This window comes from Actinopolyspora lacussalsi subsp. righensis (assembly GCF_900116555.1).
Classification (GTDB): domain Bacteria; phylum Actinomycetota; class Actinomycetes; order Mycobacteriales; family Pseudonocardiaceae; genus Actinopolyspora; species Actinopolyspora lacussalsi.
The window spans coordinates 228699-285579 of sequence record NZ_FPAT01000007.1; the positions used below are offsets into that span (position 1 = coordinate 228699).

Annotated in this window: 59 protein-coding genes, 1 tRNA gene and 1 riboswitch (2 of these 61 only partly in view); of the genes, 28 read left to right on the forward strand and 32 right to left on the reverse strand. The window is 68.9% G+C overall.

What is annotated here, in order from left to right:
* On the reverse strand, window positions 1-89 hold the 5' end (the start) of the coding sequence (locus BM394_RS14500) for an SDR family oxidoreductase (RefSeq protein WP_207227670.1). Its footprint begins 784 nt before the window's first position; the window shows 89 of its 873 coding nt (coding positions 1-89); it begins with the start codon at window positions 87-89; its stop codon lies off the left edge, out of view.
* A gap of 207 nt (window positions 90-296) precedes the next feature.
* Between BM394_RS14500 and BM394_RS14505 the strand changes: the two genes are divergently transcribed.
* Entirely contained in the window at window positions 297-503 is a 207-nt protein-coding gene (locus BM394_RS14505; RefSeq protein ID WP_092978775.1) for a hypothetical protein, read from the forward strand.
* Window positions 504-522: 19 nt separating this feature from the next.
* Here the strand turns inward: BM394_RS14505 and BM394_RS14510 are convergent, their stop codons facing one another.
* Both BM394_RS14510 and BM394_RS14515 read right to left on the reverse strand, forming a co-directional pair.
* A complete protein-coding gene (locus BM394_RS14510; protein WP_092978957.1) occupies window positions 523-1206 on the reverse strand; it encodes an HAD family hydrolase in 684 nt (227 codons plus the stop codon).
* Window positions 1207-1518: 312 nt separating this feature from the next.
* Window positions 1519-2217 (reverse strand): DUF305 domain-containing protein, encoded by a 699-nt coding sequence (locus tag BM394_RS14515; protein WP_245780199.1) that lies wholly within the window; start codon window positions 2215-2217, stop codon window positions 1519-1521.
* Between the two features lie 441 nt (window positions 2218-2658).
* On the opposite strand from BM394_RS14515, the gene ctaD reads away from it, so the two are divergent.
* The 4 genes from ctaD (at window position 2659) to BM394_RS14535 (ending at window position 7317) form a co-directional block, all read left to right on the forward strand.
* Window positions 2659-4425 (forward strand): aa3-type cytochrome oxidase subunit I, encoded by a 1767-nt coding sequence (gene ctaD / locus BM394_RS14520; protein ID WP_092978779.1) that lies wholly within the window; start codon window positions 2659-2661, stop codon window positions 4423-4425.
* A gap of 168 nt (window positions 4426-4593) precedes the next feature.
* On the forward strand, window positions 4594-5829 hold the full coding sequence (gene serB, locus BM394_RS14525) for a phosphoserine phosphatase SerB (protein ID WP_092978781.1): 1236 nt from the start codon (window positions 4594-4596) through the stop codon (window positions 5827-5829).
* Between the two features lie 13 nt (window positions 5830-5842).
* Window positions 5843-6490: a Pr6Pr family membrane protein gene (locus tag BM394_RS14530; protein WP_092978961.1), complete on the forward strand. Its 648-nt coding sequence runs from the start codon at window positions 5843-5845 to the stop codon at window positions 6488-6490.
* Between the two features lie 56 nt (window positions 6491-6546).
* Entirely contained in the window at window positions 6547-7317 is a 771-nt protein-coding gene (locus tag BM394_RS14535) for an aminoacyl-tRNA hydrolase (RefSeq protein WP_092978963.1), read from the forward strand.
* A 41-nt stretch (window positions 7318-7358) separates the two neighbouring features.
* Here BM394_RS14535 and BM394_RS14540 read toward each other — a convergent pair whose 3' ends face one another.
* The 6 genes from BM394_RS14540 to BM394_RS14565 form a co-directional block, all read right to left on the reverse strand.
* Entirely contained in the window at window positions 7359-8159 is an 801-nt protein-coding gene (locus BM394_RS14540; RefSeq protein WP_092978783.1) for a glucose 1-dehydrogenase, read from the reverse strand.
* Window positions 8160-8306: 147 nt separating this feature from the next.
* On the reverse strand, window positions 8307-8957 hold the full coding sequence (locus BM394_RS14545; protein ID WP_175530111.1) for an energy-coupling factor transporter transmembrane component T family protein: 651 nt from the start codon (window positions 8955-8957) through the stop codon (window positions 8307-8309).
* Window positions 8954-9628: an energy-coupling factor ABC transporter ATP-binding protein gene (locus tag BM394_RS14550; RefSeq protein WP_092978785.1), complete on the reverse strand. Its 675-nt coding sequence runs from the start codon at window positions 9626-9628 to the stop codon at window positions 8954-8956. Before BM394_RS14550 ends, BM394_RS14545 begins: the two co-directional genes overlap by 4 nt.
* A gap of 40 nt (window positions 9629-9668) precedes the next feature.
* The gene (locus BM394_RS14555) at window positions 9669-10811 is read right to left on the reverse strand and encodes a thiolase family protein (RefSeq protein WP_092978787.1); all 1143 of its coding nucleotides are present in this window, start codon (window positions 10809-10811) and stop codon (window positions 9669-9671) included.
* Entirely contained in the window at window positions 10808-12274 is a 1467-nt protein-coding gene (locus tag BM394_RS14560) for a class I adenylate-forming enzyme family protein (protein ID WP_092978789.1), read from the reverse strand. Before BM394_RS14560 ends, BM394_RS14555 begins: the two co-directional genes overlap by 4 nt.
* A complete protein-coding gene (locus BM394_RS14565) occupies window positions 12271-12810 on the reverse strand; it encodes a biotin transporter BioY (RefSeq protein WP_425427664.1) in 540 nt (179 codons plus the stop codon). The genes BM394_RS14560 and BM394_RS14565 overlap by 4 nt, the downstream gene beginning before the upstream one ends.
* Window positions 12811-13259: 449 nt before the next feature.
* Here BM394_RS14565 and BM394_RS14570 point away from each other — a divergent pair, with 449 nt between their 5' ends.
* Window positions 13260-13535, forward strand: coding sequence for a hypothetical protein (locus BM394_RS14570; RefSeq protein ID WP_245780207.1), 276 nt, complete (start codon window positions 13260-13262; stop codon window positions 13533-13535).
* Window positions 13536-13617: 82 nt separating this feature from the next.
* On the opposite strand, the gene BM394_RS14575 is transcribed toward BM394_RS14570, so the two are convergent.
* The 3 genes from BM394_RS14575 to BM394_RS14585 all read right to left on the reverse strand — a co-directional run bounded on the left by BM394_RS14575 (window position 13618) and on the right by BM394_RS14585 (window position 18013).
* Window positions 13618-15924 carry an ATP-dependent DNA helicase gene (locus tag BM394_RS14575; protein WP_281246440.1) on the reverse strand — a complete coding sequence of 769 codons (2307 nt, stop codon included), beginning with the start codon at window positions 15922-15924 and terminating at the stop codon, window positions 13618-13620.
* Window positions 15925-16074: 150 nt separating this feature from the next.
* Window positions 16075-16635, reverse strand: coding sequence for a nicotinamidase (locus tag BM394_RS14580; protein ID WP_092978970.1), 561 nt, complete (start codon window positions 16633-16635; stop codon window positions 16075-16077).
* Window positions 16636-16711: 76 nt separating this feature from the next.
* Window positions 16712-18013 (reverse strand): nicotinate phosphoribosyltransferase, encoded by a 1302-nt coding sequence (locus BM394_RS14585; protein WP_092978795.1) that lies wholly within the window; start codon window positions 18011-18013, stop codon window positions 16712-16714.
* Window positions 18014-18086: 73 nt separating this feature from the next.
* On the opposite strand from BM394_RS14585, the gene clpS reads away from it, so the two are divergent.
* The 13 genes from clpS to BM394_RS14650 all read left to right on the forward strand — a co-directional run bounded on the left by clpS (window position 18087) and on the right by BM394_RS14650 (window position 27447).
* Window positions 18087-18380 carry an ATP-dependent Clp protease adapter ClpS gene (clpS, locus tag BM394_RS14590; RefSeq protein WP_092929481.1) on the forward strand — a complete coding sequence of 98 codons (294 nt, stop codon included), beginning with the start codon at window positions 18087-18089 and terminating at the stop codon, window positions 18378-18380.
* 16 nt (window positions 18381-18396) lie between these two features.
* Window positions 18397-18960 (forward strand): DUF2017 domain-containing protein, encoded by a 564-nt coding sequence (locus BM394_RS14595; protein WP_092929482.1) that lies wholly within the window; start codon window positions 18397-18399, stop codon window positions 18958-18960.
* Window positions 18961-19121: 161 nt separating this feature from the next.
* Window positions 19122-20177, forward strand: coding sequence for a P1 family peptidase (locus tag BM394_RS14600; RefSeq protein ID WP_092978797.1), 1056 nt, complete (start codon window positions 19122-19124; stop codon window positions 20175-20177).
* A 91-nt stretch (window positions 20178-20268) separates the two neighbouring features.
* On the forward strand, window positions 20269-20724 hold the full coding sequence (locus BM394_RS14605) for a M67 family metallopeptidase (protein WP_092978802.1): 456 nt from the start codon (window positions 20269-20271) through the stop codon (window positions 20722-20724).
* A 77-nt stretch (window positions 20725-20801) separates the two neighbouring features.
* Window positions 20802-21080 carry a MoaD/ThiS family protein gene (locus tag BM394_RS14610; RefSeq protein WP_092929485.1) on the forward strand — a complete coding sequence of 93 codons (279 nt, stop codon included), beginning with the start codon at window positions 20802-20804 and terminating at the stop codon, window positions 21078-21080.
* A 29-nt stretch (window positions 21081-21109) separates the two neighbouring features.
* The gene (locus BM394_RS14615) at window positions 21110-22060 is read left to right on the forward strand and encodes a PLP-dependent cysteine synthase family protein (RefSeq protein WP_092978806.1); all 951 of its coding nucleotides are present in this window, start codon (window positions 21110-21112) and stop codon (window positions 22058-22060) included.
* Window positions 22061-22261: 201 nt separating this feature from the next.
* A complete protein-coding gene (locus BM394_RS14620; protein WP_092978809.1) occupies window positions 22262-22903 on the forward strand; it encodes a rhomboid family intramembrane serine protease in 642 nt (213 codons plus the stop codon).
* Complete coding sequence (gene murI, locus BM394_RS14625; protein WP_092978811.1) at window positions 22900-23724, forward strand: glutamate racemase; 825 nt, start codon at window positions 22900-22902, stop codon at window positions 23722-23724. Before BM394_RS14620 ends, murI begins: the two co-directional genes overlap by 4 nt.
* Complete coding sequence (locus tag BM394_RS14630; protein WP_092978813.1) at window positions 23721-24491, forward strand: MBL fold metallo-hydrolase; 771 nt, start codon at window positions 23721-23723, stop codon at window positions 24489-24491. Before murI ends, BM394_RS14630 begins: the two co-directional genes overlap by 4 nt.
* Before the next feature lie 185 nt (window positions 24492-24676).
* The gene (locus BM394_RS14635; RefSeq protein ID WP_092978815.1) at window positions 24677-25096 is read left to right on the forward strand and encodes an Imm1 family immunity protein; all 420 of its coding nucleotides are present in this window, start codon (window positions 24677-24679) and stop codon (window positions 25094-25096) included.
* A gap of 115 nt (window positions 25097-25211) precedes the next feature.
* Entirely contained in the window at window positions 25212-25967 is a 756-nt protein-coding gene (rph, locus tag BM394_RS14640) for a ribonuclease PH (protein WP_092978817.1), read from the forward strand.
* Entirely contained in the window at window positions 25964-26569 is a 606-nt protein-coding gene (gene rdgB / locus BM394_RS14645) for an RdgB/HAM1 family non-canonical purine NTP pyrophosphatase (RefSeq protein WP_092978819.1), read from the forward strand. Before rph ends, rdgB begins: the two co-directional genes overlap by 4 nt.
* A 113-nt stretch (window positions 26570-26682) precedes the next feature.
* On the forward strand, window positions 26683-27447 hold the full coding sequence (locus BM394_RS14650) for a sulfite exporter TauE/SafE family protein (protein ID WP_092978821.1): 765 nt from the start codon (window positions 26683-26685) through the stop codon (window positions 27445-27447).
* A 276-nt stretch (window positions 27448-27723) separates the two neighbouring features.
* Here BM394_RS14650 and bcp read toward each other — a convergent pair whose 3' ends face one another.
* Together bcp and BM394_RS22865 are read right to left on the reverse strand one after the other, a co-directional pair.
* The gene (bcp, locus tag BM394_RS14655; RefSeq protein WP_092929506.1) at window positions 27724-28191 is read right to left on the reverse strand and encodes a thioredoxin-dependent thiol peroxidase; all 468 of its coding nucleotides are present in this window, start codon (window positions 28189-28191) and stop codon (window positions 27724-27726) included.
* Window positions 28192-28218: 27 nt separating this feature from the next.
* Entirely contained in the window at window positions 28219-28386 is a 168-nt protein-coding gene (locus BM394_RS22865) for a hypothetical protein (protein WP_165400668.1), read from the reverse strand.
* A 242-nt stretch (window positions 28387-28628) separates the two neighbouring features.
* Here BM394_RS22865 and BM394_RS14660 point away from each other — a divergent pair, with 242 nt between their 5' ends.
* The 3 genes from BM394_RS14660 to BM394_RS14670 all read left to right on the forward strand — a co-directional run bounded on the left by BM394_RS14660 (window position 28629) and on the right by BM394_RS14670 (window position 31539).
* Window positions 28629-30362, forward strand: a complete 1734-nt coding sequence (locus BM394_RS14660; RefSeq protein WP_092978822.1) for a pyruvate dehydrogenase — start codon at window positions 28629-28631, stop codon at window positions 30360-30362.
* 136 nt (window positions 30363-30498) lie between these two features.
* On the forward strand, window positions 30499-31347 hold the full coding sequence (locus BM394_RS14665) for a helix-turn-helix domain-containing protein (protein ID WP_092978825.1): 849 nt from the start codon (window positions 30499-30501) through the stop codon (window positions 31345-31347).
* On the forward strand, window positions 31348-31539 hold the full coding sequence (locus tag BM394_RS14670) for a DUF397 domain-containing protein (protein WP_092978829.1): 192 nt from the start codon (window positions 31348-31350) through the stop codon (window positions 31537-31539).
* A 206-nt stretch (window positions 31540-31745) separates the two neighbouring features.
* Here the strand turns inward: BM394_RS14670 and BM394_RS14675 are convergent, their stop codons facing one another.
* The 6 genes from BM394_RS14675 to BM394_RS14700 all read right to left on the reverse strand — a co-directional run bounded on the left by BM394_RS14675 (window position 31746) and on the right by BM394_RS14700 (window position 37706).
* On the reverse strand, window positions 31746-33479 hold the full coding sequence (locus BM394_RS14675; protein ID WP_245780201.1) for a PH domain-containing protein: 1734 nt from the start codon (window positions 33477-33479) through the stop codon (window positions 31746-31748).
* Window positions 33476-33988 carry a PH domain-containing protein gene (locus tag BM394_RS14680; protein ID WP_092978831.1) on the reverse strand — a complete coding sequence of 171 codons (513 nt, stop codon included), beginning with the start codon at window positions 33986-33988 and terminating at the stop codon, window positions 33476-33478. Before BM394_RS14680 ends, BM394_RS14675 begins: the two co-directional genes overlap by 4 nt.
* Window positions 33989-34122: 134 nt before the next feature.
* Window positions 34123-35148: an ABC transporter substrate-binding protein gene (locus BM394_RS14685; RefSeq protein WP_092978835.1), complete on the reverse strand. Its 1026-nt coding sequence runs from the start codon at window positions 35146-35148 to the stop codon at window positions 34123-34125.
* 86 nt (window positions 35149-35234) lie between these two features.
* Complete coding sequence (locus tag BM394_RS14690; protein WP_092978838.1) at window positions 35235-36005, reverse strand: ABC transporter ATP-binding protein; 771 nt, start codon at window positions 36003-36005, stop codon at window positions 35235-35237.
* Window positions 36005-37159 carry a FecCD family ABC transporter permease gene (locus tag BM394_RS14695; RefSeq protein ID WP_092978842.1) on the reverse strand — a complete coding sequence of 385 codons (1155 nt, stop codon included), beginning with the start codon at window positions 37157-37159 and terminating at the stop codon, window positions 36005-36007. The genes BM394_RS14690 and BM394_RS14695 overlap by 1 nt, the downstream gene beginning before the upstream one ends.
* 231 nt (window positions 37160-37390) lie before the next feature.
* A riboswitch (cobalamin riboswitch) is annotated at window positions 37391-37501 on the reverse strand.
* Between the two features lie 131 nt (window positions 37502-37632).
* Window positions 37633-37706: transfer RNA gene (locus BM394_RS14700), tRNA-Leu, on the reverse strand.
* A 205-nt stretch (window positions 37707-37911) separates the two neighbouring features.
* Here BM394_RS14700 and BM394_RS14705 point away from each other — a divergent pair.
* Window positions 37912-38133: a DUF3618 domain-containing protein gene (locus BM394_RS14705; protein WP_043578384.1), complete on the forward strand. Its 222-nt coding sequence runs from the start codon at window positions 37912-37914 to the stop codon at window positions 38131-38133.
* A 129-nt stretch (window positions 38134-38262) separates the two neighbouring features.
* Here the strand turns inward: BM394_RS14705 and BM394_RS14710 are convergent, their stop codons facing one another.
* The 10 genes from BM394_RS14710 to BM394_RS14755 all read right to left on the reverse strand — a co-directional run bounded on the left by BM394_RS14710 (window position 38263) and on the right by BM394_RS14755 (window position 49020).
* The gene (locus BM394_RS14710; protein ID WP_092978977.1) at window positions 38263-38877 is read right to left on the reverse strand and encodes a TetR/AcrR family transcriptional regulator C-terminal ligand-binding domain-containing protein; all 615 of its coding nucleotides are present in this window, start codon (window positions 38875-38877) and stop codon (window positions 38263-38265) included.
* 152 nt (window positions 38878-39029) lie between these two features.
* Window positions 39030-39350, reverse strand: a complete 321-nt coding sequence (locus BM394_RS14715; protein WP_092978844.1) for a hypothetical protein — start codon at window positions 39348-39350, stop codon at window positions 39030-39032.
* A gap of 119 nt (window positions 39351-39469) precedes the next feature.
* The gene (locus BM394_RS14720) at window positions 39470-40057 is read right to left on the reverse strand and encodes a nucleotidyltransferase family protein (protein WP_092978848.1); all 588 of its coding nucleotides are present in this window, start codon (window positions 40055-40057) and stop codon (window positions 39470-39472) included.
* Window positions 40050-41162, reverse strand: a complete 1113-nt coding sequence (locus BM394_RS14725; protein ID WP_092978851.1) for an XdhC family protein — start codon at window positions 41160-41162, stop codon at window positions 40050-40052. Before BM394_RS14725 ends, BM394_RS14720 begins: the two co-directional genes overlap by 8 nt.
* Before the next feature lie 189 nt (window positions 41163-41351).
* Entirely contained in the window at window positions 41352-42815 is a 1464-nt protein-coding gene (locus BM394_RS14730) for an NCS2 family permease (RefSeq protein WP_092978981.1), read from the reverse strand.
* A gap of 277 nt (window positions 42816-43092) precedes the next feature.
* Window positions 43093-43593, reverse strand: coding sequence for a nucleoside deaminase (locus tag BM394_RS14735; protein ID WP_245780202.1), 501 nt, complete (start codon window positions 43591-43593; stop codon window positions 43093-43095).
* Window positions 43594-43759: 166 nt separating this feature from the next.
* The gene (gene pucD / locus BM394_RS14740; protein ID WP_092978856.1) at window positions 43760-46075 is read right to left on the reverse strand and encodes a xanthine dehydrogenase subunit D; all 2316 of its coding nucleotides are present in this window, start codon (window positions 46073-46075) and stop codon (window positions 43760-43762) included.
* 100 nt (window positions 46076-46175) lie between these two features.
* On the reverse strand, window positions 46176-47621 hold the full coding sequence (locus BM394_RS14745) for an 8-oxoguanine deaminase (protein WP_092978862.1): 1446 nt from the start codon (window positions 47619-47621) through the stop codon (window positions 46176-46178).
* Window positions 47618-48121: a (2Fe-2S)-binding protein gene (locus tag BM394_RS14750; protein WP_092978865.1), complete on the reverse strand. Its 504-nt coding sequence runs from the start codon at window positions 48119-48121 to the stop codon at window positions 47618-47620. Before BM394_RS14750 ends, BM394_RS14745 begins: the two co-directional genes overlap by 4 nt.
* Window positions 48112-49020: an FAD binding domain-containing protein gene (locus tag BM394_RS14755; protein ID WP_092978869.1), complete on the reverse strand. Its 909-nt coding sequence runs from the start codon at window positions 49018-49020 to the stop codon at window positions 48112-48114. The genes BM394_RS14750 and BM394_RS14755 overlap by 10 nt, the downstream gene beginning before the upstream one ends.
* A gap of 385 nt (window positions 49021-49405) precedes the next feature.
* Here BM394_RS14755 and BM394_RS14760 point away from each other — a divergent pair, with 385 nt between their 5' ends.
* From BM394_RS14760 to BM394_RS14775, 4 genes are all read left to right on the forward strand, one after another.
* Window positions 49406-50932: a PucR family transcriptional regulator gene (locus BM394_RS14760; RefSeq protein ID WP_092978871.1), complete on the forward strand. Its 1527-nt coding sequence runs from the start codon at window positions 49406-49408 to the stop codon at window positions 50930-50932.
* Window positions 50933-51396: 464 nt separating this feature from the next.
* Window positions 51397-52650, forward strand: a complete 1254-nt coding sequence (locus BM394_RS14765) for a type III PLP-dependent enzyme (protein ID WP_092978875.1) — start codon at window positions 51397-51399, stop codon at window positions 52648-52650.
* Between the two features lie 75 nt (window positions 52651-52725).
* Complete coding sequence (speD, locus tag BM394_RS14770) at window positions 52726-53124, forward strand: adenosylmethionine decarboxylase (protein ID WP_092929535.1); 399 nt, start codon at window positions 52726-52728, stop codon at window positions 53122-53124.
* Window positions 53125-53164: 40 nt separating this feature from the next.
* A complete protein-coding gene (locus BM394_RS14775; RefSeq protein WP_092978986.1) occupies window positions 53165-54043 on the forward strand; it encodes a spermidine synthase in 879 nt (292 codons plus the stop codon).
* A 169-nt stretch (window positions 54044-54212) separates the two neighbouring features.
* Here BM394_RS14775 and BM394_RS14780 read toward each other — a convergent pair whose 3' ends face one another.
* A complete protein-coding gene (locus BM394_RS14780) occupies window positions 54213-55382 on the reverse strand; it encodes a hypothetical protein (RefSeq protein WP_092978877.1) in 1170 nt (389 codons plus the stop codon).
* Window positions 55383-55512: 130 nt separating this feature from the next.
* On the opposite strand from BM394_RS14780, the gene rbsK reads away from it, so the two are divergent.
* Complete coding sequence (rbsK, locus tag BM394_RS14785) at window positions 55513-56409, forward strand: ribokinase (RefSeq protein ID WP_092978989.1); 897 nt, start codon at window positions 55513-55515, stop codon at window positions 56407-56409.
* A 115-nt stretch (window positions 56410-56524) separates the two neighbouring features.
* Here rbsK and BM394_RS14790 read toward each other — a convergent pair whose 3' ends face one another.
* On the reverse strand, window positions 56525-56881 hold the 3' portion of the coding sequence (locus BM394_RS14790; RefSeq protein WP_092929539.1) for a histone-like nucleoid-structuring protein Lsr2. It continues 12 nt past the right edge of the window; 357 of the gene's 369 nt are visible here — the last part of the coding sequence; the start codon falls outside the window, past its right edge; it ends in the stop codon at window positions 56525-56527.

A 56881-nucleotide genomic window follows, 5' to 3' on the forward strand; every position in this document is an offset into this window, starting at 1 on the left:
GCCCCCTTGCGAACCAGATCCCGTGCGGTCTGAGCACCGATGCCACGTGCGGCACCCGTGATGGCGACTGCTTTGCCCGACATCGACATGGGCATGGGGCCTCCCTGCTCTCGAACCGGCCTGCCGGCGGTGGGACGACAAGCCCACGGCCGGGTTACCCATAGTAGGTTACTCGTTCGTAAAGTAAAGGGGAACGAGTTCACTGGATCGCATTCACCGCGACCGATCGCGGACTCGTCCGGCCCCGAATCACCCGAGACACCAACCGTCGATCCATCGGATTCCGGAGGCCCTCGTTGCGCGCTTCGCTTTCGTCGCTCGTGGGAGCGCTGCTGCTCGTGCTCGGTGTGATCTGGACGCTGCAGGGCGTGGGGGTTCTCGGTGGAAGCCCGATGACCGGGGTGACCCGTTGGGCCGTGCTCGGGCCGATAGCCGCGCTCATCGGGCTGGCCTCGATCGTGCTCGGTGGCGTCCGGATGCGGCGAGGACGGCGAAACGGATGAGCGCGGGTAATCGGCTCCGCTAGAAGTGCTCGTTGAGGCGGGAGAACGGATCCACCGTGTGGAAGCCTGGGCGCCGCTCCGGCAGCTCACGCATTTCCAGTCCCCAGGTCATGGGGTGCGGCACCAGCACCGCGTTCAACCCCGCGTGCAGTGCGGGCCAGATATCCGAACGTGGTGAGTTGCCGATCATCCAGGTCCGCGAGACATCCAGTCCGCGCTCGGTGACGAACCGTTCGTAGGCGGCGGTGTCCTTCTCCGGCACCACCGTGGTGTCGGAGAACAGCTCGCCCAGTCCGGACATCTTGATCTTGCCGGTCTGCTCGTCGGCCTCGCCCTTGGTGAGCAGGTAGAGGTCGTGCCGTAGTGACAGTTCCCGCAGCGTTTCCTCGACACCGTCGATCAGCTCGACCCGTTGTTCCCGGATCGGCGCGCAGGCCCTGCGCAGTTCGGCGTGATCCGCCTCGGAAGCCTCTCCCCCACGCAGGTGCCGCAGGCAGTCCAGCAGGCTGCGCTCGAAGCTGTCCACCCCGTAGCCGTGAATCCGGCAGTTGATCCGCTCGATCTCGTCCAGCTGTTCCCGCACCTGTCGCCGGGACAGCTCGGGATGCGCCAAGTGGTCGATGAACACTTCCACCGCGCGTTCGAACAGCACGTTGTTCTCCCACAACGTGTCGTCAGCGTCGAAGATCAGGTTCTCGGCCAACGTTTCCCTCCGTGTGACGACGGCGAACCGGCTCGTACTCATCGGACCGGTTTCGGGTCGTACCGAAGGCTAACGTCTGGTACGGCCGTACCAGTACCGCCACGTGCAGCAGCGCGAGCGGTGGGAGGTCGGCGACATTCCCCGAGGGCACCGTCGCACCCGGTGGCAGCCAACCCCGTGACAGCCAACCCCGTGACAGGCAACCCCGTGGCAGGCAACCCGGTGACCGGGAGGATCGGTGACCGGGAAGGCCTCCGGGTGTGGAGCTGTCCGGTCACCGGGCCTCGGTCGGGTGGGCGAGTCGGGTAGGGATCAGAGGTTTTCCCGCAGCTGCCGCAGCTCGTCGAGCTCGGTGGTGCGGGAGTCCAGGATCGCCGTGGCGATCGACTTCATCTCCTCGTTCGAGCCCTTGTCGATCTCGGTGCGGGCCATCTCGACCACGGCCTCGTGGTGGTCGATCATCGACTTGAGCCACAGCGAGTCGAAACTGCCCTGCTGGACCTCCTCGAGCTCGGTGAGCTCGCTGGAGACGTCGGTTCCAGGCATCTGCGAGTCCTCGCCCGTGCCGACTTCCCCGGGCGTGACCTCGCCCTCGCCGCGTTCCCGCAACCAGCTCCTGATCTCCTCGAGCCGCGGGCCGTGCTGCTGTTCGAGCTGCTCGGCGAACTCCACGACCTGGTCGTCCGGCGAGTTCTTGATCGCCACTTCCAGCAGCTGCGTCTCCGACTCGTGATGGGCGACCATCTGCTCGGCGAACTCCAGGTCGGTGTTGACCCGCGTCGTCTCGTCGCCGCTGCCGGAGTCCTCGGCGGGCATGATCGCGCTCGGTGGCGGCGGAGTGCCCGCGCCCGGCTGCATGTCGCTCGGTTCTTCGTAGTTCGGCGAGCAGCCGGTCAGTGCCAGGACCGCGGCCCCAAGGACGCCGATGATCGTGCTCTTGCGCACCGTTTCCTCGCCTCCGGAAATACCGATCCTTCCCCGGGCGGGTCGGGTGCTGTGTACAACCGACACGCCTGCGGAGCCTTCAACCCGCTGGGTCCAGCGGCCCGCCTGACCGAACAGGCGACCACGTGCCAGCTTAAGGGGTGCCTTCAGGGTGATCCGTACAGGTGGTCCCCCGAGGGGCGCTGCGCTTGTTCCCCGAGGGGTGCTGCGCTCCGCCACGGGCTTCCCGCGGGCGCGTTCGTCGTCCCGGCGGCCACTCGTCACTGTCGCGTGGATCTCACCTTCGGTGTCCTCGGCGAGGGTGATGAATAGAGTGACTACAGCCCGGACGTAGCGGAGTTGAGCGCCGGGACTAATATCCGCAGATGGCAGTCATCGAATCGATCATCGGGGAGCGAGTCGAACCGATATCGGTTGCGACGCTGCCATCAGGGTTAACCGGCCCGAACGGGCCGGCGGTCCCGTGGTCGGGGCCGACAACGTCTTCGAGGCAGTGCAGGAGGCACCGTGACGGCCGTCGCGCCAGAGCCGATCACTTCGCGCCCCTATCCGGTGCGCAACACGTCCAAGGGATCCACACTGCTGGGACTGCTGCGTACCACCGATCCCAAGCAGATCGGCATCCTCTATCTGGTCACCTCGATGGGATTCTTCCTGGTCGGTGGCCTGATGGCCATGCTGATCCGTGGTGAGCTCGCGGTCCCGGGGATGCAGTTCCTGTCGCAGGAGCAGTACAACCAGCTGTTCACCATGCACGGCACGATCATGCTGCTGTTGTACGCCACGCCGATCCTGTTCGGGTTCGCCAACTACATCCTGCCGCTGCAGATCGGCGCGCCGGATGTGGCCTTTCCCAGGCTGAACTCGTTCTCCTACTGGCTCTACCTGTTCGGTGGGCTGACCGTGATCAGCGGTTTCCTCGCGCCGGGCGGTGCCGCCGACTTCGGCTGGTTCGCCTACACCCCGCTGTCCGACCCCGTGCACTCCCCCGGTATCGGTGCCGACCTGTGGATCACCGGTCTGCTCGTCTCCGGCCTGGGCACGATCCTCGGTGGCGTCAACATGGTCACTTCGGTGGTCTGCATGCGCGCGCCCGGCATGACGATGTGGCGGATGCCGATCTTCACGTGGAACATCCTGGTCACCAGCGTGCTGATCCTGATGGCGTTCCCGATCCTGACCGCCGCGCTGTTCGGGCTGCTGGCCGACCGGCACCTCGGTGCCCACGTGTTCGACCCGGCCAACGGCGGGGTGATCCTCTGGCAGCACCTGTTCTGGTTCTTCGGTCACCCCGAGGTCTACATCGTCGCGCTGCCGTTCTTCGGGATCGTCACCGAGATCTTCCCGGTGTTCTCCCGCAAGCCGCTGTTCGGCTACACCGGCCTGATCTACGCGACGCTGGGTATCGCCGCGCTGTCGGTGGTCGTCTGGGCCCACCACATGTACGCGACCGGCGCGGTGCTGCTGCCGTTCTTCGCCTTCACCACGTTCCTGATCGCGGTACCCACCGGTATGAAGTTCTTCAACTGGATCGGCACCATGTGGCGCGGGCAGATCACCTTCGAGACACCGATGATCTTCTCGATCGGCTTCCTGGTGACCTTCCTGTTCGGCGGGCTGACCGGTGTGCTGCTGGCCGCGCCGCCGATCGACTTCCACGTCTCGGACACCTACTTCGTGGTGGCGCACTTCCACTACGTGCTCTACGGCACGATCGTGTTCGCCACCTTCGCGGGCATCTACTTCTGGTTCCCCAAGATGACCGGCCGGATGATGGACGAACGGCTGGGCAAGGTGCACTTCTGGCTGACCTTCATCGGCTTCCACGCCACGTTCCTGGTGCAGCACTGGCTGGGCAACGAGGGGATGCCCCGGCGCTACGCCGACTACCTGCCGACCGACGGGTTCACCACGCTCAACGTGATCTCCAGCGCCGGGGCGTTCCTGCTGGGAGCCTCGATGCTGCCGTTCCTGTACAACGTGTTCAAGAGCTACCGGTACGGCGAACGCGCCAACGTCGACGACCCCTGGGGCCACGGCAACTCGCTGGAGTGGGCGACCTCCTGCCCGCCGCCGCGGCACAACTTCACCGAGCTGCCCCGGATCCGTTCCGAGCGTCCCGCCTTCGAGCTGCACTACCCGCACATGACAGATCGGATGCGGGTGGAGAGCCACGTCGGTCTCTCCGGCAAGCCGCTGGCCCACGCGGGTGCCTCCGGTGAGTCGGGCCACGGCGGCGACCCGGGCGAGGCCCGCAAGCTCGACGAGAAGTGATATTCGACCTAACGACACCCCGTGCGGGTGTGTCACGGTAATCCCGCTCGACGGGGAGCCCCGGCCGGTCGGCCCACCGATCGGTCCGGGGCTCTTATTGTTCGGAACCGGTTTCCGAACCCCGTAGGGTGGATCCCGGAGTCGAATATCGAGGGAGTGCCGTCAGTCGTGACCACGTCAAATCCCACCACCGTGCTGATGACCGTGACAGGCCGCGACAAGCCCGGGGTGACCTCGGTGTTGTTCGCCGCGCTGACCAGGCACGGAGTGGATGTGCTCGATGTCGAGCAGGTCGTGATCCGCGGGCGACTGGTTCTCGGTGTGCTCGTGGCGACCGAACACGATCCCGAGCAGTTGCAGGAATCCGTCGAACAGGCCATGGCCACCGTCGGCATGGTCGTCGAGGTCGAGATCGACGCCGAGGACGGCGAGGCCGACAAGCTCGGCTCCACTCACGTCGTCACCGTGCTCGGCCAGCCGGTCTCGGCGCGCAGCTTCTCCGAGGTGGCCCGCAAGCTCGCCGAGGTCGATGTCAACATCGATTCCATCCAGCGGGTGGCGGACTATCCGGTGACCGGGCTGCAGCTGCACGTCACCGCGGCCGAGACCGGCGAGCGAACCGACGAGATGCTCACCTCCGAGATGACCGACCTCTCCGTGGGGATCGGTGTCGACGTCGCTGTGGAGCGCACCGGGCTGGCCCGGCGCGCCAAGCGACTCGTGGTCTTCGACGTCGACTCCACGCTGGTGCAGGGTGAGGTCATCGAGATGCTCGCCGCGAAGGCGGGCCGCGAGGAGGAGGTCCGCAAGGTCACCGAGCAGGCCATGCGCGGCGAAGTGGACTTCTCCGAGTCGCTGCGTCGCAGGGTGGCTGTGCTGGAGGGGCTGCCCGCGTCGGTACTCGACGAGGTCGGCCGGGAACTGCAGCTGACCCCCGGCGCCCGCACCACCGTGCGTACCCTGCGGCGGCTCGGCTACCACACCGGTGTGGTCTCCGGCGGTTTCACCAGGATCATCGACCACCTGGTCGACGATCTGGGGCTGGACTTCAGTGCTGCCAACGACCTGGAAGTGGTGGACGGTAAACTCACCGGACGTGTCGTCGGCGAGATCGTCGACCGGGGCGGCAAGGCCAGCGCGCTGAAGCGGTTCGCGGAGTCCTACGACGTTCCGCTGTCGCAGTGCGTGGCGGTCGGTGACGGCGCCAACGACATGGACATGCTCGCCACGGCGGGGCTGGGTGTCGCGTTCAACGCCAAGCCCGCGCTGCGTGAGGTCGCCGACACCGCGCTGTCGCACCCGTTCCTCGATGCCGTGCTGTTCGTGCTCGGTGTCACCAGGGCCGAGGTCGAGGCCGCCGATGCCGAGGACGGATTCGTCGCGCGGGTTCCGTTGGAAACGTGAGGTGTACGACTCGATGCTGTCCAGCCGGGCGTGGCCCGTACGTCTGCCGCGGATTCTGCTCGGCGCGCTGGCGGTGATCGCCGTCGGCAGACAGTTCGCCGCGGACCTGGCGTTGCCGGACTTCTCGCCGGTGAACTTCTTCAGCTACTTCACCATCCTGAGCAACATCGCGGCGGGAGCACTGCTGATTCGTCTCGGGGCGGCTCCCGGCCGTGACGGCCGCGCCGTTCTCGAGTGGTTGCGCGGGGGCATGACCGTCTACATGGCCACGACGGGAACCGTCTTCGCGTTGCTGCTCGACGGCGGCGACTCGCTGCCCTGGGTGAACACTGTTATGCACCACGTCATGCCGGTGGTGATGTTCGTGGACTGGCTGTTGGTCCGGCCTCGCGCCCGGATCCGCTACACGAGCGCGTTCGCCTGGCTGACCTTTCCGCTGGTCTACGTCGTCTACTCGTTGGTGCGCGGTGCGGTGACGGGGTGGTTTCCCTATCCCTTCCTGCGTCCCGGCACGACGGGAGGCGTCGATGGGGTCGCGCTGTACCTGGTGGTCATGACGATCTGCATCGCCCTCGCCGCGATGCTGGTCGCCTGGCTGGGCAACATCCGGGTGCGGGAGCCGGAACCGGTCGAACTGCCGGAGGGACAATCGGTTCCGTGAGTGAGTACGCCGCGGTGCTTCGGCCGCTGACCGACCGCTACGCCTCCTGGCTGTCGATGCCCGCTCGTGCCACGGCCGACACCTCCGAGGAGGATCCCGACAACGTCGTGCTGCTGCCGGTGGTGCTGCGCATCGAGCGCGACACGCCGCCGGGCCGCACCGCGCTGCTCGAGGCCTCGGCCGCGGCCGCCGTGGCGGTGTGCCTCGATCAGCGCAGCGAGCCGGGTGGTCCGTGGCACGAGGCCGTCTCCGGCTGGGTCGACGGGCGGATCCGCAAGGTCACCCGGCGAGCCCGCGGTTCCCACTGGCGAGCCGTGTCGGAACTTCCCGGTATCACGGTCGATGTCGCGGGGGCCGAGGCGCGTGCGCTGCTGCCCGCCCGAGTGGCCGACATGCCGCGGGAACTGACCCGGTTGCAGATCTCCGGAAGCGACCTTCCCGCGGACGAACCGGGACCCGCCGGGGACGGGAGCCCGGTGCTGTGGTTGAACCCGCACGTCGACATGACGGCGGGGAAGGCGGCCGCCCAGGTCGGCCACGCCACCATGATCCTGGCCGCGTTGCTGCACGGGGACGCGGGCCGTTCCGACGCCGTCGGCGAGCACGCCGCGAGCGAACTGCACCGCTGGCACGAAGCCGGTTTCCCCTGCGCAGTCCGCACCCCGGACACCGACACCTGGCTGCGACTGCTGCCCGGTGACGGGCCCGCCGCTGCCTGGCGGGATCGCGGGGTGGCCGCCGTGCGGGACGCCGGATTCACCGAGATCGACCCTGGCACCGTGACCGTGCTGGCCCAGTGGCCGCGTGCGGCCGGAGCGGGGAGCTGAACGCGTTGCCGACCGCCGGGTGACCGGCGGTCGGCCCACGCTCAGTGCAGTACGCTTCCCACCTCGACGTGCGGCAGGTCGTGCCGGTAGGGCTGCGTGCCCTTGCCGCCGTCCACCGCCAGGGCGGTGCCGGTGATCCACTCGGCCTCGTCCGAGGCGAGGAAGGTTATGGCCCGGGCGACGTCCTCGGGAGTGCCTTCCCTGCCCAGGGGATACGAGGCGTCGACCTGTTCCTTCGGCAGTCGCTTCAGCTTCTCGGCGAACGCGGTGTCGACGAAGCCGGGGGCGACGCTGTTCACCCGCACCGCGGGGGCGAGCTGGTCGGCCAGGTGTTGCCGCAGTATTTCCAGCGCGCTCTTGGTCATCGAGTAACCGGCCAGCCGGACGTTGCCGAATGCGGCTATGGAGCTGAGCAGCACCACCGAACCGCCGTTGTCACGCATGCTGGTCCAATAGGCCAGCTTCGTGTACTCGAGCGCGCTCACCACGTTGAGGTCGTACTCCTTGCGCAGGACCTCGGGGTCGAGTTCGAGTACCGAGGCGTTTCTGGAAATGTTCGTCGCCGTCGTGTAGACGAGCACGTCCAGCTTTCCGAACTCTGTCGCCGCCGTCTCGACCGTGACCCGCCGTTCCTCGGCACGGCGAGCGTGCCCTACCACGGGGAGTACGGCGGTACCGGTTTCCTCCTTGATCAGTCGTGCCGCTTCGGAGAGCGTCTCCTCGTCCCGCCCCGTGATAGCGACGGAGCCACCCTCGGCCGCGATGTTCCTGGCCGCGGCGAACCCGATGCCTCGGGACGCTCCCACCACCAGTGCGCTCTTGTTCCTGAACCTTTCGTTCACCAGGCTCTCCTGCGATCGGAGAAGTTTCGGTAAGCGAAAGCTAGCGGTGAAGACTGATACGGGACTGACAGATCGTTGACATCGCCCCCGACGCCGCAGCGAGAACGGCGATTCGTCCGGAACCAGGCTGCCCCGAGCGGGTGAGTGCTACCCCCGCCGGGAACCGGGCACCCGGGTGACGTCACTTCCGTCCTCGTCCCCGACCCCACGAGCGGCCAGGGCCTCCCCGAGCTCGTCGGCGTGCCGCAGCGTGCGGATCAGGAAGGGAACGGCGAACGCCGCGACCGAACGGTTCGCGCCGCGCGCCCGCTGGGCCTCACGGGTCTGCCGCGCGATCACCGACAGCGCTCCCACGGCCTGGATGGTCAGCCCCACCAGCAGTCCCAACATCTCCGGGCGCACCCCCACCCGGCGCAGCGGGGACGCCGCTCGCTCGATCGCCGCCACCAGGTCGTCGACCCTCGTGGTGAGCGTGAACAGATTGGCCGCCCCGATGGCCACCAGCAATCGCAGACACACCACCACCGCGCTCTCCACCCCCAGCAGCCACCACTGCAACGCGAAAACGACACCCAGCAGCACCAGCACCGTGCGCATGGTGCGCAGCACCAGACCGGGGCTGATCCGTGCCACGGCGTACCCGGCGCAGACCACCCCGGTGAACCCGGTGAGCTGCCACGGGCGGTCGAACACCACGACCAGGGCCGCGAACACCAGCAATCCGAGGAACTTCCATCCCGCGGGCAGTCGGTGCAGCGGGCTTCGGCCGGGCTGGTAAAGCCCGATCACATGGCTCATGCCGCCAGCTCCCGGTAGTACCGCAGCGCCGCTCGGGGCTCGTCGTCGGCGACCACACGTCCCCCGTCGAGCACCACCACCCGGTCGAAATCGTCGAGAAGTTCCAGATCGTGAGTCACCAGCACGATCTGCTGTTCGAGACCGCGCAGCCGTTCGACGAACCGGCGCTTGTTGCGCAGGTCCAGCAACGTGGTGGGCTCGTCGCAGACCAGCACGTCGGGCTCCAGCACCAGCATCGCGCACAGCGCGAGCAGCTGTTTCTGCCCACCGGAGAGCTGCTGGGCCGGATGGTCGGCATAACCCGCCAGGCCGTGCTCGGCCAGCGCCTCGGCCGCCCTGCGCTCCCGCTCCGCCTTGGAGAGCCCCTTCCCACGCAGCGAGAAGGCGACGTCCTCACCCGCCGTGGGCATGACTATCTGCGAATCCGGGTTGGTGAACACGAACCCCACCCGGCTGCGTACGCGGTTGCCCGCTTTCGCGGGATCCGACCCGTCCACCAGTACCCGCCCACTGCTCGGCAGCACCAGCCCGTTGATCATCCGGGCGAGGGTGGACTTGCCCGACCCGTTGGCCCCGACGAAGGCCACCCTGCGCTCGTCCAGCCGCAACCGGACGTCGTCGAGCACCGTGTGCTCGCCGTAGGAATGACCGACCCCGTCGAACTCGATCAACCGATCCTCCGCATCCCCGGATCGCCCCGCGACCCGCTACTCAACGAACCAGTTCCCACATCGTGGCGATCCCCAGACCGCCACCGGAGGACAGCGCGGCCATGCCCAACGATTCTCCGTGGTGCAGCATCCGGTGGAACAGCCGCACCACCAGCACCGCACCGGAGGCCGCCCAGGGATGGCCGAGCGCGATCGCACCGCCCTCCGGACTCACCAGCCGCTCGTCCAGCCCCACGGCGTCCAGGCACGCCAGCACCTGCCCCGCGAACGCCTCGGTGAACTCCACCACCTCCGGAATGCGCCGCTGCCGCCGCAGCACGGCGTCCATAGCGGGAACCGCCGCTGTGCCCAGCCGGTTCGGGTCGGTGCCCACGACCTCCGCGTCCAACAGCCGCAACCCCGGCAGCCCGCGCTCGCGCCGCAGGCGCTCGCTGGTCACCGCCACCATCGCGGCTCCGTCGGCGATGCCGCAGGAGTTCGCGGCCGTGGCCGTGCCGCCGCTGGTGAAGGCCGGTGGGAAGCGGGCGAGTCGTCGGACGTCGAACCCGGTACGCGGCCGCTCGTCGTGCCGAACGCCGGTTACACCGACCAGCTCGGCGTCGAACCGCCCGGCCTCCCGCGCCGCCGAGGCACGCCGGTGGCTACGCGCGGCGAACTCGTCCTGCCGCTGCCGCGTGACACCCGCCTCGGCCGCGACCAGATCGGCCGCGGGCCCCATATCGGGATCGCCGACGTCCGGCGGCGCGAACGGCGCCCGGGTGTAGAACCGGGGAGGATCGGTGGCGTCGCGCGGTCGCCAGGCACGCCAGGGCGCGGTCGAGGCGCTCTCCGCGCCGCCCGCCAGGTAGTGCTCTCCGACGCCGGCCGAAACCAGCCGGGCGGCGGTCACGATTGTGCTCAACCCGGAGGCGCACTGCCGGTCCACCGTCATTCCGGGGGTCTCCGGACCGAGCCCGGCGCGCAGCGCGGCCACGCGTGCCGGGTTGCCGCCGGGACCGCGGGTGTTTCCCAGCAGCACCTCGTCGACCCGCTCGAAGCCTGCGTCGTCGAACACCGCCGAGGTGATCGCTCCCGCCAGCCGGTCGAGTTCGACGTCGCGCAGCGAGCCACCAGCGGTACCGATCGGACTGCGGCGCGCGGCGACCACCACCGGGGCCGGCGGATCGGGGACAGCAGTGCTCATCGCTGCACCTCGGGGCGTAGCTCCCCGGAGGCCAACCACTCGCGCACCGTGCCGCGCGCGGGTTTCCCGGTGTGGGTGCGCGGCAGCTCGTCCACCGAGAGCCAGCGTCGGGGCCGCTGTGCGTTGCCGAGCGAGTCCCGCGCCAGTCTGCGCAGTCCGGCGAAGTCCACAGCGCCCGCCGACTCGGGTTCGATCACGGCGGTGACCAGCGAACCGAAGCGGGGATGCGGGGTGGGGGCCACCACCACGTCGAACACCCCGGGCGCGGTGCGCAACACGTTCTCCACCTCCTCCGCGGTGACGAGCCTGCCGCCGGTTTCGATCGTCGTCGATCCCCTGCCCAGCACCCGGAAACCGTCCCGGTGCGATCCCGTCGCGAGATCCCCGACGGTGTGGAAACCCGGTTCGACGGCGCGTAGCACGCCCGACTCCAGGCAGCCGCTGAAGCTCAACGGGGAGCGAACCCACAGCGTGCCGGGATCGGTGCCGTCGCTGGTCGTATCGGTCGAATCGCCGATCCGCACCTCGACGTGCTCGGCCGGGTGCAGCAACCCGTCCGCGCCGCGCAGCGCCACCACGGAGTGCTCGGCCGAGCCGTAGTACTCCACGAGTTCGCAGTCGGGCAGCAGCTCGCCCAGCCGTCGCCGGAGCCCCTCGTCGGGTCTCGCCCCGCCGCACACGAACCTCCGCACCCGGCACGCGGCGAGCAGCCGCGGCTCGCGCTCCAGCACCGCCAGCAGCGCGGCCAGCATCGAGGGCACCAGGTGCACGGCGGTGGCCCTGGTGCAGGCCTCGGCGGTCTCCTCGACGGACCAGCGCCGTGACAGCTCCACCTCACAGCCGAGGTGCATCGCGTGCAGTGCGCCGAACAGGAACAGCGAGGAACTCGGCGGGCCGGGGAGCAGCACCGTGTCCCCTCCGGTGATCCCGACGTCGAAAGCCTCGAAGCTGTGCCACCAGGAACGCCGGGTGCGTGCCAGCACTCGCGCACGGCCGGTGCTGCCCGAGGTGGTGGGCAGGTAGAACAGGCTCGCGTCGTCGCCGTGCGGCAGGACCGTCCCGGTCGACTCGGGGAGGGGGCCGCCCGCGACCACGTCCGGTGCTGCCTCGCGCAGCACACCGGTTCGTTCGGTGCCGCTCCACCCCGGATCGGCCAGCAGCGTGGCCGCTCCCAGCAGATCGGCGCCCAGCAGCCGGGCCAGCCCGATCGTCGGATCCCGATCGGCTTCGACGAGCACGCGGCTGTTCGGCCCGGCGCCCGCCGCCGCCAGCTCGATCGCGGCCGCGTGCGCGCCGCGGACCAGTTCCGCGCCCGTGAGCTCTCCTTCCGGGGAGCGAACGGTGCGCGGGGTGCCGCCCGCGAGGATCGGTGGCAGGGCCGGGCCGGGGTTCGACTCCGAGCTGTCGGGACGGCGCCGCGGCGGTGGCGGTGTCGAGGGCAGCGGCGGTGTCGGGGACGTCATCGGGCCGCGCGTCCCCGGCGGGGTGTGGCGTTCGGGAAGGCGCGGTACACCGCCACTGCCACCAGCGAGACCAGCACGACCTTGGCGAGATCGCCGGGCACGTAGACGAGCATGGCGACGGCTGCCGCGCGCAGGCCCCCCATGGCAGCGGCCATGACGGGCAGGCCGATCAGGTAGTCCACGGCGATGCCCGCCAGGTTGGCCAGCAGCAGCACCGGCAGCGTGGGCCTGCGGGCGAGGAACACGATCAGCCCCACCACGAGCGCCGAGGCGATCCAGCCGAGCAGGAAGCCACCGCTGGGGGTGAAGAATTGGGCGATTCCGCCGCGCCCGCCGGACAGCAGCGGAAGGCCGAGCGCCACCAGCCCCAGGAACAGCGCCACCGAGGCCACGCCGCGGCGAGCGCCCAGCAGGCTGCCGCACAGCAGCGGCCCCGTGTTCTGCAGCACGATCGGCACCGCCGAGCCCGCGAGGTAGATGCCGGGGAAGGTGCCCAGCACGGCGGTGAACGCGGCGAACACCACGATCCGGGCCAGATCGGCCGCGGGCCGGCCGCGTTGTTCGGAGACGGGGCTCGGGGAGGCGGACCGCGAGGGGGCGGAGTCGGACACGCTGCTCTCCTGTGCGAACGATCGGGAAACGGCTCACTCGAACGGGGATGGTTGGCCCCCTGTTCCGGTGAGACTTCCGCCGATCGGCTGACGGAAGCGGCGCAAACCTAACCGGCTCCGACCCGATTACAGAAAAGATCGCCTCACGTTGTGGGGTTCCCACAACCGGGGCGGTGTGGATTCCGCGTGAAATCGATGAGCTCAGTTGTGAAGCGGAACACAAGAGGTCCCCCTGTGTCGGTTCCGTCTGGTTTACGAAGCCCCACAGAGGAAATCCGGAGGGTGTCCCGAAAAGTGCCCGGCACCCCGGCTGTGGGGCGTGCCCCGGCCGTGGGTAGGTGGGACGTGATCCGAAAGGTGGCGCCGTGCTTTCGATGTTGCGCAGATACGGAATGGACTCGGACAAGATGTTCGGTGCGGGGATGGCCTCGATACTCCTCGCGATCACCTCCTGGGGGGCCTCACGCGGGCTGCGAGGGGAGAACCTGGCGCGAGCGGACAGGTGGGGAATTTTCATCGGGGAGTGGGCCCCCACGTTCTTCGCGCTCGGTGCGGCCATGCGGCTGGAGGAGTACACGCACCCGGAGGTGCCCGAGCAGTCCGAACGCCAGCACGAACGTGACAGGAGCTTTTCCGAGGTCGGCAGGTGAACGAGCCCGGTGGCGGAGTTCGGACGCCGGACTCCGCCACGGGAGAGCGCGGGTACGGGCTCGTCGCCCAACGACCCCCTGATCAGCCCGCGGCCTCGTCCAGGCGCCGAAGTGCCCCGCGCACCACCTCGGGGTTCTCGGTGTTCCAGAACGGCGGCAGCGAGGCGCGCAGGAACCCGCCGTAGCGTGCCGTGCTCAACCGGGGATCCAGTATCGCGATGACCCCGCGGTCGGCCGCCGAGCGCAGCAGTCTGCCGGCACCCTGCGCGAGCAGCAGCGCGGCGTGCGTTCCCGCCACCGTGATGAAACCGTTGCCCCCGCGCGCCGAGATCGCCTGTTGCCGAGCCGAGGCGAGCGGATCGTCCGGTCGGGGGAACGGAATGCGGTCCATCACCACCAGCTGCAACGACTGGCCGGGAACGTCCACGCCCTGCCACAGTGACAACGTGCCGAACAGGCTGGTCGCCGGATCCTCGGCGAACGAGCCGACCAGCTGCGAGGTGCTGTCCTCCCCTTGGCACAGCACCGGAGTGGACAGTCGTTCCCGCAGCTGTTCACTGGCCTGCCGAGCGGCGCGCATCGACGAGAACAGTCCCAGGGTGCGCCCACCGGCCGCGGTCACCAGCTCCGTGAGCTCGTCCAGATAGGCATCCGGGAGCCCGTCACGCCCGGGTTTCGGCAGGTGCCGCGCCACGTAGAGGATGCCGCTGCGCGGGTAGTCGAACGGTGATCCCACGTCGAGCCCCACCCAACTCGGTTCCGAGTCGTCAGAGGGCGGCTCCTGCGCGGTCGCGGTGTCGGTGGCCGGTTTCGCCTCCCGCTGCGGCGGCAGACCCCACTGCGAGGCCAACGTGTCGAACGAACCCCCCAGCGCCAGCGTGGCCGAGGTCAGCACCGTGGTGCGCTGCCCGAACAGCCGCTCCCGCAGCAGCCCGCCCACACCCAGCGGTGCCACCTGCAACGAGGGCGGCCGGTTGTTCTCCGCGCTGATCCAGATCACGTCGCGTCGATCCTGCTCCGGCTCCTCGAACCCGTCCAACAGCCGGATCGCCGTGTCCTGGATCTCCTGGGTCGGTGCCAGCGCCAGCTTGCGTGCGCTGCCCGATTCCACGTCCTCGCGCTGTTCGGGCCCCAGCGCGTTCACGCAGGCCGACGCCGCGTCGCGGATCCCGGACAGCGCGGCGGACAGTTGGTGGGACGGTTCGCCCACCCGACCGGGCTCGAGCTCGCCCAGTACGAATTCGAGTCCCTCACCGGCCTCGTTGAGCCGATCCGCGATCTCCTCCTCCACGGCGCGACCGCACTTGCGGGCCGCCTGCTTGATCGCGTTGCCCGACAACTCGCCACCCGCCGCGGTGGTCACCCGGTCGACCAGGTCGTGCGCCTCGTCCACGACCACCATGTCGTGCTCCGGTAGCACCGGGCGATCGTCGAGCGCGTCGATGGCCAGCAACGCGTGGTTGGTGACCACGATGTCGGCGCGTCCGGCCTCGTTGCGCGCCTGCTCCGCGAAGCAGTCCGAGCCCACCGGGCAGCGGTGCGCGCCGAGACATTCGTTGCCGGTGACCGAGACCTGCCGCCAGGCCCGTTCCGAGACGCCGGGCACGAGTTCGTCGCGATCCCCGGTCTCGGTGTCCGAGGCCCAGTCGTGCACCCGTCGTACCTCGCGCTCCAACGAGGACGCGGCGAAGGCGTCGAAGAGTGCCCCCTCGTCCGGCTCGTCGGGGGCGTTGCCGTGTATCCGGTTCAGGCACAGGTAGTTGCGCCTGCCCTTGAGGATCGCGAACGTGGGCCTTCGCCCCAGTGAGTCCGCGAGCGCGTCCGCCAGTCGGGGCAGGTCACGATCCACCAGCTGACGCTGCAGCGCGATCGTCGCGGTGGAAACCACCACGGTGGTGTGCGCGGTGACGGCGTGCCGGATGGCGGGAACCAGATAGGCGAGCGACTTTCCCGTGCCGGTGCCCGCCTGTACCGCGAGGTGCTCGCCGGACTCGATCGCGTTGCCGACTGCCTCGGCCATCGCGGTCTGGCCGTCCCGCTCGCTGCCGCCGACGGCCGCCACCGCGACGGAGAGCAATGTGGACAGATCGGCGGGTTCGACGTCGGTCCGGATCCCGGCAGCAGCCGTCCCCGTGCCTTTCGTCGTTCCACCGCTTTTCCCCGTACCGGAGCCTTTTCCGGCCTGTCGCTCCGCACCGCTCGATGTCGGTCCGGTCCCGTCCGCGCCCGATCCGCTCGTGAGGTCTCGCCGCGGTGGTTCATCGGCCGATCCCGCGGTGCGGGTGTCGGAAGTCGGTTCCGAGCTCCTCGTCAACTCCGGGGGCAACTCCTCGGTGCCGTCGGGCTCGAAAACGTCGGGAACGGACCAGTTCGGAACGGATGCTGGCACGTTCACCGACGTTACCGCAGCGCGTCACGGGCATCGCATCCCTCCGCCCGCGCGGGGCCGTCGTTCGGTGTCCGTCCACGGGGCGCCACCGGCGATCGCCGTTCGACCGGGCCCTGAGTCGTGCCGAGTCCCCCCCCGGGGCTCCGGGCACTACCCGCCGCGAACCACGGGCTCCCCCGTCAGCTCGACCCCGGCCTCGCGAAGCCGCCGCAGCGCCTCGTGCACGGTCCCCGCCGCGACCCCGGCCGTCAGATCCAACATCACCCGGGTGTCGAACCCGGCGCCGGCCGAGTCCAGCGCGGTGGCACGCACGCAGTGGTCGGTGGCCAGCCCGACCACGTCGACCTCCCGCACGTCCCGCGCGGCCAGCCAGTCCGCCAGGCCGTTGCCCTCGAAACCGGAGTAGCCGTGGCTGTACTGCCCCTTGGAGAACACCGCACCGATCGGAGCCACGTCCAGTTCGGGGTGGAACGCGGCCCCCGGAGTCGCCGCCACGCAGTGCACCGGCCAGGAGGTCACGAAGTCGGGCTCGTCCGAAAAGTGCTCGCCCGGGTCGATGTGGTAGTCCCGAGTCGCCACCACGTGATCGTGGTCCGACTCCGCCAGCAGCCGGGAGATCGCGGCCGCCGTTTCCGCGCCACCCTCGACCGCCAGCGCGCCGCCCTCGCAGAAGTCGTTCTGCACGTCGACGACGATCAACGCCTTGGCCATTTCCCGTACCTCCAACACCACGTCACATCAACAGCCCTGTCGCACCGTTCGTTCGGGGGCGCTCACCCCGGACGGATCAGAAATTCTCGAACACCGTGGGAATCGCGGGTTCGCCCGCCGAGAGCTTGAGTCCTTCCCAGGGCAGGCTCACCAGCGCGTGCCGCAGTCGTTGCCTATTGTCCTCCAGCCCCGGGAGGTTCTCGACCCGCTCGCCCCCGCGGACCAACGGCAGCTGCATGAAGCGGTCGTGCGGCCCGGCCTCCGGGGGCTCGATGCCGGGGCCGTTGCGGTGCACCACCTCCTCCAGTGCCGTACCGGTGGGCTTGTGCCTGCGCAGCGCGTTCTTGCTCCCGCCGCGCGACTCCTTGTGCGAGCTGCGCTTGACCACCGGGCGGCCGTCCACCTCGGCCAGTTTGTAGACCATCCCGCAGGTGGGATGGCCGGAACCGGTCACCAGCGAGGTGCCGACCCCGTAGACGTCCACCGGTTCGGCACGCAACGAGGCGATGGCGAACTCGTCGAGGTCGCCGGACACCACGATCCGTGTTCCGGTGGCCCCCAGCGAATCGAGCTGCTCCCTGGCCTGCCTGGCCAGCACCCCCACGTCCCCGGAGTCGATGCGTACCGCGCCGAGGTCCGTTCCGGCCACCTCCACCGCGGTGTTGATCCCCTCGGTGATGTCGTAGGTGTCCACCAGCAGGGTGGTGTCCGCCCCCAGTGCGGCGACCTGTGACTCGAACGCGGCGCGCTCGTTGTCGTGCAGCATCGTGAACGAGTGCGCCGAGGTACCCGCCGTTGGAATCCCGTACCTGGCTCCGGCCAGCAGGTTCGACGTCGCGGTGAACCCGGCCAGGTAAGCGGCCCGCGCCGAGGCGACCGCCGACTCCTCGTGCGTGCGCCGGGATCCCATCTCGATGATGCGTCTGCCGTTGGCGGCCGAGGCCATGCGCGTGGCCGCCGCCACGACCGCACTGTCGTGGTTGAGGATCGACAGGACCACGGTCTCCAACAGCACCGCCTCGGCGAAGGTCCCGCGGACCGTCAACAGCGGTGATCCTGGGAAGTAGAGCTCGCCCTCCGGATAGCCGTCGATATCACCGGTGAACCGGAAGTTCGCCAGCCATTCCAGGGTGCGCCGGTCACAGACCCGGTCGCGTTCCAGGGCCTCCAGCACTCCTTCGTCGAACCGGAAGTTCTCCACCGCGTCGAGCAGCCGCCCCATCCCGCCGACCACCCCGTAGCGGCGGCCGTCCGGCAGGCGCCTGGTGAACACCTCGAACACGCAGTGGCGGTGTGCGGTGCCGTCGCGCAGGGCGCTGCTGAGCATGGTCAATTCGTAGTGGTCGGTGCGCAGCGCTGTACCGGCTGGATCGGTCATGTCCGCGAGATTACGTGTCGGCCGGAACCGCGTGGGCGGCAGTCGCCCGCCGGCATCGTGTGAGAATGGACGTATGACCACGCCCGCCGAAGTCGAAAGTGCGCAGGCCGAACCGGAGGAGGCCGCGAGCGAGGAACGGCCCTGGGTGGCCGTCGTGTGGAACGATCCGGTCAACCTCATGTCCTACGTGACCTACGTACTCCAGAAGATCTTCGGCTACAGCAAGGAGCACGCCACCAAGCTCATGCTGGATGTGCACAACAAGGGCCGGGCCGTGGTCTCATCCGGCTCCAAGGAAAAGGTGGAGGGCGACGTGGCGAAACTGCACGCCGCGGGGCTCTGGGCCACCATGCAGCACGACTCGTGAACGGGCAGCGAATCCAGTGCAGGATTGGACACGCGACAACGACAGGCTGGTGACCGAGTTCGAACCGAACGAGGCCGCGGTGATCCGGGGGCTCGTCGGTGAGATCAAGGACATGCTCACCGCCCGCGCCGACCAGGCGCCGCAGGACGAACTCGCCGAGCTGACCGGGATGCGTGCCGGGCCGAGCACACCCCCGGAGGAAGGTGTCCTCGCCAGGCTGCTGCCCGACTTCATCCGACCGGATCGGGACAGCTTCGAGCCGGAGGCCGAAAGCTCCGACACCGCCGGTGCGCTGCGCTCGCTGCACGAGCCCGAGCTGATCGAGCACAAGAGCGGGGTGGCCGCCACCGTGCTCGACACCTGCCCCGAGCGCGGCGGCAGGGTGTCGCTGACCGAGGACCAGGCCGACAGCTGGCTCTCGGCGCTCAACGACGTCCGCTTGGCCCTCGGTACCGCGCTCGGGGTCTCCGAGGAGGTCCCCGAGGATCCGCCCGAGGACCAGCTGCAACGCGAGCACTACTACGTCTACCAGTGGCTGACCTGGGTGCAGGAGAGCCTCATTCAGGCGCTCAGTTCCTGAGTGGTCGAGCCGGTCTACTCGGGCTCCGGCTCGGTATCGCCGGCCGAGTCGGCGCCTCCCCGGAACGGATATCGGGCGGTGCCGCGTGTCGTGACGCGTGGAGACCCGCCGTTCGCGGGGATGCTCGCGTTCGATCCCTTCGGTCGTCGAGGATGACGCACATGGTCGATTCGCTTCCCGGCGCGGGACCCAACAACGCGATCACCGACATAGCGGGCGTCACGGTCGGTCACCAGCGACGGTTGGACGAACGGTGGGCCACCGGCAGCACTGTGGTGCTCACGCCGGCCGGAGCCGCCGGTGCCGTGGACGTTCGCGGCGCCGGTCCGGGTACCCGGGAGACCGACGTGCTGGCTCCCGAGAACCTGGTGCGGCGGGTGCACGGGATCGTGCTCGGCGGCGGCAGTGCCTACGGGCTCTCGGCCGCCGACGGTGTGATGCGATGGCTGGCCGAACGCGGCCACGGCGTACCCGTCGGTCCCACCCCGCACGAGGTCGTGCCCGTGGTGCCCGCCGCGGTGCTGTTCGATCTGCCCATGAGCGACTGGGGCAGACGTCCCGACGCCACCTTCGGCTACGCCGCGTGCGAAGCGCGGACCACCGGCCATCCGGGTGCCGGGAACGTCGGTGCGGGCACTGGCGCTGTCGCGGGGGCGATCAAGGGTGGTCTCGGGACGGCGAGTTCGGTACTGGCGGACGGGACCAGGGTCGGTGCGCTGGTGGCGGTCAACTCCTCGGGGAGCGTGATAGACCCGGCGACCGGTCTGCCGTGGGCCGTCGACAGCGGTCTCGAAGGAGAGTTCGACCTGCCGCGGCCCTCGCCGGAAACCGTCAGCTCAGCGGCGCGGCGTACCGCCCGGTCCGACCGCGCGGGCAACGAGATCACTCCGCTCAACACCACGATCGGCGTCGTGGCCACCGACGCCGGTTTCGCCAAGTCCGATTGCCGCAGGATCGCGGTCGCGGCGCAGGACGGGCTGGCCAGGGCGATACGTCCGGCTCACGGCATGACCGACGGGGACACGGTGTTCGCGCTGGCCACCGGCGAGCGCACCACCCCCGCGGCGGGTGAGTCCCAGTGGTTGGCGGCGTTGGACGAGGTGTGCACGGCGGCGGCGCACGTGATGGCCCGGGCGATCGTGCACGCCGTTCTCGCGGCGGGATCGGTGGGTGCCGTGCCCTGTTACACGCGTCTCTACCATCCCGAACGGGAATGAATCATGGTCGAATGTCGTTTCGACCGATGAACGACCGGTCACCGGGTTCACATTATGGGACCACGGTGAATCACCCCGTAGGATGGTGGCTGTGCTGGTGATCCGACGCGACCTCGTGGATGCGATGGTTGCGCATGCTCGACGGGACCACCCGGATGAGGCGTGTGGTGTTGTGGCGGGACCCGAGGGGTCGGACCGCCCGGAACGAATGATCGAGATGCTCAACGCCGAACGTTCGCCGACGTTCTACAGGTTCGACTCCACCGAGCAACTGCGGGTCTGGCGAGCGATGGACGCCGCCGACGAGGAGCCGGTGGTCATCTACCACTCGCACACCGCGACCGAGGCGTACCCCTCGCGGACCGATGTTTCGTACGCCTCGGAACCCAACGCGCACTACGTGCTCGTGTCCACCAGGGACCCGCACGAATACGAGCTGCGCTCCTACCGCATCGTCGACGGCGTCGTCACCGAGGAGCCGGTGGAGGTCGTCGAGTCCTACATGTTCGCCCACACCGGCGGCGACGACATCCCCGACCTAGGCTGAGTCCCCGCGTCGTGCGGTCACGCACGGTGCGGCTGTCGGGTGGATTTGCGAAATTTCGTGTAGTAGGAGGTTGCGCCATGGCAGTCAAAGTTTCGATCCCGACGATCCTGCGTAGTCACACCGACGGGCAGAAGTCGGTGCAGGCCGACGGAGGCACCGTCGCGGAGGTGATCAACGATCTGGACTCGCGGCACAGCGGTCTGAAGGATCGGCTGGTCAAGGACGGTGGACTGCACCGCTTCGTCAACGTCTACGTCAACGACGAGGACGTCCGGTTCGTGGGTGGTCTGGAGGCCACCGTCAGCGACGGTGACAGCCTGACGATCCTGCCGGCCGTCGCCGGTGGCATGCGCTGAAGCATTCACCTCTCGGGGAGGAGGTAGACGTGGCTCGCTACGACTCGTTGCTCGACACCCTGGGCGACACCCCGCTGGTGGGGCTTCCCGCTCTCTCGCCCGCACCCGACGTGCGGCTGTGGGCGAAGCTGGAGGACCGCAACCCGACGGGATCCGTCAAGGACAGGCCCGCACTGGCGATGATCGAGGCCGCGGAGAAGGAAGGCACCCTCACCCAGGGTTGCACCATTCTCGAGCCCACATCCGGCAACACCGGCATCTCGCTGGCCATGGCCGCTTCGCTGAAGGGCTACGGGCTGGTGTGCGTCATGCCGGAGAACACCTCCGAGGAACGCAGGCAGATCCTGCAGGCCTACGGAGCACGGATCGTCTCCTCCCCGGCCGAAGGTGGTTCCAACCAGGCCGTCGCCGTGGCGAAACAACTCGCGGAGCAGAACCCGGACTGGGTGATGCTCTACCAGTACGGCAACTCGGCCAACGCCGAGGCCCACTACCGGGGGACCGGTCCCGAGATCCTGCGTGACCTGCCCGGCGTGACCCACTTCGTGGCCGGACTGGGCACCACGGGAACGCTGGTGGGCGTCGGCCGTTATCTGCACGAACAGAACCCCGGGACCCAGGTCGTCGCCGCCGAACCGCGCTACGGCGAGCTGGTTTACGGACTTCGCAACCTGGACGAGGGATTCGTCCCCGAGCTCTACGACGCCGACGTGCTCAATCGGCGGTTCTCCGTCGGTTCCTACGACGCGCTGCGCCGTACCCGGCAGCTACTGGAGTCCGAGGGGATCTTCGCGGGGATCTCCACCGGCGCGGTGCTGCACGCGGCGTTGACCGTGGGCGAGCGAGCCGTCGCGACGGGGGAGTCCGCCGAGATCGTCTTCCTGATCGCCGACGCGGGCTGGAAGTACCTCTCCACCGGTGCCTACGGCGGCAGCCTGGACGAGGCGGCGCAGCGGCTGGACGGGCAGCTCTGGGCCTGATCGAAGTTTTCCGGTTCGGGGTCGCGTGGGTGGTCGTTTCGGTGCGGGGAGCGCCGAAACGACGGGTTCTCCCGATCGGTTTCAACGGATGGGTGTCACGGTTGAGGCGGTTCCCGAGCTGGTGGGCCCGCTTCGGCTCGGCGTAGGCTCGGCGGTGTGAGTTCATCGCCCGGAGGACCGAGCCGAGCACCCAAACCACGCGTGGTACCGCGGCGCCCAGCCCGCGCGGCGCTGATCATGCTGGGCATCGTCGCCCTGCTGTACCTGCTGGAACTGATCGATCAGCTGTTCTTCCAGACCGGTGTCATGAGTCGGCGCGTCACCGGCCTGGACACGAACGGCATCCAGCCCCGTGAGCTCGACGGCCTGGACGGGATCGTCTGGTCGCCGTTCCTGCACCTCGGATTCGAGCACTTGGTGTTGAACACCGTTCCGCTGCTGGTGCTCGGCTGGCTGTGCATGGCGGGCGGAACGCGTCAGTTCGTCGCGGTGACCGTGGTGGTGCTGCTGGTCGGCGGGTTGGGCACCTGGCTGACCGGGCAGGACGGAACCACCCACCTCGGCGCCTCCGGCATCGCCTTCGGTTGGCTGCTCTTCCTGCTCGTGCGGGGGTTCTTCAACCGCAGCGCGGGCCAGATCCTCGTGGCGGTGGTGTTGTTCTTCTACTGGGGCGGCATGTTGTGGGGAGTGCTCCCCGGCGGACAGCCGAACGTCTCCTGGCAGGCGCACCTGTTCGGCGCGCTGGGCGGTGTGCTGGCGGCCTGGCTGGTCCGGCGCGGTGACCGGAAGCATCCGGCACGGGGCGTGCGACGCGACGATCCGACGGGCGGACTCGGATCGTGACCCAAGCACCGATCGGGATCTTCGACTCCGGCGTGGGCGGTCTGACCGTCGCCCGCGCGATCATGGACCGGCTGCCCGACGAGCGGCTGCGCTACGTGGGCGACACCGCCAACGCCCCCTACGGTCCCCTGCCGCTCCGCCGGGTGCGGGAGCACGCGTTGTCGGTGGCCGACTCCCTCGTCGAAGAGGGCGTGAAGATGCTGGTCATCGCCTGCAACACCGCCTCGTCGGCCTGTCTGCGCGATGCGAGGGAGCGCTACGACGTACCGGTCGTGGAGGTGGTGCTGCCCGCCGCGCGACAGGCCGCCGCCACCACCCGAAACGGCAGGGTGGGCGTGATCGGCACCAGCGCCACCGTCAGGTCCCGTGCCTACGAGGACGCCTTCGCCGCCGTTCCGGACGTGACGCCGTACCCGGTCGCCTGCCCGCGGTTGGTGAACTTCGTGGAGCGGGGAACCACCTCGGGGCGTCAGATCCTGGGACTGCTGCAGAGCTACCTGGAGCCGCTGCAGCGGGTCGACGTCGACACCCTCGTCCTCGGCTGCACACACTATCCGCTGTTGAGCGGGGTGCTGCGGATCGTGTTGGGGGAGCAGGTGACGCTGGTCTCCAGCGCCGAGGAGAGCGCCCGGGAGGTCGCACGCGTGCTGACCGAGCGTGATTCGCTGGCCCGACCGGCCGATCCCACCGCGACACCCGATCACGAGTTCCGGGCGACCGGATCACCCGAGCCGTTCGCCAAACTCGCCAGGCGTTTTCTCGGGCCTTCCGTCACATCCGATGTTGTGTTGCCTCCGGACGTGTCACGCTCGACCGCGTGAAGCTGACGATTCTCGGATGCTCCGGCAGCATTCCCGGACCCGACGCGCCCGCCTCGGGGTATCTGGTGGAGTCCGGCGACACCAGGATTCTGCTCGACCTGGGTAACGGCACGCTCGGCACGTTGCAGCGCTTCGTCGATCCGTTCACGCCGGATGCCTTGCTGCTGTCACACCTGCACCCGGACCACTGCGCCGACTTCGGGGCGCTGACCGTGCTGCGCCGCTACCACCCCGCGCCGCCGTACGATCCGGTCGAGCGGAAGCTGACCGTCCACGCCCCGGCGGAGGCCCCGGAGCGACTCGCCGCGCTGTACGCGCCGAACGCCGCCGAACGAGCCGGTGCCGACCTCTCCGACGTCTTCGACTTCGCACCGATGCCCGAGACCCCGCTGCGGTTGGGGCCGTTCGAGATCACCGCCTTCCCCGTGCACCACGTGTGCCCCAGCTGGGGGTTCCGGATCGCGGCCGAGGGGCGTGTGCTGGCCTACACCGCCGACACGGGCCCGTGCGAGGAGCTCACCGAGCTGGCCCGCGACGCCGATGTGCTGCTGGCCGAGGCGTCCTGGCCGGACTCGCCCGATCGTCCCGACGGCCTGCACCTTTCCGGCAAGCAGGCCGCCGAGCTGGCCAACGGCGCCTCGGCGCGGCGGCTGCTGCTCACCCACCTGCAGCCCTGGTGCGACGCCGCCGCGATCCTGGCCGAGGCGCGCGAACACACCGCCGTTCCCACCGAGCTGGTCACCACCGCCGCCCGGTACACGGTCTGAACGCGTGCGGCGGAACCCGTCGAGTCGGTCCTCACCGGTGGGTCGGCACCTGGTGGCGCCACGGTTCCGGCGGGCGGTCGGGAGTCCCGGTGCCGGAGTCGTCCCAGGTGCCCACCTTGGGCCCATCGGGTGAGTGGAATACTGCGGGCGCCAGTGTTCGTGACCGTTCCGAGTGGAGGATCTCCGTGCCGATCACCGCCGTGTGGCCGATCGAGTCGCCCGAGGACGCCAACAGCGGCGACGGGGTCACGCTGACCGAACCCGACGAGGTCGACGGGCTGCTCGCCAGGTTGGCGGAGCCGAACGCGGGGGTCGCCACGGTCTGGCACGAGTCCCGCGAGCTGGCCGACGAGGACGAGGGGATGCCCGACCACGACGTCTGCGTGGCGGTGCGGGACGGTTACGGCTACCTGAGCTACATCGACGTGGAGCACGACCTCGCCGTTCCGGAGGGCGATCCCGCCGCACCGGCACTGCACGGTGGTGACGTCGAGTTCCCCGAGGGGAGCGGGGTGTCGTTGGACACGCTGGCCGAAGCGCTGCGGGAGTTCCTGCGCACCGCGCGGCGACCCGAGGCCGTGACCTGGCGCGCCCTCGAGGAGTGAGGGGCCTCCTCCGAGCGGCCCACGCCGTCCGCGATCGCGGGGTGAGAACCCGCTGTTCCTTCGAGCGGAACCGCCGCCTTCCGGGGGGCACGGGAGGACGTTCTAGGGTGGGTGTGTGGCAAGAGCTGATGGCAGGAGCGACGAAGCGCTCCGGGACGTACGTATCACCCGCGGGTATCAGGACTGGCCTGCCGGATCGGTGCTGGTCGAATTCGGACGTACGCGGGTGCTGTGTGCGGCCAGCGTGCAGGAGGGTGTGCCGCGCTGGCGTGCCGGTTCGGGTCTCGGTTGGGTGACGGCGGAGTACGCGATGCTTCCCTCGGCCACCAACACGCGCGGGGTACGCGAGTCGGTCAAGGGCAAGATCGGGGGACGTACCCACGAGATCAGCAGGCTGGTGGGGCGATCGCTGCGCAGCTGCATAGACATGAGCGCGCTCGGTGAGAACACCATCACACTGGACTGCGACGTCATCCAGGCCGACGGCGGCACCCGCACCGCCGCGATCACCGGTGCCTACGTCGCGCTGGCCGACTCCGTCACGTGGTTGCGCGCCGCCAAACGCCTCTCCGACCCCAAGCCGCTCTCCTGCGCGGTTTCGGCGGTCAGCGTCGGTGTGGTCGACGGGAAGGTACGGCTGGACCTGCCCTACGAGGAGGACTCCCGCGCCGAGGTCGACATGAACGTCGTCGCCACCGACCACGGAACCTTCGTGGAGGTGCAGGGAACCGGCGAGGGCGCCACGTTCCCCAAGTCCACTCTGGACAAGATGCTGGACATGGCGCTGGCGGGCTCGACACGGCTGTGCGAGCTGCAGGCCGAGGCGCTGGCCGAGCCGTATCCGGGCAAACTGCCGGGGAGTGCCGCATGAGCGAGCTGCTGCTCGCCACCCGCAACGCCGCGAAGCTGGCCGAACTGCGGCGGATTCTCGACGACGCCGGGGTGGCCGGGCTGCACGTGATCGGCCTCGACGACGTGCCCGAGTTCCCGGAGGCCCCCGAGACCGGGGCCACCTTCGAGGCCAACGCGGTGGCCAAGGCGGTCGACGCGGCGCGCGCCACCGGGCTTCCCGCCGTGGCCGACGACTCCGGTCTGGCGGTGGACGCGCTCAACGGGATGCCCGGTGTGCTCTCGGCGCGCTGGGCCGGTGGGCACGGGGACGATCGGGCCAATCTGGATCTGGTGCTGGCCCAGCTCGGCGACGTGCCGGACGAGCGCCGTGGTGCGGCGTTCGTCGCGGCGGCCGCGTTGGTGACGCCGGAGGGTTCGGAGACCGTGGTGCGCGGCACCTGGCCCGGTCACCTGATCCGCGAACCACGCGGTTCCAACGGTTTCGGTTACGACCCGATCTTCGTGCCGGAGGGGGAGAGCCGCACCTCGGCCGAGCTCTCCGCCGCGGAGAAGGACGCGGACTCGCACCGGGGCAGGGCGCTGCGCGAGCTGCTGCCGTACCTGCGGCAGTTGGTCTCGTAGCGGCCGGTTCCTTGGCCGTTCGAGTGAATCGCCCGATGAAACCTGAACGGCCCAGGAGTGCCGAGTGTCTCCCCGTGCTGAGGAGGGCGGGGCGGAACGGCTAGGTTTCCGGCGTGCTTCCCGAATGGCTCGAACTGTCGTTGCTGGTGCTCGTCGGTTTCCTCTCCGGCGGTGTCAACGCCGTGGCGGGCGGCGGATCCCTGCTGGTCTTTCCCGCACTGCTCGGAACCGGGCTGTCCCCGCTGGCCGCCAACGTGACCAACGCGGTGGCGCAGGGGCCGGGATTCATCGGTGCGGCGCTCGGCCAGCGGCGTGATCTGGCTCGCAACGGCAGCAGGCTGCTGCCGACCTCGATCGCGGCAGTGCTCGGCTCGGTGGGTGGTTGCGCCCTGCTGCTCACCCTGCCCGGATCGGTGTTCGACGCGGTGGTCCCGGCGCTGGTGGGGCTGTCGGCGGTACTCATGGCGTTCCAGAACCGCATCCGCGCCTGGCTGGGAAACCCCGATCAGCACGGCCCCGATCGGACGGTGCTGCTAACCGCCGGGATCCTGCTCGCCTCGGTCTACGGTGGTTACTTCGGCGGCGCCCGCAGCGTGATCCTGGTGGTCGTCCTGGTACTGACCGCCAATGCCGAGCTCAGGATCCTCAACGCGGCCAAGAACTGGCTGAGCCTGCTCGGCAGCCTCGTCACGCTGGTGATCTACGCACTGCTCGCACCGGTGGACTGGGCCGCGGTACTGACACTGATCCCCAGCACGCTGCTGGGCGGCTATCTGGGCGGAAAGGTAGCGCGGCGGCTTCCCCCCACCCTGTTGCGGTGGCTCGTGGTCGTCATCGCGGCCGCCGTGGCCGTCTACCTCGCGGTGGATCAGTCATGAGTGCTGTCGACTCGATTCCCGTGCTGTGCGCTCGGCGGCAGCGCCGTGGGCGCGGCGATTTCGCGGGAGATCGACGCTGTCCGGATCGGGGAGACTGCCCGAACCGGGGAGACCGCCCGGATCCGGCGTGTGTCGGGCCCGCGCCGGGAACGGGCCCCACCTCGTCGGTTCGACCGAGTCGCTTCCGACGGGGTCACGGTTGGAAGCGGTCCTCCTCGTGTCCGACCGCCCGCAGCGGTCCGGCACGCCGGGATCGCCGCACCGTGAGGTTCCCCGTCAGACTCCGATCTCGCGCCGCAGTCGGTCGACGTGCCCGGTGGCCTTGACGTTGTACAACGCCTGCGCCACCTTGCCCTCCGGATCGACCACGAACGTCGAGCGGATCACGCCCTGCACGGTCTTGCCGTAGTTCTGCTTCTCGCCGTAGGCGCCCCACTCGGTCATGACCTCGTGGTCCGGGTCGGAGAGCAGCGGGAAGGTCAGTCCTTCGGCGTCGCGGAACTCGGCCAGCTTGGCCGGTTTGTCGGGCGAGATCCCCAGCACCGCGAATCCGGCGCCCTCCAGCTCGGCGAGGCTGTCCCGGAAGTCGCAGGCCTCCTTGGTGCACCCGGGGGTACCGGCGGCCGGGTAGAAGTACACGACCACCGATTTCCCGCGGTAATCGGAGAGCGTCACGGAGTTGTCATCGGCATCGGACAGGGTGAAGTCGGGGGCGGCATCGCCCGTCGAGAGTTTCGCTGTCATGCCCCGACGCTAGCCGATGCCGTCCGGCTACGGACGCGGTGTCGTTGTGGAGGAGACCGCCGGCGACGTCGATTCCGCCGTCGGTTGTTCGGAACGGAACACATCGGCGTTGGCCATGATGGCGCCGAACCAGAGTCCGGCGACCGCCGAAGCGGTCACCGCGATAGCGGACAGGGTGTAACCGCGGACGTTCACCACTTTCCTTTCCCGTGATCATCTTGTTGGGTCGCCGATGAGATCGCACGAGAGGTGGACACCGTTACTTGTGTCCCTCGAATGGGTGAGTGCGCGGTGTGGGAGCCCGGGTGCCGGTGCTCTCGAGTTGCGTCCGGTCAACCGGACGGTGAGGCTCGCTGACTGGAGCCCGTACCGCGGTGCCGCCGGTCGTGGGACACCCGTCGGGCGCTGTTATCCCCGTAGGTCTCGTTGGAGCAGTCATGCCGACAGTGGCCGATCAGTTCGTCGAGGTGCTCGTCGAGGCCGGTGTCCGACGGATCTACGGCATCGTGGGAGACAGTCTCAACCCGATCGTCGACGCGGTGCGACGCACCGACGGCATCGAGTGGGTCCACGTGCGCCACGAGGAGAGCGCCGCGTTCGCCGCGGCTGCCGAAGCGCAGCTCACCGGCGGATTGGCAGTCTGCGCGGGCAGCTGCGGTCCCGGCAACCTGCACCTGATCAACGGGCTGTTCGACGCGCATCGCAGCGGCGCCCCCGTACTGGCTCTCGCCTCGCAGATCCCCTCGGCCCAGATCGGCACCGGTTTCTTCCAGGAAACCCACCCGGAACGGATGTTCAACGAGTGCAGCCATCTCTGCGAGGTGCTCTCCCAGCCGGAGCAGATGCCCAGGCTGCTGCGCAGCGCGTTGCAGACGGCGGCGGGCAGTCGGGGTGTCTCGGTGCTGGTGCTGCCCGGTGACGTGGCGCAGCGCACGGCGGTCAACCCGGTCCGCCAGGGAACCGTGCACTGCCAACCGCCGACCGTGGTCCCGCCCGAGTCCCAGCTGCGCGAGTTGGCCCGCGCGCTCAACTCGGCGGAGCGGGTCATGCTCTTCTGCGGTGCCGGAACCCGCCACGCGCACGACGAGGTGATGCGACTGGCCGAGACGGTCAAATCACCGGTGGGGCACGCGCTGCGCGGCAAGGAGTGGATCCAGTACGACAACCCGTACGACGTCGGGATGAGCGGGCTGCTCGGTTACGGAGCCTGCCACGAGGCCATGCACCGTGCCGACCTCGTGGTGCTGCTCGGAACCGACTTCCCCTACGACGACTTCCTGCCGCAGGCCAACACCGTGCAGGTCGACATCGAACCCGCGCACCTCGCCCGCCGCACCGTGCTGGACGTCGCCGTCCAGGGCGACGTCGCCGAGACCATCCGGGCGGTGCTGCCGCACCTCGACACCAAGACCGACAGGTCCTTCCTGGACCAGATGCTGCGCGAACACGCCGACACGCTGGAACGCGTGGTGGACGCCTACACCAGGGACGTCGACAAGCGGGTTCCCATCCACCCCGAGTACGTCACCGACGTGCTCGACGACCTCGCGGACGAGGACGCTGTGTTCACAGTGGACACAGGTATGTGCAACGTCTGGTCCGCCCGCTACGTCACCCCAAACGGCCGACGCAGGATGCTCGGTTCGTTCATCCACGGCTCGATGGCCAACGCGCTGCCGCACGCGATCGGGGCGCAACTGGCCGACGGGAACCGGCAGGTCGTCGCCATGTCCGGTGACGGCGGGCTGTCCATGTTGCTCGGAGAACTGCTGACCCTGCGTACGCTGCAGCTGCCCGTGAAAGTGGTGCTGTTCAACAACTCCTCGCTGGGCATGGTGAAGCTGGAGATGCTCGTGGACGGCATGCCCGACTTCGGCACCGACCACGACCCGGTGGACTTCGCCGCGTTGGTCAGCGCGCTCGGGATGTACTCCGTGCGAGTGCGGCGTCCCGAGGAGGTCAGGGTGGCGCTGCGGGACGCGCTGTCGCACCCGGGGCCCGCCGTGGTCGACGTGGTCACCGACCCCAACGCGCTGTCCATCCCGCCGCACATCACGGGCAGCCAGGTCAAGGGATTCGCGCTCGCCGTGAGCAGGACGGTGCTGGCAGGTGGTGTCGGAAAGATGGTCCGCCTGGCACGCAGCAACCTGCGCAACATCCCGAAACCCTGAGCGGATGTCACCCGTTCGGCCGGTCGGTCATCCCGCCGAATGATGCTGCCGGACTCCTCCGTTCGGAACCGTGTCGCCGAGTCGTTTGTGCAACAGTGTGGTGACGCTGCGAGGTCGGACGGAGCAGACTGGGGACATGACAGTGAGTCCGACGGTGCGGCGCCGCAGGTTGGCGGCCGAACTCCGCAGGCTGCGTGCCGCACGTGAAGTCACTCAGCAGCAGGCCGCGCGGTATCTCGGCTGTACTCAGGCGAAGATAGGTCGTTTCGAAACCGCCAAGCGCACTCCTACGGCGAGGGACGTCACCGCGTTGCTGGAGTTCTACGGTGTCGACGGAGCCGCACGGCAACGATTGCTCGAACTGACGCGGGACGCCCGCACGCGTGGTTGGTGGCAGTCCTACAGCGACGTCCTGCCCGAGTGGTACGAGAACTACATCGGGTTGGAGGCCGAGGCCGAGACGATCGAGACGTACGAGCCCGATGCCGTGCCGGGGCTGCTGCAGACCGAGGAGTACGCCCACGCCATCACCGAGGCGACCCTCATCGACGCCGATGAGCACGACATCCGGCGCAGGGCCGAGCTGCGGCTGCGGCGACAGCAACGACTCACCGGCGACGAACCGCTCCGGTTCTGGGCGGTGATCGGTGAGGCCGCGTTGCGCAGAAGGGCGGGTGGGGCACGAGTACTGCGCGAACAGCTCGAGCACCTGTTGCGCATGGCCGAGCACGAGCACATCACGTTGCAGGTCATGCCGCTGGACACCGACGCGCATCCCGCCCAGGTGGGGCCGTTCGTGATACTGCGCTACGCCGGTGACGCCGATCCCGATGTGGTGTACGTGGAGACACACGTCGGTGGGTGGTCCCTCGAAAGAGAGAACGAACTGTCGAACTATCAAGCCATGATGGATCATTTACGTGCACACGCCGCCGATCCGGAGGAATCGTCGCGCGTGATTCAGGCACGAATAGGGGAGTTGTAGATGAGCGAACTCTTGTCATGGCGCAGCAGCAGTCGGACTCAGGGGCAGGGGCAGTGTGTCGAGGTCGGTTTCGCGAACACCGCTGTGTGGGTGCGCGACAGCAAGAATCCGCCCGCGGGACAGCTCTCGGTGGGCATGCGGCAGTGGGTCTCGTTCCTGAGCATGCTCAAGGGTGAGTCCTGCCGGAACTGATCCCGTCCCGGTGAGGGATGATTCCCGCCCGGTGCGGCACGGTGCGGCGGTCTCCGTTCCGAGGTCACCGGTAACCACGGTTTTGTCCCGGGGTTCGTGTCGCGCGGGTGGGGTTCCGCGGCGTTTCGCGCGAAGAATCGCGCGTCGGCGGATGACGTGTCTTTCCGTGATTTCCGATCCGTCGGTACGGGTGAGTAATTTTCGTATCAGGGGGTCGTTTCGTTCCCGATCTCGGATGGGGAATCGTTCGGCGGGATCGTGGGCTCCCTGGCGGATTCCGAATTCTTTTCCAGAAAGGGTTCGAGCAGGCCCGGCACGCAGCGTTCGGCGAATGCCAGTCCCTGCTCCGCTCCCGCGTCGGGAACGTAGTAACAGCCGTCCCCCGCCGCGGTGGTGGCGCCCACGGTGAGCAGACCGGTAAGTCGTTGCACCGGCGACTGGCTGATGCGCCACCCGATGATTCCCTCGCGCTGCAGCAGCACGGTGCGCTTGACTCCGGTGCCGTAGCGCGTGACGAGGTACTCGTCGCTGTGACCGTGTCCCAGATTGCGGTAGGCGTCCCAGGCGAAAGCGGCCGCCGGGAAACCCGCCAACAGCGGCACCGACCAACTCCACCACGGGATCAACTCGGTGCGTGCCGCGGCCACCGCGAGCGCGACCGAGACCGCGACCACGGGAAGCAGTGCTCGTGTCAGTCGCCGCCGCAGCGCGGTACGCGGATGTGCACGCAGCGGACTCCCGCCCTCGAGCGAATCGGAGCGTTCCAGCACCCCTGCGGCGGTTCGCTCGGCGACCCCGCGCGGCGCGGGGGGAAGCAGCGCCTTGTTGTCCGATCGTCCCGACGTGGCGCCCTGCCCCAACCCGGTGGCCACGGCGGTGAGCCTGCTGCCACCGGCCCACCGCAGCAGCAGCGGCTCGGCCAGCTCCACCCCGCGCAGCCTGCGCCGTTCCAGCGAGACGGCGCGGGTCGTCAGCAGTCCCCGCCTCGTCCGGAGCGTGGTGTCGTTCTCCCTGGTGAGGCGGAAGCCCCACCACATCTCGACGGACAGTGCCAGCGCCCCCAGCAGGCCACCGAGCAGCACCGTCACCACGGCCGAGACGACCACCAACCACACGGGGACGTGGCTCCACACCGACATCGCCTTGTCGGAGAACCAATCGGTCGCGGTGTCGGAGGCCCAGAGCGCGCGGAACACGTCGCTGAGGGTGCTCATCGCCGAGCCGACGGCGGCCCAGGTGACCAGCAGCAGTGAAGCGGTCAGGGTGCTGTAGAGGTACCAGCTCGGGCGCATCCGAGCCAGTTCCGCGCCGGTCTCCCCCTCGACGGTCCCGGGGCGGCCGGGGCCGAAGGGCTCGGTTCCGGATCCGCCGGTCCCGCTCCCGCTCGCCGGGCCGGTTCGGGGCCGCAGCAACAGCTCACGCAGCTGCTCCGCCCTGGCCGTGGGCAGCGCGTCCAGTTTGACGTCGCTGTCGCTTATGGACTGCCTGCCGGTGCCGATCTTGACCACCGAGATCCCCAGCATCCGGTGTACCACGGGTGCGGTCAGATCGACACTGCGAATGCGTTCGCGCGGGATGGAACTGAAACTCCGCGAGATGTTGCCCTGACGCAGCTCGAACCGTTCGTCCGTGACCCGGAACCGGGTGAAGTACCAGTGCAGCCAGGATCCCAGCGTGGTGAGCAGGACGACGGTCAGCCAGACACCCGCCGTGCCCAACGCGCGCAAGGAGCTGTCGCGGGAAAGCGCCATCACCCCCACCACCGGAAACATCGGCGCGATGACCAGCACTGTCGAGGCGAGAATCGCTTTCGGATCGAGTCGTTGCCAGGCCTCGAACGAATCCGGTGCCCCCGGTCGGGTGCCGGTGGGGGATTCGCCACCGGGCTGCTCGTCACTGGGCTGCTCGGTAGCGGAGTATTCGGCGGATGGTTCACTCAAGTGGCATCACCCGGAGTGGCCTGCGTGGTTCTGGTGAGCCGCTCCGCGAGCTCCGCGGCCACGTCCCGCTCCAGTCCGTCGATGCTCAGCGGTCCAGCAGCGGACGCGGTGGTGACGGTGACGCTGGAGAGCCCGAGCGCGCGTTGCAGCGGTCCCCGTGCGGTGTCCACGGTCTGGATCCGCGACATCGGGGCCACCCGCCATTCCCTGCTCACCCAGCCCGCGGCGGTGTACACGGCCGAATCGGTGGTTTCCCAGCGGTGCACGCGGTAGCGCCACCAGGGCATCACCGCGACGTAGCCGATCCCGAACACCCCGCACACGATCAGGGCGATCACCAACCACTCGCGGACCGCGGGCAGCCACCAGGCCGCTCCGCCGAGTGCCAGCAGGAGCACCGCCACTCGGGAGACGGCCTGGCAGCTCCACCAGAGCACGGCCCTGCGGGCGACCCGGTGTCGCGGTGGCCGCAGCCGCACACCGCCCTCGGTGCCGCCGACGTCGATCATCGCCACCTCCGTGCAGCTTGTGGTCCCCCTCATTCTGGCAGGGGAGTTTCCCGCCGCGGTGGGGTGACCGTTCCGACACCGACACGGTGCTCGGAGCGAGACGTCTCGGTCGACATCGGCACACCCACGGCGAATCAGCCGTTCGAGGTCGGTACGGACTCCAGGAACTCGGCGAGCTCGCGCACCGCCGAGGGGTTGCGCGGCCCCTCCACCAGAGCCGCGTAGGGCAGGTCGATGAACCGTTCCCGCCGCACTGCCTCCAGCTGGGAAAGCGCGGGATGACCGCGGAGGAAGTCGGTCTTGTCCCGTACGCTCTTGCTCCCGTAGTCGTTGATCAGGATCACGTCCGGATCGGCGCGCAGCACGGTTTCCCAGCTCACCGAGACCCAGCTGTCGTCGAGATCGGCGAAGACGTTCCTGCCGCCCGCCTTGTTGATGATCTGATCGGCCGCCCCGCCGTTACCGGAGGTGAAGGGCTCGCTCTGCCCCGAGTCGTAGAGGAACACCGTGGGACGCTCCTCCTCGGCCGAGTCGGGGCCTGCCCGCTCGATGGTGCTCTTGTACTCGGAGACGAGCTTCTCGGCCCGTTCCGGCACGCCGAACAGCTCGCCGAGGTTGCGGATGTCGGTGTAGAGCGCCTCCAGCGGAGGCATGATGCCCCGTTTGTCGGTGCCATCGACCCGGCAGGACTCGCTGAGCACGTAGGATTCGATCCCCTCGGACCTCAGCCGTTTCGGGGTGAGGCGTTCCGACTCGCCGAATCCGTAGTTCCACCCGGCGAAGACCATGTCCGCGTCCGCCTTGCGGATCTGTTCCATCCCCATTTCCTCGGACAGGTGCGTGACCTGTTCGAACTGCTTTTTCCACGGGGAGCTCGCCGCGCCACGCCGCTGTCCGTCGGACAGGAAGTACCCGGCCATCCGGTCCTCCAACCCGAGCGCGAACATGATCTCGGTGATCGCGATGTCGTTGGTGACCACCCTCTCCGGCGGGGTTTCGTAAGTGTGCTCCCGCTCGCAGTTGGTCAGCGTCACCGGGAACCGTTCCGGCACGTCCCCGGAGGACTCCGATGCCACTTCCGCCCCGCAGCCGCCGAGCAGCAACGCGCTCGTGAACAGCAGCGCCGCACTCCGAACCGTCGACTTTCGGTACTTGCCCATTCCTCGTGTCCCCTCGAATCGTTGTCGGGTCGAACCGGTTCCAGGTCGAACCGGTGTCGGGCCCGGTCTCTCGGGCTCGGTCGTCCTCAGGTGCCAGTGGTTTCGGCGGGCGCGAACAGCAGCTGCGGAACTCTCGTCTCCGGGTGTTCGACCACGTGCACCCGGACTCCGAAAACCGCGCCGACGGTTTCGGGGGTCAGTACTTCGCCGGGAGGCCCACCAGCCACGACACGTCCCCGTCGCAGCACGTGGACGTGGTCGCACCAGGCAGCCGCCAGGTTCAGGTCGTGCAGCGCCGTCAGTGTCGTGATGCCCAGCCGACGCACCAGCGAGAGCACCTCCAGCTGGTGGCGAATGTCGAGATGATTGGTGGGCTCGTCCAGCACCAGCAGTTCCGGCCGCTGAACCAGTGCCCGCGCGATGAGCACCCGCTGCTTCTCCCCGCCCGACAGCGAGAGGACGCCTCGCTCCGCCAGGTGCAGGCAGTCCACCGCGCGCAGCGCTTCGATCGGTCCGTAACCGTTCGGTTCCAGGGTGGACTCGCGGTGCGGGGTTCGCCCCATCTCGACGACCTCGGTGACGGTGAAGTCGAATTCGGACCGCGACTCCTGGGTCAGCGCCGCGGTCAGTCGAGCGCTCTCGCGCAACGACATGGCGACCAGGTTCCGACCGCCGAGCCGGATGCTGCCCCGATCGGGGCGCAGCGTGCGGTAGACACAGCGCAGCGTGCTGGACTTGCCGCTGCCGTTGGGACCGACCAGGCCGACGAGCCCACCCGAGGGCACCCGCAGGTCCACGTCCTCTACGATCCGCTTACCAGCGGCGGAAACGGCCACCTCTCGCAGTTCCAGATCCATCAGCGGCCTCCCAACGTGGCGCCGCGGCGGCGCAACAACAGCAGGAAGCAGGGCACACCGATCGCCGCCGTGATCACACCGAGCGGCAGCTGCTCCGGAGCGGCGACGGTTCGTGCCAGCACATCGGTCCACACCAGGAACACCGCGCCCGCCAACGGGGCCAGCGGCAGTACTCGCCGGTGGTCGGCGCCGACGAGCAGCCGGACCAGGTGCGGCAACATCAGGCCGACGAAGCCGACCGCGCCGCTGACCGCGACCAGTACACCGGTGACGGCAGCGGCGAGTACGAACAGCTCGCGGCGGAACTTCGCGGGATCGACTCCCAGCGTCGTGGCCGTCTCGTCACCCATCGCCAGTGCGTTGAGCCGGTTGCCGGAAAGCAGCAGGTAGCCGATTCCACAGCAGACGACCACTGCGGCCACGGGCAGCGAACGCCACGTAACACCGCCGAGGCTGCCCAACAGCCAGAACATCACGGACTTGGCCGCGTTGCCGTTCGGCGACTGGAAGATCAGCAGGGTGGTCACGGCGGAGAAGCCGTAGGACATCGCCGTGCCGGTCAGGATCAGCCGCAGCGGGGTCAACCCGTCCGCGGTACGGGCGATCAGGTACACCAGCGCCGTCGCTCCCAACGCACCGAGGAACGCCGCGGTGGAAAGTGCGTACAGTCCGAGAGCCCCCAGGATTCCGTAGAGCGCGACGGCGCTGGCGCCCACCGAGGCACCCGAGGAGATACCGAGCACGAACGGGTCCGCCAGCGCGTTGCGCACCATCGCCTGGGTCGCCACTCCGACGGTGCTCAGCCCGGCACCGACAACCGCGGCGAGCAGCACGCGGGGAAGCCGGACGTCCCAGATGATGTAGTAGAGCCCCGAGTCCTCGGCCGGGACGACTCCACCGCGCAGCGCCTGGTACAGCAGCTCGACGGTCTTGCCGAACGGGATACCGGTCGGCCCCAGGGCCACGCCGCAGATCACCGAGACCAACAGTCCGGCACCGAACAGCGTGCAAAACAGCGGTAGCCGGGCTCGTCCGGGGCGGTTTTCCGACTTCGTCCGTTCGGATCCATCCTCGGGGAAGTTGTCGTCGGCACTGTCGTTCGGCCGTGTCGTCGAGTCCGAAGCGGCTCGCTCGACGGTGCTCGTGTCGTTCATCGCCGGTGCGCACCCGTCGGAACCGGTTCGCGGTTCCGTGACAGGGGAAGAGCGCGTGGTCGCATCGGAGGTGAAGCTTTGTCGCACAACGGGAGGTGCCTTTCGTTCGCGGTCGAGGACCGCGCGGGGGCACCACGCGCACGGGGTCACCGCCTCGGGGCGGCTGTGCCGGTGCTCCCTCCCGCGATCCTCGACGGTCGTGGAGCTTCGCCCACCGCGGCGCGTGCCGGGGGGCTCTCATCGGCAGCGACGGGTTCTCGGGCTTGCTCGAACGAGCTCACCGTTGCGGGTCAGCGCCGGATTCGCACCGGACTTCCCCCGACCACTGCCGGTTTCGTTGTCCGGACAATCCTCGGGGGATAGATCAGCTGTGTCCACGTGTTGTGTGAGTGCCCACAAACCGGGAAACGCTCCGGGAAGCGTCACCGGACCGGTCGCGGGCGGAAAAGAAGCACAGCGGAACCGCGGGAGAGTGAGGCCGGCGGGACTCGAACCCGCACTGGCTAGGACCTAAACCTAGTGCCTCTGCCAATTGGGCTACGGCCCCTCACGAGTCAGGATACCGATCCACACCGCCACGTGACGGGCAGGTCCCGTCCGACCGTTCCGCGACACGGGCAGCTCCACCACCCGTTGGTGCTGTGGTGTGATCTACGGTGTGCACAGCCAGAGTGCCCGAGCCGGGAGTCCCGCTCCCCGGGCGCGCGTACGCTCACCCGATGCCGAGACCCCGGCGAGTACGAGGAGGACAGGTGGCCCGCGATCCCGACGCCATCCAGCGCGACATCGAAAAGGCTCGTGAGGCGCTCGCAGCTTCGCTGGACGAGCTGGAAACCAAGGCCAACCCCACTCGCGCCGTCGAGGTGGGCAAAGCCACCGTGCGGGAGAAACTGGAGGACCCCCGGATCCGCTACGCGTTGATCGGTGCGGGCGCGCTGACGGCGGTTCTGGTGCTGCGCAAGTTGCTGCGCTGAAGCTCCCTGCCGAGGCAAGCCGGCCGCGGTCCGACCGGCTTGCGGGCACGGCGGGACCGGCGGTTCGACGTCGCGAGGCGCCGGCCCACGCGCCGGTAGCCGAACGGGTGGCTCGTTCCGCGAGGAAGACTAAGGACTCCGGTGCAGCAGTGGCAGCAGTGCCTCGCGCAACAGTCGATCCACGAAGGGCTGATCCAGTGGTTCCCCGGTCAGCATCAACCGGTGGATCAACGCGGCCCCGGCGAGCTCCACCACGGTGTCCACCGGGGCGTGCTCGCTCGTCTCACCCCGTTCGACGCCGCGGTCGATGATGCTGCGCAGCACGTCGCGCTGCGGCAGCAGGAAGGAGTCCCGGAAGGCGGCGGCGAGCTCCGGCTCGTGCGGCAGCTCGCCGACGAGTGCCTGCGCGCCCTTGCCGACCGGGCCGCTGAGGAACTCCGCGAACGCGCTGAGGAACTCGCGCAGATCGCTTTCCATCGAGCCGTTGTCCGGTTGCGGAATGTTCCGTCGCGCCAGCTGGGTGCAGGTGTCGATGACCAGTTCGAGTTTGGACTCCCAGCGGCGGTAGATGGTGGCTTTGCCCGCCCGCGCCTGCGCTGCCACCGCGTCCATGGTCAACGCGCGGTAGCCGACCTCGGCCAGCACCTCGAGGGCGGCGTCGCGCAGCGCGGCGTCGCGGGTGGCGTCACGCGGTCTGCCCCGCGACGGGGTGGCTCCCGCGTCCTGGGCGCGGCTGCCACCCACGGGATGCTCGGCTTCCCAATCGTGGTCGATCGGTGTGTTCACGGGCCGTCATCCTAGTAGTAGGGCTTCGCCGGCCCGGCTCGCCGCCGTGGTGCACCGAGAACACCGGCCGGGTGACACCGATGAGCCTCGTCCGGTCCGAGCCCGACCATTCAGCCGGGATAGCCGCCGGGATGTTGCTGTGCCGCCGCGGCGGCCGCCTGCTGAGCGGCCGCACGGGTGGCCTCATCGGACAGTCCGTGCCGGGCCTGTAAGTAGGCGATGCTGAAGGCGAAACCGTCGCCGTCCAGTAAGTGGATGACCACGCGTCCGGCCGAATTGGGCGCCAGCTGCTCGATCAGCTGGTCCGCCTGGACCCTTGCCGCGATCAGTCCCGGCGCACGCGCGCTGCGCGATTCCCAGTCGGAAGAGACGTGCACCACCCAATCGTCCCCGTCGGGCAGGTAATTGGCTGTGATGTGCCCTTGAGCCATGATGCCTCCGCGTCCAGCATGCTCAATCATCGCCGTGAACTCGCGCGTTCCGGCCGAAGGGCGGCCGCATTGGGCGTGGATCGGCACGGTCACTCACGCGTGGTCATTGACTCTACGGGTTATCCCCCGTTCAGGTCTTCCGGGCGGTCGATATCGAAAGCCTCGGCGACGTCCTCACAAGCCACGAGCGCTACTTCGCGGGATCGCAGATAGTCCCGCGCTCCCCGGTCTCCCCGAGCGGCGTCGCGTACTCCGTCCCAGTGCAGCCTGCCCAACAGCACCGGATGGCCGCGCTCGCCGCGGTAACTCGCGGCCGCGAGCGCGTCCGGAGCGGCGTATTCCGACACCCGCCGCGCAGCGAATTCGGTAATTCCCGGCATGTCCACCGGAAGAATGAGAGCGCTCGTCACATCGGAATAGTGCTCCGAATCGCGTAGTGTCGCCAGTCCCGTACGCAACGACGAGCCCATTCCGCCGCGCCAGTCCGGATTGGTCACCGGCACCGAGTCGGCGAGCTCGGCGGTTTCCGTGATCCGCTCGGCCGCGGCGCCGAGCACCACGAGCACCGGTTCGCACCCCGCCGCGCGCAGGACGGACACGGCCCGCTCCACCAGCAGCGAGCCGTGATGGCGAACCAGCGCCTTGGGCATGCCGAACCTGCGGCCCTCGCCCGCCGCCAGCACCACGCCCGCCACCCGTTCAGGCAACGTGGATCGGTCCGCTGGTGTGCGTCAACGGGTGCGCACTGCCGTGGTTTCGCAGTGCCACGATCTCCGCCGCGATGGCGACCGCCGTTTCCTCGGGAGTCCGCCCGCCGAGGTCGAGCCCGATGGGAGCGCGCAGTCGTTCCAGCTCCGATGCGGTCAGCCCCGCCGCGCGCAACCGATCCACGCGATCGGCATGGGTGCGACGTGAGCCGAGCGCACCGACATAGCCCGCGGGACCACGCAGCGCCTCCCGGAGCACCGGTACGTCGAACTTCGCGTCGTGGGTGAGCACGCAGACAACGCTACGTCGATCCGTGGCGATCTCGGCCAGGTACTCGTGCGGCCAGCGCACCACCACCTCGTCCGCTTCCGGGAACCGTCGCCGCGTGGCGAACACCGGGCGGGCGTCGCACACCGTCACGTGATAACCGAGGAACTTGCCCACCCGTGCCAGCGCGGCGGCGTGGTCGATGGCACCGAACACCAGCATGCGCGGTGGGGTGTTCCACGACTCGACGAACACGGGGTGCTCGTGCCCACCGGGAACGCACAACTGTCCGATTCCGGAGGTGTTCCGGTCGAGCATCGCCCGGGCCTCGGCCACCACGGTCTCGTCCAGCTCGGCGTCACCGGTGCCGCCCACGTGCTCGTCGACTCCCACCGCCAGTGTCCGCCCGGTGTCGAGCACCCGCGCCACCGCGACGGGCAGACCACGCCGGGCCGAGCGCAGCGCCCAGGCCAGTGCCGCGCCCGTGCCGCCCGTTCCCGTCGCTGCCGAGTCGAATCCCGTGCCGGGCTCGACCGGATGCAGGTATACGTCCAGCTGTCCGCCGCAGGTGAGCCCCACCGCGAACGGGTCGTCCGGATCCGGGTCGAACGAGGTCCGCACCGGTTCACCGTCGGCCAGCGCTTCGAGGGCCAGCGAGTGCACCGCCCCCTCCACGCAGCCGCCCGAGAGGCTGCCCAGCACCGTCCCGTCGGCGTGCACCGCGGCGGTCGCACCCACGTCACGGGGCGCGCTGCCGCGCACTCCCACGATCGAGGCGATCACGAACCGTTCACCGGCTTCCAACCATCGCAGCAGTTCGTCGCCGATCTCGCGCATACCAGCCACCTCTCAAGCGGATCGAAAGCGGGCGAACCCGGCTCGAAGGACCTCGTCGAAGCCTCCGGCCGTGCCGACCTCGGTCACACCGACTCGGTCACACCGGCCTCGCCCGGCGGCGATTTCGCGCGAAATCGCCGCCGGCGGGGACCGGGGAATCCCGGCGCGTGCGCGGGTCCTCGCGAATGCTCAGGAGACGCCGAACACGGCCTTTACCCCCTCGATCCCGAAATAGATCGCGAAGATCAGTGACAGCACGCTGAGCAGCCAGCCGATCTCCTTGGCACGTCCCTTGCAGATCTTGATCGCGCAGTAGGAGATCAGTCCCGCACCCACGCCGTTGGTGATCGAGTAGGTGAACGGGATGATCGCCACGGTCAGAAACACCGGGATCACGAAGTCCTCGTCGTGCCACGGAATGTTGCGCACCTGCGCCATCATCATCCCGCCGACCAGGACCAGGGCGGGAGCCGCCGCCTGCGCCGGAACCACCGCGGCCAGCGGGGTGAACAGCATGGTGGCCGCGAACAGCACACCGGTCACCACGCTGGCCAGACCGGTACGGGCTCCCTCCGCCACTCCGGCCGCCGACTCCAGAAAGACCGTGTTCGGGGAGGAACCGGTGACACCGCCGCCCACCGCGCCGATGCCGTCGACCAGCAGGATGCGGCCCATCCCCTGAACCTTGCCCTCCGAGCTGGTCAGCCCGGCCTCACTGCTGACGCTGGTGATGGTGCCCATCGCGTCGAAGAAGCCCGACAGCACCAGTGTGAACAGGAACACCACGGCGGCGATCACGCCCGCGTTCACGAACCCGCCGAACAGGTCGATGTTGCCGAACAACCCGAAGTCGGGCGTGGCCACCAGGCTCGACGGCAGGTCGGGCGTGGTACGCCCCCACTGCTCGGCTGGCACGTCGAACACGGCGTTGACCAGGACCGACAGCAGCGTTCCGGTCACGATGCTGATCAGGATCGCACCGGGCACCTTCCGGGCGACCAGCACCACCATCAGCAGCAGGGTCAGGCAGAACAGTCCCAGCGGCCAACCGACCAGGTGCCCGCTCGGCCCCAGCTGTACCGGGACATCGGTGTTGGCCGCATCGGGCTGCCTGGTGACGAACCCGGCGCTGACCAGCCCCACCAGCGCGATGTAGAGACCGATACCCACCGTCAGCGCGGTCTTGAGCGCCGGCGGAATCGAGTTGATGATCCGTTCCCGTACCCCGCTGATCGCCATCAGCACGATGCACACACCTTCGAGCACCACCAGCCCCATGGCCTGTGCCCAGGTCATCTCCGGCGCGACCGTGAAGGCCACCACCGGTATCACACCGAGTCCGGCCGCCATCGCCAGCGGCGCGTTGCCGACCACACCCATCAGGACGGTCATCAGCCCGGCACACAGCGCCGTGGCGGTGGTGAGCTCGGTGTTGCTCAGACTCGCACCCGTGATGTCCTCGGAGGAACCGAGAATCAGCGGGTTGAGCAGGACGATGTAGGACATCGCCACGAATGTCGTGATCCCGCCCCGCACCTCGCGGGACATACTGGAACCGCGCCGGGTGATCCGGAAGTACCGGTCGATCGGTGAGCGCGGCTCGGGCTCGGGGGCCGGATCCGTGTCCGTCGAATCCGGTCTCAGCTGGGTCATGCGTCCTCCCATGCCGGTGGGCGCCCCCGGCCCGTGCCTTCGGCGGCGGCTTTCGGGCCGGACTGGTCCTCGGGCCGTGAACAGCACTGTGTCCGGCCCGATCAGGGGCGTTTGATGAGTTACGAATGTTTCGAGCACGGCGGTTGACGCCTTGCTGCGGGGGGCTGGAACGCGCACCGAGGCGCACTCCTCGCTCCGTACCCACGGCAGCGGTCGCGACCCGGTCGTCGCGAACCGCCGCCGCCGTGAAACGGCACCGACAGCGTAAACGGAGCCGTCAGTACTCGACGCGGTCGGCCTTGTTCTGCCAGGCGTCGAAGGGTTCGGTCCGGTTCGCGATGTCGAGGCGCCGTACCGGCGTCGGCCACACCGCGTCGGGATCGGTGAACAGTTCGTAGAAGGCCCGGTCGTCGAAGCCCGCGACCGCGGCGTCGTGGCGGTCGGCCGCGAAGCCGATCCGGTCCACCCTGCTCCACAGCGCGGAGGCCAGGCACATCGGGCACGGCTCGCACGAGGAGATCAGCACGCAGCCGTCCAGCCGGAAGCTGTTCAGGTTGCGACAGGCGTTGCGGATGGCGGTGACCTCGGCGTGGGCGGTGGGATCGAGATCGGTGGTCACCATGTTCGTGCCGGTCGCGACGATCTCCTCACCACGACCGATCACGGCACCGAACGGACCGCCGCCGTTCGCCACGCTGTCGGTGGCCAGCCGGATCGCTTCCCGCATCCACTCCTCGGCTCGTGACGGGAGTGCGTCCACGGTCTGCTGTGCGGACAAGACTGTTCCTTTCCTGGTGCGGACGGTTGGGGCGGACCCGAGTGGGTTCCGGCGCGGCGCGCGGAGCACGGATCGTTCGGAGGCGTCGCGCCGGTCTCCGCCCGGGTCCGCGGTAGAGGCGTCCCGAGCGGGCCCGTGGTTCGCCGGGGCCCGCTCGGGCGGCGACTCAGCCGATGACGTGCTCGGGACCGACCGGCACGTGGGTGAGCTCCTTACCGGTGGCAGCACGGATCGCGGCCACGATCGCGGGGGTGGAGGAGATCGTGGGTGGTTCCCCCACGCCTCGCACGCCGTACGGGGCGTTCGGATCGCCCCGCTCGATGACGTCGACGTTCATCGGCGGCATGTCGAGGATGGTCGGGATCAGGTAGTCGGTGAACGAGGGATTGCGGATCTTGCCCTCGCCGACCTGGATCTCCTCCATGACCGCGAGACCGAGTCCCTGCGCCGAGCCGCCCTGGATCTGCCCCACCACCGACTCGGGGTTGACCGCCTTGCCGACGTCCTGCGAGCAGTCCAACTGCACCACTTTGATCAGTCCCAGCTCCGTGTCCACGTCGACCACGGCACGGTGGGCCGAGAAGGCGTGCTGCACCTGCGCGCGCTCGCTGTGTCCCTGCTCGTCCAGCGGGAACGTCTCGCGGTGGTGGTACTCCCTGGTCTCCTCGACGACCTCGGAGCCGAGAACCTCGGCGATGTCGGCCAGCACACCCGAACTCGCCGAAACGACCTTCCCACCGGTCAGCGACAACTCCGATGGCGGCTCGCCGTACCGCTCCGCGGTGAGCGCCAGCAGCCGTTCCCGCACGGCTCGACACGCCGCCTGCACCGCACCACCGGTCACGTAGGTCTGCCGGGAGGCGGAGCTGGAACCGGCCGGTCCCACGCTGGTGTCGTTCGGGTGGATGTTCACCCGTTCCACACCCAGCTCGCTGCGGGTGATCTGCTGCTGGACCGTGACCACGCCCTGGCCGACCTCGGCGGCGGCGGTGTGCACCATCGCGAGCGGTTCACCGGCCACGACCTGCAACCGCACCCGGGCGGTGGAGAAGTCGTCGGCACCCTCCGCGTAGCAGATGTTCTTGATGCACACGCCGTAGCCCACACCGCGCACCACCCCTTCGCCGTGGGTGGTGTTGGAGGCCCCACCGGGCAGGTCACGGATGTCGGGCGTGGTGTCGGGGTGCTGCGCCTCCGGCAACGGCAGGTCGCGCACCCGGCGCAGCAGCTCCGCCACCGGTGCCGGGTAGTCCAACACCTGACCGGTCGGGGTGGTGTCGCCCCGGCTGATCGCGTTGCGGACGCGCAGTTCCACCGGATCCATGCCGAGCTTCGCCGCGAGCCGGTCCATCTGCGACTCGTAGGCGAAGGCCGGCTGTACGGCTCCCAACCCGCGCATCGCACCGCAGGGCGGGTTGTTGGTGTACATGCCCCAGCCCTGGATCGAGACGTTGGCCACGTCGTAGGGCCCGACCCCCAGCGTGGTGCCGTTGCCCACCACCACCGGGGTCTTGGAGGCGTAGGCGCCCCCGTCGAAGTAGAGCTGGGCGCGGACGTACACCAGGTCGCCGTCCTCGGTGGCCCCGTGCTCGTAGTACATCCTCGCCGGGTGGCGATGCACGTGGCCGAAGAAGGACTCCTCCCGGTCGTAGACGATCTTGACCGGTCTGCCGGTGCGCAGCGCGAGCATGCAGACGTGCACCTGCATGGACAGGTCCTCCCTGCCGCCGAACGCGCCTCCCACACCGGACATGGTCATCCGCACCAGCTCCGGGTCCAGGTCCAGCGCCGCCGCCGTCTGCTTGCGGTCACTGTGCAGGTCCTGCGTCGCCAGGTACAGGTCCACCCCGCCGTCCTCGGCGGGGATGGCCAGCCCGGATTCGGGACCGAGGAACGCCTGGTCCTGCATACCGACGGTGTAGGTGCCCGAGATCACGACATCGGCCGTCGCGTCGGGATCGCCCTTGACGATCGGCTGGTACCGCACCGTGTTGCCGCCGGGGTGCACCTTCGGCACCGACTCGTCCCGGGCCGCCAGCTCGGCGTCGACCACCGGTTCCAGCACCTCGTAGTCGACCTCGACCAGATCCAGCGCACGCCGCGCGGTCTCCGGGTGATCCGCCGCCACCAGCGCCACCGCCTCACCGCGGTACCGCACCACGTCCTCGGCGAGCACCGGCTGGTCGATGTCCTTGAGACCGTAGAGATTCCGCCCCGGCACGTCCGCCGCGGTCAGTACCGTGTGAACGCCCGGTGCGCGCAGCGCCGGACCGATGTCGATGGAGCGGATCCGTGCCGAGGGGTGCGGGCTGCGCAGGGTGGCTCCCCAGAGCATGTTCTCCGCCCACAGGTCCGAGGAGTAGGCGAAGTCCCCGCGCACCTTCAGCGTCCCGTCCGGACGCAGCGGTGACTCGCCGACCCCTCCCGCGATGGCGTCGTCGAGGTCCTGGGGGCGATGTGCCGGTGCGTGTGTATTGCTCATCGGGCCACCTCTTCCGGAGTGTGTCGTGCCGACCGGTCTCGACGTGCGGCTGTCACGGAGCGTGGGACAGCCGGGCGGGGAACCCGCGGAGGTGTCGAACTCATCCGACCCCCTTGGCGGCGATGCTCGAACAGCTCCGGCGCAGCTCCGCTGTGAGGTCGCGCTCCGACTCCCGCGTCAACCGGGAGTCGGCGACGACGGTCTCGCCGCCGCACAGCAACTCGCGCAGCTTCGGCAGCGGTCCGAGCGCCAGCGCGGCGACCGGATCGCCGATTCCCGCGTGGCCCAGGCCGTCGAGGTCCCACAGCGCGATGTCGGCGAGCTTGCCGGGCTCCAGCGAACCCAACTCGTCCTCCCGGCCCAGACAACGCGCTCCACCACGGGTTCCCATCCACAGCGCGTCACGAACCGACAACGCGTCCGGTCCGTACCGCGCCCTGCCGAGCAGCAGGGCCTGACGCAGTTCGTCACCGAGCCGCCCCGACTCGTTGGAGGCCACCCCGTCGATACCGAGACCGACCGGGGCGTTGTGGTCCAGCAGGGGACGCACCGGAGCGGTTCCGGCCCCGAGCCGTCCGTTCGAGCTCGGACAGTGCGCCACCCCGGTTCCGGTATCGCCCAACCGCGCGACGTCGCGCTCGGAGAGGTGCACGCCGTGCGCCAGCCAGACGTCCTCACCCAGCCAACCGAGCCGCTCGGCGTACTCGACCGGATCGCAGCCGAACTCCCGGTCGCAGCGTTCGAGCTCGTCGATCGTCTCCGCGAGGTGGGTGTGCAGCCGCACCTCGTGTCGCCGGGCCAGTTCGGCGGACGAGCGCATCAGTTCGCCGCTGACCGAGAACGGGGAGCAGGGGCCCACGGCCACCCGCACCCGGGAGTCGAAGGCCGGGTCGTGGAACCGTCGGATCGCGTCCTCGGTTCCGCGCAACGCCGACTCGGTGTCCTCGACCGCCGAGTCCGGGGGCAGTCCCCCGGCGGACTGCCCCCGGTCCATCGAGCCGCGCACCGCGTGCAGCCGCACGCCGATGCGTTCGGCTCCGGACACCACGCCGCCGAGCACATCCCCACCCGTGTCGGGAAACACGTAGTGGTGATCGGCGACAGTGGTGCATCCCGACAACGCCGTCCAGCCCAGCCCCGCCGCGGCGGCGGAGCCGGTCAGCTCCTCGTCGATGCCCGCCCATACGGGGTAGAGCTCGGTGAGCCAGCCGAACAGCGTCGCGTCGACCGCGTAACCGCGTGTCGCCCACTGGTAGAGATGGTGATGCGTGTTGACCAGGCCAGGGGTGACCAGGCAACCGCTGCCGTCCACGCGGCGCACCGCTCCCGGCTGCGGCGGGGCCGCACCGGGCCCCACGGCGCTGATGCGGCCGTCCTCGATCACCACGTGGCCCTCGGCGTACTCGGTTCCCGTGGCCGATGTGTTCGGGTCCGGTGCGTCGACGGTGACCACGGCCGCACCCTCGATCACGGTGCGGCTCGGTTGTCGTCGCGCGTCGCCGCCACTCGTTCCGGTGCTGCCACTCGTTCCCGGGCCGTGGTTCATTCCCGGTCACCTCCGGTGGAGTCGGAGATGCCCGTGCCCGCGTTCCGCTCCGCCGCGGTGCGTACCGCCGCCATGATCTTCTCGTAACCGGTGCACCGGCACAGGTTCCCGGCCAGTGCCTCCCTGATCTCCGCGTCGGAGGGATCGGGCACCCGGTTGACCAGGTCGTCCGCCGCGACCAGCAGTCCGGGGGTGCAGAAGCCGCACTGCACCGCGCCCTCGTCGATGAAGGCCCGCTGCACGGGGGCCAGCTCCTCCTCGTCGGCGAGACCCTCCACGGTCCCCACCTCACGGTCCTGCGCCTGGCCCGCCGCCACCAGGCAGGCACAGACCGGAACCCGGTCGAGGTAGACCGTGCAGGAGCCGCACTCGCCCTGTTCGCAGGCGTTCTTGGAGCCCGGGAGCCCGAGCCGTTCCCGCAGTACGTACAGCAGGCTCTCGCCTTCCCACACGTCGTCGGCGGTCATGTCGCGGCCGTTGACGTTCAGCTTTAGGCGCATCGTTGCCTCCCGGAGAATTCGGTGTCGCCGCGGTACTCGTCCCATGCCCAGGACAGCGTGCGGCGCGCGAGCACGCGCAACGCGTGTGTGCGGTAGCCGGCCGTACCTCTTACGTCGTCGATCGGTGCCGCCGCGTGGGCCACCAGCTCGCCGAACCGCTCGGTGATCGAGTCGGGCAGCGGGCGCGGGTCGTCCCACTGGTCGGCGTCGGTCAGCGCCGCGGCCAGGAACGCCTCGGCCTCGGTCGCGGGGCGCGGGGTGGGGGCCGCCGAGCCCAGTCCGGTACCGACACCGCGCCGGTCCGGCCACAGCGCGACCGCGAAGGTGCACACGGCGATGACCATCGCGTTACGAGTACCGATCTTGGAGAACTGCTGCGGACCCGTGCTCACCGGCACGTGTACTGCCGCGACCAGCTCGTCCGGGGCCATGTCGGTGCGTTTCACCCCGGTGAAGAACTCGCCGATCGGGATCGTTCTGCTGCCGCGTACCGACTCCAGCTCGATCTCCGCGTTCGACGCCAGCAGCGGGGGGTGTCCGTCGCCCGCCGGGGACGCCGACGCGAGGTTCCCGCCGAGCGTTCCCCGGTTCCGGATCTGCGGCGATCCCACGGTTCGGGCGGCCATGGCGAGCCCGGGCAGACTGGTACCCAGCTCGTCGATCAGTCGAGAGTAGGGCACGCCCGCGCCGATGCGCACCGACGCCACGCCGTCCCGCTCGGTTCGCGACCACTCCCGGAGCTGTTCGATGCGAGTCAGGTCGAGCAGCGTCTCCGGGCGCCGGTGGTCGAAATTCAGTTCCACCATGACGTCGGTGCCGCCCGCGACGGGAGTCGCATCGGGGTGGTTGGCCTTTGCTTCGAGCGCTTCGCTCCAGCAGGCCGGTCGTAGGAAATCCACTGTGTTTCTCCAGATCACAACCCGAGATAGGCCGTTGGGATGTGAGTAAGTACACAGCCTGTCCACCCGAATTGACTAGCGGTGGAAAACATGAATCGAACCGCTGGTGAACGAGTGGTTTTCGTGCTTTCCTACAACCAACGGCCCGGTACGGGCTTGGCCTCCGAGTGCGTTATCCGTGGGCAACGTAGCCGAGCACCGGCGCGGAGCGTGGAATTTCCCGTAATGATCGTGTTTCGGCGTGTGCCGCCCCTTGCAGCCGCCACCGTGGGCATGCCTAGGATCACCGGGTTCCGACCCGCCGCACGGCCGACTCGGACGAACGGACCGGTCCGGGGCTGGAGCCTCCGGCGGATAACGGCGATTCCAGGAATTAGGTGCGTGCGTGCTTCTCGGTGATCTGTTGGACGATTCCCGGCTGGGGTTGACCCTGCTCACGGGAGGCGACCGGCTGGACCGGGTGGTGCGCGGGGTGTACGTCACCGACCTCATCGACCCCAGGCGTTACCTGCAGGGCGGTGAGCTGGTGCTCAGCGGCCTGGTGTGGCATCGGCACTCCACCGACTCCGAGGAGTTCGCGGCCGCGCTGTCTGACGCGGGAGTGGCGGCCCTGGTGGCCGGTACGGCACGGTTGGGAAGAGCACCGGCGGATCTCGTACGTGCCTGCGCCCGGCACGGTGTGCCGTTGTTCGAACTCTCGGTCAACGTCAGCTTCAACACGCTGTTCGAACACGTGCTCGGTGCCGTCCGCAACGAACGGACTTCCGGCCGGGACCTGGTCACCGACGTGGCCGCGGGCGCCGATCTCCCCAGGGTGCTCGCCGCCGCCGCGTCCAAGCTGGGGAGCGACTGCTGGGTTTGTTCCGCGGTGGGGGCGACCGTGGCCGAACACGGCGAGTTGTCCGTCCCCGACCGCCGCACGCTCGTCCGCGAGTTCCTGCGCGCCGAGCGGCTTCCCAGAACGGTGGCCACCGAGCGGGGGGACGCCTATGTGCTCTGGCCGGTCAGTTCCGGAACCGAGTCACGTGCCGCCAGGTGGTTCCTCGTGCTGCCCGCCGAGGAGGAGCAGCGGGACACGACGCGGGAGTCGGTGACCAACGAGCTCGCCACGGCGGTGGCGCTGCTGCGCAGCAGGCTCGACGAGGGACGTCAGGTCTCCGGTGGCCCGGTCGGTACCGCGCTGCGCGCGTTGCTGGAGGGCTCGGCCGGTTCCAGGGAGGTGGCGGGCAGGCTCGCCGAGGCGGGGTTGTCCGGGGAAGGAACGTTGTGCGTGGTGGCGTTGTCCATGAACGGGAGCTCGGAAGCCGCCGCCGACGTGCTGCGGGAGATCGCCGCCGCCACCGGTCTGCCCTCGGTCACCGCACCCGTGGAGACCGGTGCGTTGGCGGTGTTCGGTGAGCGGGCCGGTGGTCCGGTCGAACTGGCCGGGCTGGCCGGGTGGCTGCGCGGCACGCTCGCCGACCTCGAACACGGCCCCACCTGGCTGGGGGTCAGCGTGGGAGTAAGCGACCTGGCCGATCCGAGCGGATTGCGCGGTGCCGTCGAGGAGGCCCGCTACACCCGGCGACTCGCCGAACAGCGCCACGGCCGCTGCGATATCGCCACCGCGGCCGATCTGGTCTCCCAGCAGGTTCTGCTCTCGGCGGTGCCCGACGAACTGCGACATTCCTACCGGCAACGGTTGTTGGGGGGACTGCTCGCCTACGATCGCGACCACCAGTCGGACCTGGTCCACACGCTGCGGACGTTCCTGGAGTGCTCCGGATCCTGGTCGCGCTGTGCCCAGCGGTTGCACGTTCACGTGAACACGCTTCGTTACCGCATCCGACGGGTGGAGGAGATAACCGGCCGTGATCTCGGGGATTTCCCCACCAGGGTGGACTTCTACCTGGCACTGCAGATCAACGGTTGATCGGTTCCACCGAGCGGGCCGCGCGCGAGGGGCGGTGAGTTGCCGGTCCTCCCTCGGTGGGGGTGAGCGAGGGAGGTCGTTGGTGTGTCCGAGCTCACCTTCGCGATGTCGATCGATGGAGCAAGAGTTCCGTTCCGGACCGTGATCCGAAGGGCCTTCTAACCGCCCAGTGGGAACCACGATCCAATTGACGGGACACTGCCGAGTGAGTGAAACATCTCGGCTCCGGTGAACGATTCGCTGGGTGGCCACGGGCCGTGTCAGTAGTCACAATCGGTTCCGCTGTCCGGGGGAAGCCTTGGGTGTGATTGGAAAATGCGCCGCCATCAGCGGTACCGTTTCTGGTCGGTGCAGGGCATTCCCCGCGGTTCGGTCCTCCTTGGGCCCCGTAACGGATCGGCCTGGCCGGATTGGTGTGTTCCACGCGACGGCCCGCCAACGGCCGAGAAACGGAGGTTTCGGGATTGACCGACCTGTCCGGCAGCCACGCTGTGACGGACCGCCCCGGTGGCGGCACCACTGTCGGGACGACCGTGAACGGGGCGTCCGCGGCCTCCGCCGCGGAGTCGGAACGTATCCGCCGCTTCCTCGACGAGGCGTGCCCCAGCACCCCCTGCCTGGCCGTGGACCTCGCCGTGGTGCGGAATCGTTTCTCGCGGCTGAGCGCGGAACTGCCCGGGGCGCGCATCTGCTACGCGGTCAAGGCCAATCCCGATCCCCACGTCGTCGCCGAACTGGTCGGACTGGGGGCCTCCTTCGACGTCGCCAGCCCCGGAGAGATCGAGCTGTGCCTGCGCCAGGGCGCTCCGGCCCGGGCGATCTCCTACGGCAACACCATAAAAAAGCCCGCTGACATCGCTCTCGCGCATCAACGCGGAGTCCGGCTGTTCGCCACCGACAGCACGCCCGACCTGGAGAACATAGCCGCCTCGGCGCCCGGAGCAGGCGTGTTCTGCCGAATCGCGGTGGACAACACCGGTTCCCGGACACCCTTCGGGCGCAAGTTCGGCTGTTCACCCGCGACCGCGGTCCGGTTGCTGCGACGTGCACGTGAGCTGGGGCTCGTGCCGTACGGAGTGTCGTTCCACATCGGCTCGCAACAGCTCTCCTCCGAAGCCTGGGAACACGGCATCGCCGCCGCGGCCGAGGTGCTGCACGACCCCGAGATGCCCGCCGACGCGGTTCGCATGGTCAACCTGGGCGGGGGGCTGCCCGCCACGTACACCCAGCCGACCCCGGAGCTATCCGAGTACACCGCCGTGATCGAGGACGCACTGCGGCGCCACTTCGGTACCGGCCGCCCCGAGGTGCTGCTCGAACCCGGTCGCCACCTCGTGGGGGACGCGGGTGTGCTGCGGAGTGAGGTCGTGCTGGTCTCCGAGGACTCCGCGGGGCAGGGACGCTGGGTCTACCTGGACGCGGGACGCTACAACGGCCTGGCCGAAACCGAGGGTGAGGCGATCACCTACCGGCTGCGCACCAGCCGGGACGGGGACCCGCTCGCCCCGGTGGTCCTGGCCGGACCCACCTGCGACGGCGACGACGTGCTGTATCAGCACACCCGCTACGAACTTCCGAGCACACTGCGCGGTGGGGACACGGTCGACCTGCTCAGTGCCGGTGCCTACACCGCGAGTTACTCCTCGGTCTGTTTCAACGGATTCGAACCACTCACCACTTGTTGCTTCGACAGTGCCGAGACCATCGAACGAGCGTGACCGGCCGAGACGCGGTGCGGGGCTCGTTCGGGAAGTTTCCCAGTAGGAATCTGCGAAATGTTGGGAGGTCGATAGATGTCAATTGATGCCGGAACCCTGCAGCCTGTTGGTCTGTTCACCGGTCAGCACGTCCTCGCCGAACTCGAGGGCGTGGCCGCTGAGCTGCTCGACGACGAACAGTTCCTGACAGACGCGCTCAACAGCGCACTGGACCGTTCCCAGGCCACGGTGTGTGACGTGATCTCGAAACGATTCGATCCGCAGGGTGTGACGGTGCTCGCGCTCCTGTCGGAATCCCACGCTTCGTTGCACTCCTATCCGGAAAACGGTTCGATCTTCATCGATGTGTTCACTTGCGGGAACAGGGCACAGCCGGAGCGCGCGGTGGATCTGCTCGCCGAGTCGCTGGGCCCGACGAATGTGAACTGCCGGACGATCCGGCGTGGTCATGACTACGAAACAGGCCTCACGTGAACAGCGTGTGTTCGGCCGAGCTCATCCGAAGGAGCGGGAGTTGATCGAGCTCGACGGCAAGCAGTGGATCCAGGAGCCGCTGGGTGACGACATGCGGCGACTCTGGCGCGTCGACGAGGTGTTGTGGGAAGGCGACACCGCTTATCAGCACGTGGTGATCGGCCGTACCGGCCAGGGCGTCGCGTTGTTCTGCGACGACGATCGGCAGAGCACCGAGTTCTCGCAGCTGGTCTACCACGAGGCGATGATGGTGCCCGGCTTTCTGCTCGCGGAACAGCTTGAACGGGTGTTGATCGTCGGCTCCAGCGAGGGTGTGGCCAGCCGGATGGCCGTCAAGGCGGGCGCCGCGCGAGTGGACCACGTGGATATCGACAGTGAGTGCGTGCGCGTCTGTGCCGAGCACCTTCCGTACGGATACACCGCCGCCGAGCTCGCGGATCTGGAAGCGGGCAACGGTCCCATAAAGCTGCACTACACCGACGGGTGGAGTTTTCTCGACCAGGCCATCGGTGCGGGAGAACGCTACGACCTGGTGATCGTGGACCTCCCCGACGAACGGGCGGACGAGACCGACAGTCAGCACAACCGCCTGTACGGCGAGGAGTTCATTCGAAGGTGTCATGCCGTGCTGGCACCCGGAGGTGTGGTCGGTTTCCAGGCCGGAACACCGACGGTCTGGCGCAACACCACGCTCCTCCGGGCCTACAACCGATTCCGCACGGTGTTCGACACTGTCACCTACTTCGGTTCCGACGAGCACGAGTGGGCATTCCTGTTCGGCCGTGTCGAACAGCTGGACGACCCGGTCAACGTCATGCTCGACGCGATGCCGAAGAGCCAGTACGAACCGGCCACGATCGACGACGCGAGTCTGATCGGCCTGACGGTCCCGCCGTACTCGGTGCGCCACCAGGAGTGACGACTCGCGACACCGGCCGTGGAACGGGGCTCCGCGTCCGCGGTGGCGGGGCCCACACACGGCCGGTGTCCGTCGAACGCCGCCACACCGCCTGCTGATCACCGACGGTGCGGCCGAAGGCGTCCGGATATCGCTCCGGCCCGCGGAGCGGTTCGATCCCGATGCCGGTTCAACCCAGGTACGGGTGTTGCCCCGTACCGCTGCCCGCGTCCTCGTACTTGTTGAACCACTGGTCGAACGCGAGTCCTCTGGTGCGCAACCGTTGTTCGACGGCTTCTCCGGTTACCGACTCCTCGGAGGCATCGGACCGGTCGGCAGTGATCGTCTCCACCGCGAACAGTTCCTCGTAGGCATTGTCGGGACACGCGTGAGCCGCGAACGACTCGAACAGCGGCGCGCTCTCATCCCAGCTCATCAGCTCCGTGGCCTCCAGCACCACGCGAGCCTCGTTGATGAACAGCCGCAGTGCCAACGCTTCCGCCACACAGCGTGGTGGTTGCCAGCGAGTGCCCGTCAGTCGGGTGGCCACGGCCGCGGAGCACAACAGCAGTGAGCGCGTGAAACGCGCGTCGTAGTTGTGCTGGTAGCACGGCGGAAGCTCCTCCAATACCAGCAGCCCCACCGCGCCGTCCGCCGTGGCGTCGTTGACCGTCAGCGCCAGCTCGTCGTAGAAGAGCTCGTCGGTCACGACACTGACGGCGTGAATCAGCGCGCCTGCCGCGAGGTTCGCCCGTTGCTCGTTGACCCCGCTCGCGTCGAAGGCGTTCGGCGCGAAGGCGCGCAGCCGGTCCGAGAGCTCGTGCAGCCGAATCCGCCAGTTCTCCGTCTCGGGCGATTCCGCGCCAGGGGAACGCGCTTCGGCCGTGGCGGCGGATCCGGTTCGCCAGGAGTCCGACTCCGGGAGGTCGGCCTGCTCGAACGCGTCCTCGACCTCGGCCTGCAACCGCTCATCGGCCTCACTGAACTCACCACCGGGGTGCTGTTCCGCCGCCGCGAGGCTCTCGTTGAACTCGTCCTCGGTGATCTTCACTTCGGAGTGCGTGAGCGTCCAGTGCTCCAGCACCTGACTGTCCAGCAGGATTTCCCGCAGCACGTTGGCGGCGGCGTTCTCCGCGGCCGACAGTGAGGGAGCGTCAACCGCGAGCATCACGGTCGACCCGTCCGGACCGACCTCGATCCGGTAGTCCAGCACGTCGATGTCCTCCTCCTCGGGGCCCGCCACCCCTTCGACTCGACCGAGCTGGTGATCGAGTACCGACACCACCCCCTCCTGTTGTAGTGGGTCGAGTTTCGAGATGTCCACCGGAGGCCGCAGCCCCGCGGTCACTACATAGTCCACCGCGTCTCGTCCTCTTTCCGACTCGTTGCCGGGCATGGTACGTCCCGGCAACCGGCGGGTCGTGTACGACGCGCCAGCGCCCCTCGCCGCTCCGTTCAACCGGCGGGACGGTCATTATGGCCCCGTGACGATGGTGACGGTATTCGGTAGTTGCAACATGGATCTGGTCGCCTACGTGGCGACACCACCACGCAGGGGAGAGACGGTGCACGGTCGTGCGTTCAGCACCGTCCCCGGCGGCAAGGGGGCCAACCAGGCGATAGCCGCCGCGAGAGCCGCCGCTAACACCCGGTTTCTCGGCGCGGTCGGTGATGACGGGTTCGGCAGTCGGATCCGTGCCGAGCTGGGCGACTCGGGAGTCGACACGGCGGGGCTGCGGACGGTGGAGGGACACAGCGGTACCGCGCACATCGTGGTCGACGACGACGGTGGAAACTCGATCATCGTCGTGGGAGGTGCCAACGACACGGTTGATCGACTGCACGACGGTGACGCGGAGGCGATCGCCGACTCCGACTGTCTGCTGTTGCAGTTGGAGACGCCGCTGCGGGGAGCTTCGGAGGCCGCCGAGGTGGCCGCCCGCAACGGAGTGCGCGTGATCCTGACACCCGCCCCGGCGGAGCCGGTGCCGGAGTCGTTGTTGTCGAACGTGGACCTGCTGGTGCCGAACGAGCACGAGGCAGCTGTTCTCACCGGTGAGTCGGATCCGGAACGAGCCCTGCCCGCGCTGCTGGAGAGCGTTCCGGAGGTCGTGGTGACCCTGGGAGATCAGGGGGTGTTCTACGGAAATCGAGCGGGCGAGCGCGTCAGGATGCCCGCGTTCTCGGTGCGGGCGGTGGACACCACGGCGGCGGGGGACACCTTCGTCGGTGTGCTGGCGGCGGCGTTGGCCCGCGGCACGGATATCACCCGGGCATTGCGGCGCGGCTCCGCGGCAGCGGCGTTGTCGATACAACGAAAGGGCGCGAGCGGATCGATGCCGGTGGAGGACGATATTCACGAATTTTTGGAGCGGGCCACCGATTGAACGAAAAACGATCACATTTGGCGTGCTTTCGTGCACGCAATGTTTTCGGCGGCGGCCCTCCCCGGCGGGCGGGGACCACTCGTGTCACCCCGCCCGCCCGGGCACTACAGCCGGATCACTGTGCTTTGTCGTAGGCCTCGACGATCTCCGCGGGAATCCGGCCACGATCGGAAACCTGCATACCCTGTTGGCGTGCCCATTCCCGAATGGCCTGATTCCGTTCGCGGTCGGCGGCTTTCGGTGCTTGTGAACCGCTGTTCGACTGGCGAGTTTTCCCGGCCTTGTTCGCCTTGCCGCTGCGCTTGCGGCCACCGACGCGACGGGCACTGGAAAGATAGGGAGCCAGCGCGTCGCGGAGTTCGGCAGCGTTTTCGGACGACAGGTCAATCGTGTAGTTCACACCATCCAGCGCGAACTCGACGGTCGACTCCGCTTCGGAACCGTCGACGTCGTCGACCAGTTGAACCGTTAC

Bases quoted from the DNA above. Each gene is read 5' to 3' on its own strand.
- BM394_RS14530 (WP_092978961.1), top strand. From the start codon at position 5,843: ATGCTGTCCAGCCGGGCGTGGCCCGTACGTCTGCCGCGGATTCTGCTC.
- BM394_RS14535 (WP_092978963.1), top strand. From the start codon at position 6,547: ATGCCCGCTCGTGCCACGGCCGACACCTCCGAGGAGGATCCCGACAAC.
- BM394_RS14545 (WP_175530111.1), bottom strand. From the start codon at position 8,957: ATGAGCCATGTGATCGGGCTTTACCAGCCCGGCCGAAGCCCGCTGCAC.
- BM394_RS14555 (WP_092978787.1), bottom strand. From the start codon at position 10,811: ATGAGCACTGCTGTCCCCGATCCGCCGGCCCCGGTGGTGGTCGCCGCG.
- BM394_RS14560 (WP_092978789.1), bottom strand. From the start codon at position 12,274: ATGACGTCCCCGACACCGCCGCTGCCCTCGACACCGCCACCGCCGCGG.
- BM394_RS14570 (WP_245780207.1), top strand. From the start codon at position 13,260: ATGTTGCGCAGATACGGAATGGACTCGGACAAGATGTTCGGTGCGGGG.
- BM394_RS14580 (WP_092978970.1), bottom strand. From the start codon at position 16,635: ATGGCCAAGGCGTTGATCGTCGTCGACGTGCAGAACGACTTCTGCGAG.
- BM394_RS14585 (WP_092978795.1), bottom strand. From the start codon at position 18,013: ATGACCGATCCAGCCGGTACAGCGCTGCGCACCGACCACTACGAATTG.
- clpS (WP_092929481.1), top strand. From the start codon at position 18,087: ATGACCACGCCCGCCGAAGTCGAAAGTGCGCAGGCCGAACCGGAGGAG.
- BM394_RS14600 (WP_092978797.1), top strand. From the start codon at position 19,122: ATGGTCGATTCGCTTCCCGGCGCGGGACCCAACAACGCGATCACCGAC.
- BM394_RS14610 (WP_092929485.1), top strand. From the start codon at position 20,802: ATGGCAGTCAAAGTTTCGATCCCGACGATCCTGCGTAGTCACACCGAC.
- rdgB (WP_092978819.1), top strand. From the start codon at position 25,964: ATGAGCGAGCTGCTGCTCGCCACCCGCAACGCCGCGAAGCTGGCCGAA.
- bcp (WP_092929506.1), bottom strand. From the start codon at position 28,191: ATGACAGCGAAACTCTCGACGGGCGATGCCGCCCCCGACTTCACCCTG.
- BM394_RS14660 (WP_092978822.1), top strand. From the start codon at position 28,629: ATGCCGACAGTGGCCGATCAGTTCGTCGAGGTGCTCGTCGAGGCCGGT.
- BM394_RS14665 (WP_092978825.1), top strand. From the start codon at position 30,499: ATGACAGTGAGTCCGACGGTGCGGCGCCGCAGGTTGGCGGCCGAACTC.
- BM394_RS14670 (WP_092978829.1), top strand. From the start codon at position 31,348: ATGAGCGAACTCTTGTCATGGCGCAGCAGCAGTCGGACTCAGGGGCAG.
- BM394_RS14680 (WP_092978831.1), bottom strand. From the start codon at position 33,988: ATGATCGACGTCGGCGGCACCGAGGGCGGTGTGCGGCTGCGGCCACCG.
- BM394_RS14685 (WP_092978835.1), bottom strand. From the start codon at position 35,148: ATGGGCAAGTACCGAAAGTCGACGGTTCGGAGTGCGGCGCTGCTGTTC.
- BM394_RS14690 (WP_092978838.1), bottom strand. From the start codon at position 36,005: ATGGATCTGGAACTGCGAGAGGTGGCCGTTTCCGCCGCTGGTAAGCGG.
- BM394_RS14695 (WP_092978842.1), bottom strand. From the start codon at position 37,159: ATGAACGACACGAGCACCGTCGAGCGAGCCGCTTCGGACTCGACGACA.
- BM394_RS14715 (WP_092978844.1), bottom strand. From the start codon at position 39,350: ATGGCTCAAGGGCACATCACAGCCAATTACCTGCCCGACGGGGACGAT.
- BM394_RS14725 (WP_092978851.1), bottom strand. From the start codon at position 41,162: ATGCGCGAGATCGGCGACGAACTGCTGCGATGGTTGGAAGCCGGTGAA.
- BM394_RS14730 (WP_092978981.1), bottom strand. From the start codon at position 42,815: ATGACCCAGCTGAGACCGGATTCGACGGACACGGATCCGGCCCCCGAG.
- pucD (WP_092978856.1), bottom strand. From the start codon at position 46,075: ATGAGCAATACACACGCACCGGCACATCGCCCCCAGGACCTCGACGAC.
- BM394_RS14745 (WP_092978862.1), bottom strand. From the start codon at position 47,621: ATGAACCACGGCCCGGGAACGAGTGGCAGCACCGGAACGAGTGGCGGC.
- BM394_RS14750 (WP_092978865.1), bottom strand. From the start codon at position 48,121: ATGCGCCTAAAGCTGAACGTCAACGGCCGCGACATGACCGCCGACGAC.
- speD (WP_092929535.1), top strand. From the start codon at position 52,726: ATGTCAATTGATGCCGGAACCCTGCAGCCTGTTGGTCTGTTCACCGGT.
- rbsK (WP_092978989.1), top strand. From the start codon at position 55,513: ATGGTGACGGTATTCGGTAGTTGCAACATGGATCTGGTCGCCTACGTG.